We start from the raw sequence: 57,671 nt of genomic DNA on the forward strand, positions 1-57,671 counted from the left end.
AGGTAGATAGGTGGGAAGTGGAAGCATCGTAAGGTGTGGAGCGGACCCATACTAATCGGTCGAGGACTTAACCACTACGCGTAAGGGAAAGCGCGGTGTTGACGAAGTCGTGTTGAAGCAACGCTCTAGTTTTGAAAGAACAACGTTCTTTTTAAAGAAAAGTGTGGTGGTGATGGCCAGAAGGCACCACCTGTATCCATCCCGAACACAGCCGTTAAGCTTCTGAGCGCCGAGGATAGTGAGGGGTTTCCCCTTGTGAAAGCCGGACGCTGCCACGCTTTGATTTTTTATAAGATTCCGCAATAGCTCAGTCGGTAGAGCACGTGACTGTTAATCACGCTGTCGCAGGTTCGAGTCCTGCTTGCGGAGTATTAGGATTTAGTAGACGTTAACTTTTTAGTTAACGTTTATTTTTTATTTAAAGCATTGAGAATATTTAAAATAGTTAATAATGGAAAAGTTTGGTAAACTAAGGGGTATAATATAATAAAAAGATAGAGGGTTAATATGTCGAAAAAACTACGTGGATTTGAACGTGTCAGTCGCTATGGACAAGAAGTGGCAATTCCCAAACGTGCAACACATGCTTCGGCAGGTTATGATTTGGCTGCTGCAAAAACAGTAACGGTGCCATCTATTTGGCACCAAGTGTTACAATCTGGTTATTTGACAGAAATGTCAGATTCAAAGGCTGCTGGTAGCGATAATTCTCCTGCTGCATCGACACTTGTACCAACAGGTGTGAAAGCATATATGCCAGAGGATGAAGTACTGCTTTTAGTGAATCGTTCAAGCAATGCAATGAAAAATCAACTAGCTTTACCAAATGGGATAGGTGTGATTGATGCGGATTATTATAATAATCCGAAAAATGAAGGCGAGATTTTTGTACAGCTCATTAATTATGGATTTTCTGATTATACGATTCAAAAAGGCGATCGCATCGCTCAGGGAATTTTTGTACCTTATTATACATCGGAAGCCGAAGAGGCGCCACTTGAAAAACGAACGGGTGGTTTTGGTTCATCTGGCATTTAATGAAGAAGCAGCAAAACTCTTATATAGTGCATGAGATAGAAGATGAGTTGCTATAATTTGTTAGTAAAATGGGTAATATAATGTATGCTAAGGCCCTGCACCGAATGCGGTAAAGATATGATATAATCAAGGTACGTGGCGAAAGGAGCATACAGAAAATGGCTAAAAAAGGGAAGACGATTTTTGTTTGTAAAGAATGCGGCTATGAGTCGCCTAAATATTTAGGCAAATGCCCCAATTGCCATTCATGGGCAAGTTTTGATGAGGTGCAAGATGCAGTCCATGAGGATCTTCGCAATCGAAATCGCTTAATAGATCGCCAGCAAGCAGAAGCATTGCCTTTGAAAGATGTCTCTTCAAAAACGAGTCAACGCATTAAGACACAGATGGATGAATTTAATCGAGTGCTTGGAGGGGGCGTTGTGCCAGGTTCCCTTGTTTTAATTGGGGGCGATCCAGGAATTGGAAAATCAACACTTCTTTTGCAAGTGTCAGCAGAGTTGAATAAGACGGGTGGCGTTGTTTTATATGTGACAGGTGAAGAAAGTCCACAACAAATTAAAATGCGAGCTGAGCGTTTAGACATATCAGATACTGATTTCTACTTATATGCAGAAACTGATCTAGGAAATGTTGAAACAACAATTCAAAAGTTGCAACCTGATTATGTCATTATCGATTCAATTCAGACAATGTATCGCCCAGAAGTAGATAGTGCTGCAGGGAGCATCAGCCAAGTGCGTGAGTCAACCAGTCTGTTGATGCAATTAGCTAAGACCCTGAAGATTACGATATTTATTGTCGGGCACGTGACTAAAGAAGGAAATATTGCAGGACCGCGTATGTTGGAGCATATGGTCGATACAGTACTTTATTTTGAAGGCGAACGGCATCAGTCATTTAGAATTTTGCGTGCGGTGAAAAATCGTTATGGTTCAACTAATGAGATTGGTGTTTTTGAGATGCGAGAAGATGGTTTGGCTGAAGTGTTGAATCCATCGCAGCTGTTTTTAGAAGAACGCTTAGCAGGCGCAAGTGGTAGTGCTGTGGTGGCTTCCATTGAAGGTACACGTCCGATTCTTGCGGAAATTCAAGCACTCGTTTCCCCCACTGCTTTTGGCAATGCACGTCGCACAGCGAGTGGAATGGATTATAATCGGCTAACTTTAATTGTTGCCGTCCTTGAAAAACGGGCAGGACTTTTATTGCAAAATTATGATGCCTATTTAAAAGCGGCAGGTGGTGTGAAATTAGATGAGCCAGCGATTGATTTAGCGATTGCTGTTGCTCTTGCTTCAAGCTATTCTGATCGACCAACACATGCTACAGATTGTTTCATTGGAGAGATTGGACTAACAGGCGAAATTCGTCGCGTGTCCCGTATTGAACAACGTGTAAAAGAAGCTGCAAAATTGGGCTTTACACGTATTTTTATTCCAAAAAATAATTATCCAGGATGGACGCATCCGCAAGATGTCGAGATTATTCCATGCGTCACATTGTCACAAGTTTTGGATCGAACGTTCAATGTTTAACATATATTAATAACTAATATTTATAATAGTAGAAAGAGGTGAGATTATGGAAAAAGTCATTCTTTTAGTGTGGATGCTGATTGGTGGGAGTCTGGGACATTCATATTTCCCCGAGATGTTTAAGCAATCATTCCCGTCTTGGACGTTGTTACATTCCCCAATTACGAGCATGATTCTGGGAGGAGTCCTCGGGTTACTCCTAGGAATGCTGACAGCTCCTATCATCAAGAAAAATATGGAAAAAATGAAGCAAATGTTAAGTGAGATTAATGCATCATATTTGCTTTTTGGTACAGCTGGCGCCATTGCTGGACTTGTCCTCGCATTGCTAATTAATTTTTCATTAATTGCTTTTAAGTTGCCTTTTATTAGTGATATTTTGCCGATTATCTTGACTATCATTCTTGCATATATCGGTTTTGAGTTAGGTTCGTCAAGGCGCGAGGAAGTTCGCCGTCTATTTTTGCAGCGCAATGAATCGCACGAAGATGGTGTACTTGAACGCAAGATTGGCGAGAATTTTCGTAAATATAAAGTGTTAGACACGAGTGTGATTATTGATGGTCGCATTTTGGATATTATTCAGACAGGCTTCTTGGAAGGGACACTCGTTGTGAGCACTTATGTATTACAAGAGTTGCAACATATTGCAGATAGTTCGGACAGCTTAAAACGTGTACGCGGCCGCCGCGGGTTGGATATTTTAAATGCACTTCAAAAAATGCATGGTGTTGATTTGCAAATGAATGAAGAAGAGATTCCAGAAGCGGAAGAAGTGGATATGAAGCTTGTCTATCTTGCGAAGAAATTAGATGGTGTCGTTGTTACAAATGATTTCAATTTGAACAAAGTGGCCGAGTTCCAACATGTTCCTGTTCTTAACATTAATGAATTAGCCAATTCAGTCAAGCCAATCGTTATCCCAGGTGAAACGATGCGCGTATTAATTGTGAAAAAAGGAACAGAACGTGCACAAGGTGTGGCCTACTTGGATGATGGTACAATGGTCGTTGTTGAAGACGGAAAAGACCTAATTAATGAAGTTGTCGATGTCATCGTCACAAGTGCACTGCAAACAAATGCTGGGCGTATGATATTCGCAAAATTAAGCGAAGAACAGCCCGCATTACCACAATAAAAATAAAGGAGAAATGCGAAATGTCAGATAGAATTCGCGTACGTTATGCCCCAAGTCCAACAGGTTTTTTACATATAGGGAATGCAAGAACAGCACTATTCAACTATTTATTTGCTCGTCATTATGGCGGAGATTTTATTATCCGAATTGAAGATACGGATAAAGCTCGCCACGTTGAAACAGGTGAAGAGAGCCAGCTTGAAAACTTAAAATGGCTAGGACTAAGCTGGGATGAAGGACCAGATGTTGGTGGGGAATTTGGCCCTTATCGTCAAAGCGAACGCCAAGAAATTTATGAACCTTTAATTCAAAAACTTCTCGATGAAGACAAAGCATATTATTGCTACTGCACACCTGAAGAATTGGAAGCTGAGCGTGAAGCGCAACTGTCCCGCGGCGAAATGCCTCATTATGGGGGACGTTGTGCACATTTGACTGATGAACAACGCCAGGCTTTTGAAGCAGAAGGGCGTCAGCCAACTGTCCGCATCCGCACGCCAAAACACCATACATATTGCTTTAATGATATGGTAAAAGGTGAGATTTCATTTGAAAGTGAATCTGTCGGAGGGGATTGGGTCATTGTAAAACGTGATGGTACACCAACTTATAACTTTGCGGTTGCAGTGGATGATCACTATATGGAAGTAACACATGTGTTGCGTGGGGATGACCATATTTCTAATACGCCAAAACAGATGCTTGTATATGATTCATTTGGTTGGGAATATCCGCGATTTGGTCATATGACATTGATTACGAACCCTGAAACAGGTAAAAAACTTTCAAAACGTGATGTTACTATTTTGCAATTTATCGAAGATTATCGTGATATGGGGTATATGCCTGAAGCATTATTTAACTTTATTGCATTGCTTGGTTGGTCGCCAAAAGGTGAAGAAGAACTCTTCACTCCAGCAGAATTTATTGAGATATTTGACTATCATCGTTTAAGCACGAGTCCTGCTGCTTTTGATAATAAGAAATTGAATTGGATTGCCAACCAATATATGCAACATGCCGATCAACATGAGCTAACTGAGAAAGTAATTGCTGATTTGCAAGCGTCTAAGTTACTTCCTAATGTATTAGAAGATGATCAAAAAGAAAAAATAAACAAATTGGTTGCACTCTATCAGGAACAAATGAGCTATGTTAAAGAATTCAAAACATTGGCAGAGCTATTTTTTGATGCAAAAATTCAGTGGACAGATGCTAGCCGCGAAGTGTTAGCGGGCGAGACAGTTCTACAAGTCTTGGAGAACTTCAAGGCCCAACTAGAGGCAATGGATGAACTGACAGCAGAGGCTGTTCAAAAAGCAATCAAAACTGTTCAAAAAGAAACAGGCGTGAAAGGGCGTAATTTATATATGCCAATTCGAGTGGCTACAACAGGGCAGCAGCATGGCCCAGAATTACCACTAGCGATTGAACTTTTAGGAAAAGAAAAAGTGCTAGCCCATTTAGATGAGGCGATGGAGATAGCACATGCTTAATATTTAAATATCATTAATGAAAACCATTTGAAAATGAACTGCCAAAATAAGAAAGAGCGGTACATTCTTCAAATGGTTTTTTTATTGGCTTTGTGCCAATGTGAAAAAATATAATCGTGCGAAGTGACGTGCTGACTGGAAGAAAATGAAAAAATCACAATATTAAATGAGATGATCAAAATGTTACAAAATGATAAAATGCTTCGACTGTTAGTAGGGGTTAAAATCAGGTATAATATGCATATGTATGCAAAGGGAGTGACAAAATTGATTCAATTATATAATACTTTGACTCGAAAAAAAGAACCGTTCGTGCCACTTCAAGAAAACAAAGTGTCCATGTATGTTTGCGGTCCGACGGTTTATAATTATATTCATATTGGGAATGCGCGCAGTGTGGTCGCTTTTGATACAATTCGCCGCTATTTAGAGTTTCGAGGTTATGAAGTGCGCTATATTACGAATTTCACAGATGTTGACGATAAGATTATCAAAGCTGCACATGAACAAAATAAAACGCCGAAAGAGGTGGCTGATTTTTATATTGCGGCTTTTTTTGAAGATGTCGATGCACTAGGTGTCAAACGTTCAACCGCTTATCCGCGTGTGATGGATACGATTGATGAGATCATTGCATTTATTCAGGAATTAATTGAAAAAGGGCATGCTTATGAATCTTTTGGTGATGTCTATTTTCGCACTGATTCATTTAAGGACTATGGGAAATTGAGCCACTTAGATCTTGATCAATTACGTCAAGGTGCTAGTCAGCGTGTGGATGAAGAGGAATGGGAGAAGAAAGAATCACCGGTTGATTTTGCACTCTGGAAAAAAGCAAAACCAAATGAAATTTATTGGGAGTCACCTTGGGGTAAGGGACGCCCGGGGTGGCATATTGAATGTTCGGTTATGGCGAACTTATATCTAGGAGATACCATTGATATTCATGCAGGAGGGCAAGATTTGACATTCCCCCATCATGAAAATGAAATTGCCCAGTCCGAAGCAAAAACAGGTCACACTTTTGCGAATTATTGGTTACATAATGGCTTTGTGACGATGGATAATGAGAAGATGAGTAAGTCATTGGGTAACTTTAAATTGATGCGCGATTTACGTCAAACAATGGATCCTCAGGCAATTCGCCTCTTTTTAGCGTCAGCACATTATCGTCATCCGCTTTCATTTTCAGCGTCAGCGATTCATGAGGCAAAAGTACAGCTGGACCGCATTAAGACAGCACTGCGCAATGCGCATCATTTATTAGATCAGTCAGCTACTTTGCAAGAAGGCATTGATGAAGCGAAAGTGCAAGAGTGGGAAATATATCGTACACGCTTTATTGATGCGATGGATGATGATTTTCAAGTTCAAAATGCAGTGGCCATTATTTATGAAATGATTAATGCACTGAATCGCTATCTTGAACAACCTCGCCCAACAAAAGAAACAATTGAAATGATGATCAGCCAAATACAAACATTAGTAGGCATTTTAGGGCTGACAGACCTGTATGAAGCACCAGAGTTGCTAGATGAAGAGATTGAGCAACTAATTGCCGAACGTCAGGCAGCACGCGATGCCAAAGATTTTGCGCGTGCAGATGAAATCCGCAATCAACTTGCAGCAGAAGGGATTCGTTTGGAAGATACAGCTAATGGTGTTCGCTATCATCGAGAAGGCGGCGTAAATAATGAATGAATTTGATGGGAAATTATTAAATGGTGCAGCACTGGCGTATATGGGTGATGCTATATATGAGGTGGCTGTGCGCCGTCATTTACTAGAGCAGGGACAGACGATTCCAAATAAATTGCACCAATTGGCGACACATTATGTTAGTGCTTTTGCACAAGCAGCGCTATGTCAACAGATGCAAGCAGAACATTTTTTGACAGAAGAAGAGATGACTTATTTCAAAAGGGGACGCAATAGCCATACATATTCCAAAGCTAAAAATGCTGACTATGCTACTTATAGTCAGTCGACAGGTTTTGAAGCGGTGATTGGTTATTTGGAATTGACAGGTCAACAGGAACGCTTAACAGAAGTGCTAGCGTGGTGTCTAACAAAAGTGGACCAAAAACTAATGGATCCTTCTGGCTTACAAGGAGAAAAATCATGTCACGAAAAAAAATAACACATCCTAAAAAAACCACAAATGCTCCGAAGCAGATGCCCAAGATGACAAATGATGCACTACATGAAAGGTTTGTCATCGGACGCCATCCCGTTGAATCGGCGCTTGAAATGCATCGCGATGCGAATAAATTATTTATTCAAGAAGATAGCCGTGGTGCAGTGATTGAACGCATTATAGCTTATGCAAAAGAAGCAAATGTTCCTTATACATTTGTTCCTAAAATGAAATTAGATCAAATGGCAGCGGGACAAAATCATCAAGGAGTTCTTCTGATGTCAAGTGCCGTTAAATATGCATCGCTCAATGATTTATTTCAAGTGGCACAAAGTCGTCAAGAAGATCCTTTCTTTATCTTGCTTGATGGCATAGAAGATCCGCATAATTTAGGCAGTATTTTGCGGACAGCAGATGCAGCGGGTGCACATGGCGTAATTATTCTGAAGCATCGTGCCGTAGGATTGACAGCAACGGTGGCGAAGACGGCTGCTGGCTCATTGGAGCGTGTGAAAGTTGCGCGCGTGACGAATATGGTAGATACAATTGAAGAACTCAAGCAGCGTGGGCTTTGGATTTTTGGCTCCGATATGGACGGGGTCGATTATCGCCAGTGGCAAGCAACAGGACCAATTGGCGTCGTTATTGGCAATGAAGGTAAAGGGTTGTCCAAACGTGTTAGTGAACATGTGGATGAAAAAGTATGTTTGCCGATGATTGGCGGCACTGAAAGTTTAAATGCAAGCGTTGCTGCCAGTTTGCTTATTTATGAAGTCTTTCGTACACGTCATCCCCTCACTTAAAAAGAAAAAACAACAAAAAATAAATATAAAAGTCCTTGACATGATGGTCAAGGACTTTTTTTAGGAGTGCCATTAATGGCACACATTTATTCAGAGAAAAATACTCAAATATCAATAAAATAATACATAAATATTACGACTAACAGTGAAATTGTAATTAAAAGTAACGCTTATGATATATAAAAGGTTTTATTCTTCACTGAAAGTCTATAAGATTATAAAAGTCGAATACAACACGACAAATATTGAGTAATAATAAAAAGTGAGGTTATATAATGAAACAGTCAATGAAACGACTCGTGATTTTCGCAGTGGCACTTTTTTCCATTGCTTTCACTCAGACAGTTTCTGCGGATTCATTAGATAGTATCCAAAATAATAAAGAAGAAGTCGCTGCCCGCATTCGTTCACTTGAAAGTGATATGAACGAATTGCTAGATGAAATTGATACTGCCAACGCAGAAGTTAGCGCATTAGAAGAAAAAATCGAACAAAATACTAAAGATATCGAAAAAACTAAAAAACAAATTACAGCGCAGGAAGAGGTTGTTGAAAAAAGACTCGATCAAGCACGTACGCAGTTAAAAGCGTTGCAAACGAGTGAAGTGAATTACAATATTATTGTGAGCTTATTCCAAGCCAAAAGCTTGTCGGAATTTTTCCAACGGATATATGCTGTAACACTTCTCACGGATGCAAGTCAGGATCATTTAAGACGTGCAAAAGAAGATCATGAGAAATTAGAACAGTTGCAAGAACATTTAGACCAAACAGCAAAAGAGCTTGCGAGCCAAAAAGAAGAAGAAAAAGAAAAAGAAGCAGAACGTATCGAAAAAGTGGCGACCTTAAAAGAAAATTTAGCTGAAAATAAAGCATTGCTTGCCACTATACATGAAAAAGAAGCAGCAGAAATGTCTGCCACATCTGTTACAACAGCTAGTTCAGCAACATCAGCAGCTTCTGCATCTGGGGACTGGTTTGGTGTTCAAGCGACAGGGTATTCTACGCAAGAAGCAGGTATGGGAACATATACTGCAACAGGTATTAATTTGCGCAGCAATCCACGTGTTATTGCAGTTGATCCGAGTGTGATTCCTCTAGGTTCAGTAGTGGAAGTTGAAGGAATGGGAACTTATATTGCAGGTGATACAGGTGGAGCCATTCATGGCAATATTATCGATATTCACTTTGCAAGTGTTGGCGATGCACTGGCATGGGGACGCCGTTCGGTTCGCGTTCGTATTGTCGGCTAAAGAGTCATGTGCTTTTATAGCAGATGAAGCATATTTTTAAATCAATTGATATATAGGAAAAGTAGTATAATAATTGACAGTCCTGTAGATTTTATCCAATTATGAAGAATAAAAGGGGGTCGCTTTCGAAAATAAATCGAAAGCGATCTCTTTTTTATTTGCCACGCTAAATCTTAAGGATTTGAACTTTAACCTAGCCCAAAATTAAGGTAAACTATAACTACAATGATTTTAAGATAGGAGTATATAAAAATGAATGAAGAACAAGCTTCTCGAATTGATTATGGTATCGTTCTTTCAGTCATGTTACTGGCAATTATCGGACTCGGCTCGTTGCACTCAACGGTCGTGATGCAAGACTTACCTTTTCGCATGACCATTATGCAAGGCATCTGGTATGTGTTAGGAATTTCAGCGGCCAGTCTTATTATGCTATTTGACTCGGAACAGTTATGGAAAATTACGGAATATTTATATATTGCAGGCATTGTTATTATGTTTTTGACGCTCTTTTTATATGATCGTCAATTGGAAGCACAATGGGGGGGGCGCAGCTGGGTGCGTATTCCATTCATTAATTTTACGTTGCAACCCTCAGAATTTGTAAAAATTTCATATATCCTAATGCTAGCAAAGATTACAACATTACATAATAGTACTTACATACATCGTACGACAGAATCAGATTGGCGTCTGCTCTTGCGGTTGATTGGCTATGCAGTGCCCATTGTTGCCTTGAACTTATTGCAAGGTGATTTAGGGACGACACTTGTATATTTCGCCATTTTAGGTGGTGTGATCTTAATCTCTGGTATTCAATGGAAGATTTTGTTGCCAATTATTTTGCTAGTATTTGGGTTGGCGGCATTAGCCGTTGTTTTAGTTGTTTATAATCGCGATATTTTAAAAGTTTATTTTGGCATGAAAGATTATCAATTTTCGCGCATTGATACGTGGCTTGACCCATACCATGATGCAAGTGCTGCAAGTTATCAGTTGATTCAGTCACTGAAAGCGATTGGAAGTGGTGGCGTCTTTGGTAAGGGGTTTGCGATTTCAGAAGTTTTTGTCCCAGTGCGTGAATCGGATATGATTTTTGCGACTATTGGCGAGAATTTCGGCTTTGCAGGCGGTTCTTTTTTAATCTTTGTTTATTTTGTTTTGATTTATAACATGATCAAAGTCGTCTATGACACGAAGAATGAATTCTATGCTTATATTGCGGTCGGTGTGATTATGATGATTGTCTTTCACGTGGTCGAAAATATCGGAATGAATATTGGCTTGCTGCCAGTTACAGGAATTCCGCTGCCTTTTATCTCTCAAGGAGGTTCTGCTCTTTTAGGAAATATGATGGGAATAGGGTTGATTATGTCCATGCGCTTCCATTATCGTTCCTATATGTTCTCAGGTGATGGGGACAAATTCCACTAATAATCCAGCTGTCAATGGCGTAAAAAAGGAGGAAATAAAGTGCGTGATCTGATAATCGAACGCTTTAAATGGATGGATAGAGGCATACTTTTTTCTTATGTTTTTTTATTAATTTTTAGTGTGCTAGCCGTTTATAGTGCAAGTAGTTATGTAGCATTAAATGATTATGGTAATCCTGGTTATTTTTTGTTGCGTCAAAGCGTTTTTGTGCTGATTGGGGCAGTTGCCTTTTTATTTGCTTTTATTTTTCCACTGAAGAAATTGCAATATCCTAGATGGATTATGTGGGGTGCAGGGATTACGATTTTCTTGCTTGTGGCAGTTTATTTTACTCCACCTGTTTTAGGGGCACGTCGCTGGTTTAATTTAAAGATTATTACAATTCAGCCCGCTGAATTTGCTAAGCTTTTTGTTGTGTGGTATTTAGCATATAGTTTTTCATTACGACAAGTTCGTTTACAAAAAGATTTTATTCAAGCTATTTTACAGCCAGGTATTTTGGTGGCACTTATTGCTCTTTTAATGTTATTTGAACCAGATACTGGGACAGTATTCGTGATTGGTGTGACAGCAGTCTTTATGGCTGCTGCGAGTGGTGCTTCATTGAAATATGCTATCCGCATTGTTGCAGTGGGTGTTATTAGCTTTCTTTCAATTTTCTTGATTGTAAGCCTCTTCGGGGATAAACTTTCCCCACTGTTAGGATATCGTTATGAGCGTTTTGTTGGTTTCTTTAATCCCTTTAAATATGCAGATGATGCGGGGCATCAGTTGGTCAACTCTTACTATGCGTTGCGCCGCGGTGGACTGTTTGGGGTAGGTATTGGCAAGAGCGTTCAAAAAACAGGGTATTTACCTTTTCCTTATACGGATTTTATATTGCCTATTATTGGAGAAGAGATTGGCTTTATCGGTTTGAGTCTTGTGCTAGGCATCATATTTAGTCTTGTAAGCCGGATATTTTTAATTGCAGCACGAACGGGACGCAATTTTGATAGCCTGCTCTGTATCGGAATTGGCTCTATGTTAATGGTTCAGATAATGGTTAATGCCTTTGGAGTAACAGGCTTTTTGCCAATTACAGGTATTACATTTCCATTTTTAAGTTATGGTGGATCAAGTCTGATTGTGGTCTCACTTGCGACGGGACTAGCGGCCAATGCGAGTGCCAATCTTGCCAAAGATCGTCAGATGCGAAAAAATAATAAAAAAGGAGCAAGTAATGACGGATCATTATTACACTAAAATACCTACAACGGTGTCTGATCGCCATACATGGCAAGCACGTATTGGCACTGAAAAATTGACTTTTACGACAGATGCGGGCGTTTTTTCCAAAATGCAAATCGACTATGGATCAGCACTCTTAGCAGAAACTGCTGCTGCAACTTGTGCAGACTTGCCACATGGTAATGTGTTGGATGTAGGATGTGGTTATGGACCTATTGGCATCTATTTGGCGAAGAAGATGCCTATGCGTGACGTGCATTTGGTTGATATTAATGAGCGTGCAGTAGAATTAGCACGCATAAATGCTGAAGCAAATCATGTTGCCTCTCAAGTATCCATCTACTCTTCTTATTTATATGAAGCGATTTCTGACCAATCTTTTGCTTTAATTGTCAGCAATCCGCCGATTCGTGCAGGAAAGAAAGTCGTCCACGAAATTCTTGAAAAAAGTAAAGACTATCTAGTGCCAGGGGGACAATTACAAATTGTCATCCAAAAAAAAACAAGGGGCACCCAGTGCAAAAGCTAAAATGTTAGAAGTGTTTGGGAATGTTCAACGGATCGCCCTTTCAAAAGGTTATTGGGTGCTTCAATCTATAAAAGAATAAATGAAGGACATCATGCCACTTATTGCATTTAGTGGCTTATCCTATTGATGAGACCATGCATCATATATGATGCATGGTTTTTATTTTATATAGGGAAAGCGTCTGACGTAGGGAATGATTTTTGGTATGATGTAAACTAAAGGTGAGAAATATTTTTGTGAAGGGGTTTGATTATAATGTATGGAGCTATTGAAGCGGGAGGTACTAAGTTTGTATGCGCAGTATCGGCGGAGGATTTCAGCTCAATCGAAAAAGTGGTAATTGATACAGGGCAGCCACAGCAAACATTGCAGGCGGTGTTTGACTTTTTTGACCGTTATCCACTGAAAGCGATGGGCATTGGATCATTTGGACCAATTGATCTGGATCAAACATCAAAAACATATGGTTATATAATGGAAACGCCAAAATTAGAGTGGAAAAACTTTGATATGTTAGGAGCTTTTGTCAATCGATACAATATTCCCATTGGTTGGAATACAGATGTCAATATTGCAGCACTGGCAGAAGCAACGCTAGGGGTAGCTAAGCAATATCAGTCATGCCTTTATCTTACAGTTGGGACGGGTGTAGGTGGCGGTATCGTTGTTGATCACAAAATTTTTAATAAAAAAAGACATGGAGAGCTTGGACATATTCGAATGAAAAAATTACCAGGAGATCAATTCTGTGGAGTCTGTCCTTACCATGAGGACTGTCTAGAAGGCTTGGTTTCTGGTCCGGCCATTGAAAAAAGAAGTGGCAAAAAAGGAATATACCTTGCGGAAGATGATGAAATTTGGGGATTGGTCAGTTATTATATTGCGCAAGCCTTAGTTGATTATACTTATACACTATCGCCAGATTGTATTATTTTAGGTGGCGGCGTTATGCACCAGAAACATTTGTTGCCGCGAATAAAAGCGTGGTATCAGAAGTTGAATAATCATTATATGCCTGTCGATAACCTTGATGATTATATTGTTGAACCTGCATTGGGGGATGAAGCGGGGCTATATGGTGGATTAGTGTTAGCCAAGGAGCAGTATAATATAGGGACTTCCCACTAAATTAAAAGTCTGAGCCGTTACGCTATCCAGTAGACTTAGCTGCTGGAGGGAGGGTCGTATCGGTCAGACTTTTTTAGCTATTTAAAAGGCAAATTATCAATGTGATGCAGTTTAGCACCGACTTGTTCAATCACGAATTGACGATCTTCTTCATGATCTAAGTTAATTTCATCAATATTAATGATGAGTGTTTCGCTTTTGTCATAAGATTTGAACCAATCATCATAACGACTGTGCAGTTTTGTATAATAAGCAAGCAATCCTTCATTTTGGTCAATTTGTTCAAAGGCGCGTCCACGGCGAGTAATGCGGTCCAGATGTGTTTGCAATGAGCCACGCAAATAAATTAATAAATCGGGTCCTTTTTTTGGCAATCCGTCCAACTCTTCCATCATATTATCCAAAAGCTCTAAGTATAAATCGAGCTCTTCACTGGAAAGGTTACCTTCTTCATAATTAATGCGCGTAAATAATGCATCTTCATAAATGCTGCGATCTAGCACATTATTTTTGTGGTAGAGTGCTTCTTTAATACTTTTAAATCGTTTATTCAAAAAGAAAATTTGCAAGGCAAAGGCATAACGTTTTGGATCTTCATAATATTTCTCCAAGATGGGGTTATTGTCAACTGATTCATAAAAAGGTGTCGTTCCTAATGCATCTGCCAGCATGGTTGTATATGTTGTTTTTCCTGCACCAATCATTCCTGCTAATACTATCACTGCCATAGAGTCTCCTTTGAAAAATATTTTATGACTTTATACTACCACAAGATATAGTGTTTTTGGAAGTTGTCTGTCACAAAAAATATTTATTTTTTCACGAGATATTCACATGCATAAGATCCCATGCTGAAAAATAATCATTATCCAGATAAGTTGTGTGCCGTCTTGTGTATAATAGAAAAGTAGAAAGGGATGAATACTATGAATATTTATGCACATCGCGGATATTCCGGACGCTATCTAGAAAATACGATGGAAGCTTTTATTGCGGCAGATTTGATGCAAGCGGACGGTATCGAATTAGATGTGAGATTGTCGCTTGATGGTGAAGTCATAGTTTTTCACGATGCTACCTTATCGCGAACGTTCCAGTGGCGTGGCTTTATCAGCAAAAAGCCGGCACATATCTTACAACAGATTTATACACGTAAAAATGGGCGCACATATCATATCCCGACATTAGATGATTTTTTATATTGGTTTGCACAGACGAATTTAATGGTGAATATTGAATTTAAAGCCGATTCCGCAAAGGACAATGGACTTGAAGCCAAAACGATTCAACTTTTGAAAGATTATGATGTATGTGACCGCGTCTTTTTCTCCAGCTTCGACGAAAAAGCGCTTAAACGTGCAAAACAACTTGCACCAGAAATTGCAGCGGGTCTACTTGTAAAATCAGCCAGTGAAACAACGATTTTAAAGGCAGCAGATTTGGCCCTTGATTTCTATCATCCATCACATCGAAAATTGACAAAAGAGTTGGTTGCCTTTGCACATCATCATTTGCTCAAAGTGAATGCATGGACCGTCAACAAACCGAAAAATATCTTACGCATGGCCGCTTTGGGAGTGGATGGGATTATTACAGATGATCCCGTACGTGCAAAGATGGTATTGCAGATGAATTGAAAGGAATGAAATTGATGAAAATATTAGTAACAGCCTTTGACCCTTTTGGAAATGATCAAGTTAATCCAGCGCTGGAGGCGGTGAAGCAGTTGCCGCAAGAAATTGCTGGTGCACAAATTATTACGCTTGAAGTGCCAACGATTTTCAATACATCAGCAGCGGTCGTCAAGGAAGCAGTGGACAATTATCGCCCCGATGTCTTAGTGAATATTGGTCAGGCGGGTGGTCGAGCAGGTATTACACCAGAAAGAGTCGCCATTAATATAGATGATGCTGCTATCTGTGATAATGCAGGACAACAACCCATTGATCAAATTATTCAACCTGATGGTGCTGCCGCCTATTTTAGTACATTGCCTATCAAAGCAATTGTTGCTGCACTGAAAGCGGCGGATATTCCTGCAACAGTTTCTAATACGGCTGGAACATTTGTCTGCAATCATCTGATGTATCAAAATTTATACTTAGCACAACATGAGTATCCTCAGATGAAGGCAGGATTCATTCATATTCCTTATATGGATGAACAACTTGGCACACATCAACAACAAAAACCATCGCTACCACTTGCGACATTAGTCAAAGGACTATGTATTGCACTTGAAGCGATTGTTACATTTGATGGACGGCCTGATTTACAAACAATTGAAGGAAAAATTTCGTAATTCAAAATAAAACACGAACTTTTTATGTTTTATTTGAAAAATATACGGGTTTATGATAGTCTACAAACAATTTAAAATAAGGAGGAAATAAAAGTGTCAGGATGGAAGACGAAATTTGAAAAAGAAGGCTTTACTTTTGATGATGTGTTACTTATTCCAGCAGAAAGTCATGTATTGCCCAATGAGGTGGACTTGTCCACGCAGCTTGCCCCGAATATTAAATTGAATTTACCGCTTATGAGTGCCAGCATGGATACGGTAACAGAGGCGGAGATGGCAATTGCGATGGCACGCCAAGGCGGGTTGGGTGTCATCCATAAGAATATGACGATTCAGGCTCAAGCTCAAGAAGTAAAAAAAGTAAAACGCAGTGAAAATGGCGTGATTCATGATCCATTTTTCTTAACGAAAGATCGCCCAGTGCGCGAAGTAGAAGCTTTGATGAATCGCTATCATATCAGCGGTGTTCCCATTGTAGAAACGCGTGATAATCGCAAGCTTGTTGGAATTATTACCAATCGTGATATGCGTTTTATTCAGGATTGGGACAGCCCAATTGAATCTTATATGACGAGTGAGCATTTAGTAACGGCACCTATTGGTACTTCTTTGAAAGAAGCCGAACGCATCTTACATGAACATCGTTTAGAAAAATTACCGATTGTTGATGATGAATTTCGTCTATCTGGTCTTATCACAAGCAAAGATATCGAAAAAGTTGTTCAATTTCCTCATGCTGCTAAAGACAAAGATGGACGACTGCTCGTGGCGGCTGCAGTGGGCATTACGTCCGATACATTTGAGCGTGCACGTGCTTTGATTGCTGAAGCTTTGGATGCTTTAGTGATTGATACAGCACATGGCCATAGCGCAGGTGTTATTCGCAAAATAAAAGAAATTCGTGAAGCTTTTCCAGAGGTAACCATCATTGCTGGAAATGTCGCTACAGCTGATGCTACGCGTGCATTATTTGATGTCGGCGTTGACATTGTTAAAGTGGGTATAGGACCAGGATCCATCTGTACAACACGTGTTGTTGCGGGGGTGGGTGTCCCACAACTTTCAGCTATTTATGAGTGTGCCGATGCCGCACGTGAGTATGGCAAAGCGATCATTGCTGATGGTGGAATTAAATTGTCAGGTGATATAGTCAAAGCTCTTGCTGCTGGTGGAAATGCGGTAATGCTCGGAAGTATGCTAGCTGGAACGGATGAGTCGCCAGGAGAATTTGAAATTTTCCAAGGACGCCGTTATAAAACATATCGCGGTATGGGCAGCCTTGCAGCAATGGAACGAGGCTCAAGTGATCGTTATTTCCAAGGCGAAAATGAAGCGAAAAAATTAGTCCCTGAAGGAATTGAAGGACGCGTTGCCTACAAGGGTAGCGTTGCTGATATCGTCTTTCAAATGGTTGGCGGAATTCGTGCAGGTATGGGGTACTGCGGTGCACCAAACTTGCAGACTCTTCGGGAAGAAGCACAATTTGTTCGAATTACAAGTGCTGGACTGATTGAATCGCATCCGCATGACGTTCAAATTACAAAAGAAGCACCAAACTATTCACTTGGCTGATGATTGATTAAAAAAACTGTCACTTCCTAATATGCATAAAGGCATATCAAAAGAAGTGACAGCTTTTTTATTTTATTATGCTAAATAGCGATGAATATCAAGTGGATGAACGGGCTCACCGCGGTGCGTTACGCGCATATTTCCGCCTGAGATCTCATCAATGAGTAGGATATCACCTGTTTTTTTGCTGCGGCCGAACTCTAATTTAATATCAATGAGGTGCAGCTGATGATCCGCAAGCAATTGCTGAATGATATGGCTGATGTTTCTTGTTTTTTCAATGAGTGTATCATGCTCTTGAGCAGTCAGTAGACGGAGTGCAACAAGTGTTTCCTTTTCAATGAAAGGATCGCCACGTTGATCGTCTTTTAATGAGATTTCAATCAATTGTGGTAATGGATCGCCTTCTTTTACATAATTGCCGTAGCGTCGAACGAAGCTTCCTGCCGCTTCAAAACGGCAAATGACTTCCAACCCTTTTCCAAAAGGTTCGATGGGCAGCACTTCCATGGTCTGTTTGTCAAGATCTGCATTAACAAAGTGAGTTGCAATTCCTGCCGCTTCAATTGCAGTAAAGAAATATTGTGAAAGCATCAAACCTGCACGCCCTGATCCTGGTACAGTTAAACCGACTTCATTGCTTCCGGGATCAAAGACTCCTGCTTTTCCTGTCATATCATCTTTGAATACGAGTTGGATATTTCCTGATGATAATTCATACACATCTTTTGTTTTACCTGTATAAATTTTCTTCATACTGCCCCTTCTTTCTTTTTAATACATTTATTTTACCGTAAAAGCGAAATAAAAACGAACGAAAAATACAAAAAATAAATAAAATAGTTGAAAAAAACGAATAAAATGATATATTTAAGTAGAATATCCGTATAATATTCAAAACAAATCATAAAACGTTCGGTTTTTTAAAAATAAAAGGGAGTGTCCAAATGTATAAAGTGGAAGTTTTCATTTCAAAAAAAGAGTCCGTCATCGATCCAGTAGCGCAAGTCATTCAAGAAACGGCAGATAAATTGCAACCGGCAACATATTCTAATTTTCAAACAAAAAAATTGATTGTGTTTGAAGTCGCTGCACCAAGTCGTGCGGAAGCGGAATCTCTTGCTCATACAGTGGCGCAAAAGTTACTCGTCAATAGCGCGATGGAAGACTATCAGCTTACTGTGAAGGAGGCTTAAATTCTATGAAAGCAGCCATTATTAATTTTTCTGGCGCAAACGGTGCGCTTGAGCTAGCAGAAGCGCTCAACACACATACGGATTTCACTGTTGAACATCTTTCCGATCAGACAATAGACTTAAGTGATTATGGTGTCATTTTTTTACCAGGTGGAGCTTCTTATGGTGATTATCTACGTCCTGGTGCAGTGGCAGCGACCACGCCAGTGATGAGTGCCTTAAAGCAAGTACGCCAATATGCAACGATTATCGGTATTGGTAACGGTTTTCAAATTCTATGTGAAGCAGGCCTACTGCCAGGCGGATTCGTCCAAAATGAATCCCTTAATTTTCATGAAGAATTAGTAACCATTCATTTCAATGACTTGAAACTTCAATTACTCGCCAGTGCGAAATTCGGCCAATATGTTCTGAACGATTCTATAAAAGATGACCAAGTTCTCATGACATATGAAAAAGGGTCGCCATTTGGTTCTCGCGCCAAAAATATCGCTGCCCTTTGCGATGATACTGGCCATGTGATGGGAGTTTTCCCTCATCCGGAACGCGTATGCCAAAGCTGGCAAGCAGCTACAGATGGAAAAGAAGTTTTCGAATGGATCGAAGAAGTAGCGTCTAGAAATGAGGGAAGAAAATGAAGTGGGAATTAATGAATGCGGAAGAAGTTGCACAGACAAAAGTCTATCGTGAATGGGGAATGACCGACGAAGAATATGAGAAAGTGGTCGCCTTATTATCGCGCAAACCAGGTTATACGGAAATAGGGATTTATTCAGCAATGTGGAGTGAACATTGCTCCTACAAGAACTCCAAACCAATCTTAAGAAAATTTTATACTGAAGGACCGCAAGTTTTGCAAGGACCAGGAGAAGGGGCTGGAATTGTCGACATTGGCGATGGACAAGCAGTTGTTTTTAAAATCGAAAGTCATAACTCACCAAGTGCTGTCGAACCTTATGAAGGGGCAGCTACAGGGCTAGGGGGTATCTTGCGCGATGTATTCAGTATGGGAGCGACGCCAATTGCTGGCGTGAATTCTCTTCGCTTTGGCGAACTTACAGATGATCGTACGCGCTATCTCTTTAAAGAAGCAGTTCGTGGCATTAGTGATTATGGTAGCAAGATGGGTGTTCCAACGATTGCTGGCGAAGTGAAATTTGATGAAGCATATCATGGTTCGCCACTAGTGAACGCGATGGTCGTAGGTTTATTGAATCATGAGGACATAAAAAAAGGCGTTGCTTCAGGTATTGGCAATAAAATTATTTATCTTGGAGCAAAAACGGGTCGCGATGGAATTAATGGTGCAACTTTTTCCAGTGATGCAGTACTCGGCGATAACTCCGATCAAGGTTCTGCCGTACAAGCAGGGAATCCTTATCTTGAAAAAAGAGTGATGGATGCATGCTTAGAATTAATTCATGAACATTCCGATATCATTATTGGAGTTCAAGATATGGGGGCAGCGGGACTTGTTTCTTCAAGTTCTGAGATGGCGTCCAGTGCAGATGCAGGGGTTGTGCTATATACAGATCGCGTACCACAACGTGAAGAAGAAATGACACCTTATGAAATCTTACTCTCTGAATCACAAGAACGTATGCTTTTATGTGTCAAAGCAGGTGGCGAGGAAGTGGTCGCTCAAATTGCTGAAAAATATCAACTTCCTGTTGCTGTGATTGGTGAAGTAACATCTGGCAATTTATATCAAGTCTATCATGAAGGAGAACTTGTCGTTGATGTTCCCGTCAGAACGCTAGCAGATGATGCACCTGTCTATGAGAAACCATGGGCAGAGCCAGAACGTATGAAACATGCAGTCGCCTATGTACCAGAAGATTTCGATTTGACCGAGATGACAAAAGCACTTTTAAATACTGCCGATTTAGCAAGTCGTCAGCCAGTCATTGAACAATTCGATACGACCAGCTTAGGACAAACCGTTGTTCGCCCAGGAAGTGATGCGGGCATTGTGCATATTCCAAATAGTGACAAAGGCATCGCCATTACAGTGGACTGCAATGGACGTTATGTTTATCTAGATCCAGAGATTGGCGGTCAGATGACTGTTGCAGAAGCTGCACGTAATATCGTTGCTTCTGGTGGTCAGCCACTAGCGATAACGGACGGACTTAACTTTGGTAATATTAAAGATTTGGAAGTATTTTATGAATTGAAATTTGCAGCACAAGGAATTTCAACGGCAGCTGAGCGTTTACAAACACCTGTTATTTCTGGAAATGTCTCTTTAAATAATGAAAATGAAGCGGGTAGCATTTATCCAACACCAATGGTTGGTATGGTGGGCCTTATTCCTAATATCCACCAAGTGACGCCAATGCATGTTCAACAAGCAGGAGATGCTCTTTATGTTGTAGGTAAGACGGGAGCAGACTATTCTGGAAGTGTGTTGCAAAAATATCAAACAGGAAAAATTTCAGGGCCTCTTCATTTTGACTTAGATGAAGAAGTTCGCCAACAACAACTCATTCAACAAATGAATGAAAAACAATTGCTTCAATCGGCTCATGACCTGTCCGAGGGGGGTCTGCTTATGGGTCTTTTACAAAAAGTTTTCCAAACACCATATGGTTTACAAGTTACGATTAACAAGTCAAAAGCCGAGCTATTTAGCGAAAGTGCATCGCGATTTGTCATATCTATCGCCGCAGATCATCGCACTGACTTTGAAGCATATGCTAAGGAAATGGGCATAAATTGTGAATATCTAGGTGTTGTAACAGAAGAAGAGATGATTGCAGTCCAGTGCAATAATGATCAATTGCATTGTCCAAAAGAAGAATTAGAAGCGATATGGAAGGATGGACTTTCATGTTAGAAAATGTCACCACAGAAAAAGAGTTGCATGAAGCATGCGGGCTTTTTGGCCTATGGAAAGGTGGCAAAGAAGCTGCTCACGTGGCTTATTTTGCACTTCATGCGCTGCAACATCGCGGCCAAGAAGGGGCAGGCATTGTAACATTAGATTCAAAGATGCAAGAAGTTAAACAATTTCGCGGCTACGGTCTTTTGAGTGAAGTATTTCATGAACCACAACGTTTACAAAATTTAACGGGTGACTGTGCAATCGGCCACGTGAGTTATACATTGAATAAACAAGCGAGCGGGTTTGCCGATGTGCAGCCACTCGTTTTCCATTTTTACGATCAGACCATTGCGATTGCGCATAATGGCAACCTAACAAATGCTAAAGTCTTAAGACGAGAGCTTGAAGCAGAAGGTGCTGTCTTTCAGTCTGGCACAGATGCAGAAATTCTCGTCCATTTAATTCGCCACAGTAAAAAAAGTACCTTTCATGAGCGCTTAAAAGAATCGCTATGCAAACTCCAAGGTGGCTTTACTTTTATTGTGATGACCAATGATGAATTGATTGGAATTGTGGATGCGAATAGCTTTAGACCGCTTGCGATCGGTCAGATGCCAAGTGGTGCTTATGTGCTAGCTAGTGAAACATGTGCGCTTCATTCAATCGGTGCGAAATTTGTGCGCAATATTCATGCAGGCAACTTTGCAAGTATTACCGATAAAGGACTAGAGATCTTTGAATATACAACAAAAACACAAATAGCACTTGACGCGATGGAATATATTTACTTTTCGCGTCCTGATAGTGAGATTGCCGGAATTAATGTGCACTCTGCGCGTAAGAAAATGGGTGAAATTCTTGCAAAAGAAGCACCAGCACCTCATGCTGACATGGTCATTGGTGTCCCAAATTCTTCACTTTCGGCAGCGACAGGTTATGCGGAAGCGAGCGGCCTACCTTATGAAATGGGATTAATACGCAACCAATATACGGCGCGAACATTTATTGAACCTACACAAGAATTACGCGAGCAAGGCGTACGCAAGAAATTATCTCCAGTCGTGGGTGTCGTTCAAGGGCGCTCTGTCGTGCTGGTAGATGATTCAATTGTACGTGGAACAACAGCTCGCCATATTGTGGAAATGTTAAAAAATGCTGGTGCAGCAGAAGTCCATTTGCGTATTGCAAGCCCACCATTACGTTTTCCTAATTTTTATGGGATTGATGTATCTACGAGTGGCGAATTGTTAGCGGCGACCCATACAGTTTCAGAGATGTGTTCAGAAATTGGTGCTGATTCATTGGAATTTATGAGTGTTGAAGGCTTATTAGATGCGATTGGTACTCATTTTGATGCACCAAATCGTGGCCTTTGTTTAGATGTCTTTACAGGGGAATATCCAGCACCTATTGTCGATTATGAGGCAACATTAAAAAAAGAATTGAGCCCATTACAAAAAAGAGTCTTAAAAGGGGAGGATGTCGATGGCAAATAAAAGCAATGCGCCTAAAAATGAACAAGGAAGTAGTGCCTATCAAAAAGCTGGTGTCGATTTAGTGAGTGGATATGAAGCTGTTTCACGAATGAAAAAACATATTGCACGTACGCATCGCCCAGAAGTACTATCCGAATTAGGTGGCTTTGGCGGATTATTCTCGTTGGCGAATTTGCAGATGGACGATCCCATTCTCGTGTCGGGAACTGACGGCGTTGGAACGAAAATTCTGCTTGCCCAACAATCTAAAAGATATCACACGATCGGCATTGATTGTGTTGCGATGTGTGTGAATGATGTATTAGCACAAGGAGCATTTCCTCTATTCTTCTTAGATTATCTTGCTGTCGGGAAAAATTCACCGCAAATGATTGAGGAAATTGTTGCTGGTGTTGCAGAAGGTTGTGTTCAAGCGCATTGTGCACTGATTGGCGGAGAGACGGCTGAGATGCCTGATTTATATCATGCTGAAGAATTTGATATTGCAGGCTTTACAGTTGGGGCAGTTGATCGCCAGCAGATGCTTTTGCCAGACAATGTACAAGAAGGCGATGTCCTAATGGGTCTTAAAAGTTCAGGCATTCATTCCAATGGTTTTTCATTGGTGCGCAAACTATTTTTCAAAGATCATCAATGGACATTGCAAGATCAGCTCCCAAGCGGAAAGTTGCTAATTGATGAGCTACTGGCACCTACCAAAATTTATGTTGAAGATATGATGCCACTGCTATCTAAGCAGCTTGTTCAAAGTGTTGCCCATATTACAGGAGGCGGTTTTTATGAGAATTTACCGCGGATGCTACCGGCAGGATTATGTGCACAAGTAGAGCTTTCATCGTGGGAGATTCCTGAAATTTTCCGCATCATGCAATCGTTAGGGGCAATTTCAACACGTGAAATGTTTCATATATTCAATATGGGAATGGGACTTATATTTGCCATCCGTCCAGAAGATGAAGCGAAAGTCCTTGAAGAACTTCCTGCAGCAACACGCATCGGACAAGTTATTAAAGCATCAGATGAACACGTACAATTACTTAATAAAGGGGAATCCATATGAAATTAGCTTTATTAGCTTCTGGAAATGGTTCAAATGTTGCAGCAATTATGCAAGCGATTAATGATGGTACATTAGAAGCAGAAATTGTGGCCATCGTGTGTGATCAGCCAGATGCTTATGTGATTACGCGTGCAAAATTAGCGCAGTTACCTATTTTTGTTGCGCCATTAAAAGCATATAAGACCCGTAAAGCATGGGAGTCTGCCATTGCGGACTACTTAAAAGAAAAAGGGGCAGAGTGGGTCGTGCTAGCAGGCTTTATGCGGATTGTCGGTGCACCTTTATTGGAGGCTTTTCCCCACAGAATTGTTAATATTCATCCTGCACTTTTGCCTAACTTTCCTGGCCGAGATGGTATTGGAGATGCTTATGCAGCAGGAGTTACTGAGACAGGTGTAACAGTCCATTGGGTGGATGAAGGTATTGATAGTGGACCGATTATTGCTCAAGAGAAGTTAACGGTGGATCCTACTTGGACGAGAGAAGAATTAGAAGAGAAGATTCATCATATTGAACATCAACTCTATCCCAAAACGTTACAACGATTAGGAAAGGAAGAGGAGCATTTTTCATGAAAAAACGTTATGCACTTTTAAGCGTGTCGGATAAAAAAGGAATTGTCGAAGTAGCACAGGCCCTTCATGAAGCCGGCATTTATTTATTATCGACAGGTGGCACTTATCAAGCACTCAAAGAAGCACATATTCCCGTTGAGACTGTAGAATCGGTCACGCACTTTCCTGAAATGATGGACGGTCGTGTCAAAACGTTACATCCGCTGATTCATGGCGGACTATTAGCTAATCGAAATATTGAGCAACATCTTCAAGCTATGGCAGACCATAAGATTCCTTCGATTGAATTTGTGGTTGTTAATTTGTATCCTTTTGAGCAAACCATTCAAAATAAAGAAACAACACGCGCAGAAGCGATTGAGCAGATTGATATCGGAGGCCCAACAATGTTGCGTAGTGCAGCTAAAAACTACGAACATATCACTGTTGTAACAGATCCACGTGATTATGGCACATTGGTGGAACAGTTACAAGAAAAAGGAGAAACATCCACTGCATTTCGTGCTTATCTTGCACAAAAAGTATTCGCGCAGACGGCATACTATGATAGCTTGATTGCAGACTATCTTACGGTTCAAGCAGAAGATTTCAAAATGTATGACTGGCCATTTTTAACGCTTGGCTATACAGGAATGGAAGTGTTGCGTTACGGTGAAAATAGTCATCAACAAGCGAAAGTATATCGCCAATCCAGACCATCGAAGTATTCATTACTTGCTGCACAACAACTTCATGGCAAAGCAATGAGCTACAACAATTATAATGATGCGGATGCTGCCATCAAAATAGCGTGCGAATTTGAAGAGCCTGTCGCCGTTGCTACGAAACATACCAATCCTTGTGGCGTTGCCATTGGCGAAACGATTGAACAAGCATTTGATCGCTGTTATAGTGCGGATTCAATTTCGATTTTTGGCGGGATTGTCGTTGTTAATCGTCCAGTATCACTTGCCCTTGCCGAGAAATTACATAAAATCTTCTTAGAAATTATTATTGCTCCTGCTTATGATGTTGAAGCATTTCAACTTTTGGCACGCAAGAAAAATATTCGCTTATTGCAAATGGATTTCTCCGATCAAGCAGCAATTGACCAAAAAGAATATCGCAGCATTATCGGCGGACTCTTGGAACAGACACCTGATAATTCGACAGAATTGAACAGTCTTGGAGAAGCAGTAGCATTGCCAAAAGAATGGGAATTGATGACTGATTGTGCACCAACACCTGAACAATTAAAAGCATTTCAATTCGGCATGAAAGTATGCAAACATGTAAAAAGTAACGCCATCGTAATCAATAATGCCTATATGACATTAGGGATTGGCGCTGGTCAGATGAATCGTGTCGGTGCTGCCGAGATTGCACTTAAACAAGCTGCAGCACGCGATGATTTCAAACCGCATGAAGCCGTGATGGCAAGCGATGCTTTCTTCCCGATGCCTGATACAGTAGCGCTTGCACATACATATGAGGTGCCCGCTATTATTCAGCCAGGTGGTTCGATTCGTGATCAAGATTCGACAGACTTTTGTAATGCACATCAGATGACTATGGTCAAGACGAATATTCGTCATTTCCGCCATTAAAGAAGGGAGATTTGTATGAAAAAAGTACTTGTTATCGGGGGCGGCGGTCGCGAACATGCTCTTGCCCGCGGACTGAGCAAAAGCCAACACGTTGAAAAAGTATTCGTCTGCCCAGGCAATCCAGGGATGTGCTTAGGACAAGATGAGCAAGATGCGCCTATTGAATGTGTGCCGATTTCTGGCACCGATATTCCCTCACTTGTGTCCTTTGCTCAATCTATGGCAATTGATTTGACGGTTGTAGGTCCTGAGCAATCTATTTGTGCAGGTGTTGTTGATGCTTTTTTGGAAAATGATTTGCCAATCTTAGGCCCTACAAAAAAAGCAGCGCAAATCGAATCATCAAAAAAATATGCAAAAGAACAAATGAAACAAGCAGGCGTACGTTGTGCGGACTATCAGTCTTTCTCTGGTAGAGCAGAGGATATGGAACAAGCGCTTGACTATATGAGAAAACAGTCGCTACCTATTGTAATCAAGCAAGATGGTCTAGCAGCAGGAAAAGGTGTAATTATTGCCCAAAGTTATGAAGAAGCTGCACAGACCATTGAAGATTTTGTCGATCATGGAGAACCTTTTATTATTGAGGAATTCTTAACAGGTGAAGAATTTTCTTTCTTTACTTTAGTCAATGGTAGTCAATGTATTCCACTAATGGCAGCTCGCGATTATAAGCGTGCATTTGATCAAGATCAAGGCAAGAACACAGGCGGTATGGGAGCATTCTCACCTGTTCCTTTTGTCGATGAATTATTAGCTCAGCGTGTACAAGACGAGATCGTCCAGCCATTGATGGATCATTTGGTTGCGATTGGCAATCCTTACACTGGCGTATTATATACGGGTGCGATGCTTAATGATAAAGGCATTTATGTCATTGAATTTAATGCGCGTTTTGGCGACCCTGAAACGCAAATCATGCTGCAACGAATTAAAAATGATTTGTATGAATTATTTGCAGCAAGTGTTCATGGACAAAAGGCCATAGCAGAAATGAATGATAATTACTGCTTAGGCGTTGTGGTGGCAGCAGAAGGATATCCGCAAAAAGCAGTAGTAGGTCAGCCGCTCCTATTTACTGAAGATTTTGCCTTTAATTCTGCCGACTTTGCGGGAGTTGCGCGCGATGAACAAGGGCAATTGATTGCTAATGGAGGCCGCTTATTTATGGTCTTACATCAAGCGCCTACATTAGCGGAATGCCGCCGATATGTATATGAACAATTGAGTGCACAAAATCTGCCTTATACATTTTATCGCAAAGATATTGGCGAGAAATTCGCAAAGGAGACTGACATATGAGTGAAGCAAAAGTAGGTGTCATCATGGGAAGCAGTTCAGACTGGGAACAAATGAAAGAGGCGTGCCTAATTTTAGACCGCTTTGGGATTAAATATGAGAAAAAAGTTGTTTCTGCGCACCGCATGCCTTTTGACATGTTAGACTATGCCAAAAAAGCTGCTTCACGTCATTTGCAAGTTATTATTGCGGGGGCAGGTGGTGCAGCACATTTGCCGGGGATGGTTGCCGCAGCAACATCACTTCCTGTCATTGGGGTTCCAATGAAATCAAGTGCACTTTCTGGTTATGACTCATTTCTGTCGATTGTTCAGATGCCTAAAGGAGTGCCTGTTGCTACCATGGCTATTGGTGCAAGTGGTGCTCAAAATGCTGGCCTTTATGCAGCTCGTGTTCTTGCGCTGTATGATGAAAAAGTCGCAGCCCATTATGAACAATTTGTAAAAGATCAATATGAGGCAGCCATTTCGATGACGGAGGCGTTGCACCATGAAGAAAATTAAACGTGGTCAGACCATTGGAATCATTGGTGCAGGACAACTAGGCAAAATGCTAGCACTCTCTGCTCAAGCAAAAGGTTATCGTATCGCGATGTATGATCCCAATCCACAAGCATGTGGTTTCAGTGTTGCAGATACTTATCAGGTGGGATCCTTTGACGACCGTACGAAATTGTTACAATTCATTCAGCAAACAGATGTCGTAACTTATGAATTTGAGAATATTGATGGACCACTTCTGGAAGAAATTGCTGAAAAAAGTTATTTACCACAAGGGGCAACTTTCTTACAAACGACACAAGACCGTCTGATGGAAAAATCATGGCTGGCATCCTTAGATATTCCAGTGGTTGCCCATCATGCAGTACGGACTCTTCAAGATTTACAACAAGCAGCATGTGCCTTGCAATATCCTTTTGTACTTAAGACAACGCGTTTTGGTTATGATGGTAAAGGACAAGAAGTGCTGAAGACACCACAAGATCTAGATAAGCCAGAAGTGCATGCTATTGTCGCTCAAGGAGCGGTAGCAGAAGCCTTTTGCCCATTCCAATATGAAGCATCGATAATCGTGGCCCGTGATCTCTATGGAAATATTGAGTGTTTCCCAGCGGCACGCAATGAGCATCGTTCAGGTATATTATTTGCATCCATTGTTCCACTTGCAAATGAAAAAGTCATTCAAAAAATGCATGCTATCGCCTTTAAGATTGCTCAAAAGAGTGAGCTTGTTGGGGTGTGCGGTGTGGAATTCTTTGTGACAGAGCAAGGCGAGATCTATGTCAATGAACTTGCTCCGCGTCCACACAATAGTGGGCATTATACCATTGAAGCATGCTCTGTGTCGCAATTTGATCAGCATATTGATGCCATTTGCGGTCAAGCACTCGCTCCTATCATATTGCACTCTGATGCATTGATGGTGAACATTCTCGGGCAACATGTTATCGATATCGAGACAGTAAGAGAACATTTTAAAGCGGCACATGTTCATTTTTATCGAAAAGGAGAGAGTCGCACTGGACGTAAAATGGGACATTGGACATGTCTTGCCCCAAATGCGGCTGCTATTACACAAATGCTAGCGACACCATTTTTAAGTAATTGGCGCGATAAATTTTAAGAAAATGATACAATAAATACATTTCTTACATGGTATAAATCATTTAAAAGATCCTGTATTGTTATTATCAGGGTCTTTTTTATCGCTCTAAAAAGATAAAACTTCCTATATATAGTGACTATAGATTTTGCGATTAAAAAAGTAATTTGTATAGATTAAAATAATTCATCATATTAATTTTAATGGTGCTATTGATTATTAATGAATGTGTCCGCATAATCTAGCGCATATCTTGACTTTCTTGAATAAAGAGTGTAAATTTATTAAAAATGCCCATTTTTAGTATGCGATGTAAGAAAAAAAGAAAAGGGTGGCAGTGTGAATAAGAAGATACAAAATATATTGATACATTTACTCTTAGGGGTACTTTTCCTCGTGCATGTTGCACCAATTCATGCACTTGGCGAGACCTTGACACAAGACAATGGCACATTTCAATATCAATTGAATGGTGACGGTGTGCGTGTGACAGGTTTTCCAAGGATCAAACGATTTCTAAATTAGAAATTCCTGATGACATTGAGGGTGTCCCCGTAACCGAGATTGCGGATCAGGCATTTAGCCAGAAAAATATTGAAACACTTATCTTAGGTAGCCATGTCAAACGTATCGGGAATTATGCATTTGCCGCCAATAAGATCGAGCATGTGGAGATTAATCAAGAATTGAAAGAAATTGGCGATTATGCTTTTCGCGACAATGCATTGAACCAGTTGGACTTAAAAAATGTGACAACTATTGGGACTGAAGCATTTGCAAATAATAACTTGGACTCCATCGCCTGGCCAAATGTTCAAAAAGTGGGCGATCGTGCTTTTATTAACAATATTTTCTATGAAGTGACAGCCCCTTCAACGATTGAAAGCTACGGTTCTGGTGTTTTTTCTAAAAATGAACGTTATGTTTTAATCAAAACTAGCAATCCACATATTCAAACAGAAGTTGTTAAAGATGCTTTTGGACAAGTTGTCAATCCTGTGACTGTAACGGTTGAATTTGTAGATCAAGCGACTGGCGAAAAGATTTTAGACGATCAGATAATTGGAAATGATTTCCAAAAAATTGATGGTTTAATCTTTTTGAATCAAAAAAACGCCTACACGCCAGACAAAATTACAGGATATCGTCCGATACAAGAGACGGTTGAATTTACCCCTGATACAACAGATTATAAATTAACTATAAAATATGAAAATCGTAGCATTAAACCTAAATTTAAAGTGGTCAAATCACCATTCATTGAAGCGGACGGTGACGGTTCAGAAGATGTCTTGAAATCTTTTGTAACGGCGACAGACTTGGATGGTAATGATCTTTCTGCTCAAATAAAAGTCAACCCGACGACTGTTGACAGTTCTGTTCGAGGTCCAGTCGAGGTTACTTATCAAGTAACAGATGCAAATGGAAATACAGCGACTTTTGAACTAAAAGTGATGGTTGGAACGAATTGGTTTGACTTTGAGCTTGGTAAGGGCTGGGTTCTGGGTGATTTTACTTATGATGGCGATAAAGTAACAGGACTTTCAGCGAGTGGTCAAGAAAAGATTAAGACCCAAAAAGAATTAATTTTACCACATTTGAATCCGCATGATGGTTCAACTACTATTCATACTGTAGCTATTAACATGGATGATGCAACTTCTTTCCGTAAGAAAGGACTAACAAGCGTAGCCGATTTTGCGGGCAATATTACAACCATTGAAGGGAAATATGATCGTTATAGCGGGTCCTACAATGCTGAAACTGGCAGAGGAACGAGTCGGGGCGAATTTTCAAATAATAAATTAACGTCCATAGACTTAAAAGGTTTGGAATATGTCGGTAAAAGTGCATTCCAAAATAACCAACTGGAAAAAATTACTTTTCCAAGCTTGAAAGTAATTGGTGCAAGTGCCTTTGCGGGGAACAATTTGAAAACTATTGAAGAAAATGACTTACCAAATGTCGAAAAACTCATCGAAATTTGGAACTTCGGTAGCGGCAACAAGTTGACAAAAGTACATATGCCACGCTTGGTATCCATTGAATCGACAGGCTTTATCGACAACCCAATTGCCGATGCCTATATGCCTAAGCTTGAAATGGTAGGACCTAATACCTTTGCTGGGAACAAGTTGACGGAAGTGACACCTAATAATTTTCCGTCCTTAAAAGTAATTGATGAAGGTGCTTTTCGCAATGGGGCTATCACGAAATTGGAATTGCCGCTGGTGGAAGATTTAGGCGATGGTTTTCGAAATAACCCTATTACAGAAGTTGTGCCGAATTTTCCGAAGTTGAAAGTTATTCGTTCAAGTGCGCTTGCAAACAAAAATATCTCAGAAATTACTGCTCCCGTCCTAGAGAAAATCGAAAGCAATGCATTTTATAATAATCCAGGAAGTACATCTTATGCAGGAGATGTTGCAGTCTGGACAGACAATACGAATTTGACGAGTAAAGAGAATTATCTGATTAATCCAACTGAACGCGATGAAGAATTAGTATGGAAAGAGTCCGACTTCGTTTGGGATAGCAATAATCGCAATCGCGTGCTTGGGTTTTCCTCCGTTGGGAAACGAAAATTCCCTGAAATGGAACGCAAGCTGACTTTGCCTGCACGTGCACGTATTGTTGGCAAACTAGCCTTTAATAACCTCGGCTTAGTCTCTGTGATAGCACCTCATGTCGAAGAAGTAGAAGAAGGTGCATTTTTCGGGAATAACTTAACGAATATTGATGATGCCTTTTCATCTTTGAAAGTTGCTGGAGACTTATCCTTTGCGGTAAATGGCTTGACCGAGCTGTCGTTGCCAGCGCTTGAAACGACAAGTTATCGTACTTTTTTTGGTAACAAATTAACAAAATTAAACTTGCCAAATGCTTTATCTATTGGTGAAGAAGCTTTTGAGCGTAACCCGATAAAAGAGTTATATTTGCCAAAAGTAAAAGTGATTGAACAAGATGCATTCACCTCTCACCAATTAAAAGAACTTTCTTTACCTTCTGTTGAAAGAATTGGTGTCGCAGCATTCTCTAAAGTTAACTCCCGCACGGCTGGAGCTAATCGTATGGATCCTCCTTATCCAGACCGAGTCGTTTCGGGATATGGGGCAAGTACGTTGGAAAAAGTTGACTTACCAAATGTAAAAGAAATTGGAGATCTTGCATTTGCAGGAAACAAAATTGCAGAAATTAATATTACGCATGTTCAAACCATTCGCCGCAAAGCGTTTCATGAGAATAAAATTAGTGGTGATCTTGTACTTCCAGATGTTCAAATGATTGGTCCGAGCGCTTTTGCACGCAATGCATTAGATAATGTCCATGTAAAAGATACGCTTGCAACGTTAGATGCAACAGCATTTGATAAAAATGTAAGTAATAACAAAGATCGCCGTCCAGTATTTGTCTTTATCGAAGGACGTGAAAATCCCCATCATTTAGAAGATGGCTACACGCAAAATGTTCGTCAACATATTATTAATCCGACCCAAGTGACGGTCAAACATGTGGACACAGAAGAAAATGAGTTGGCGGAAAGTGTTACAGAATATATCTTGAGCGAAAAAACATATTCTGCTTATCAGATTTTTAATTATGCAGCAGATAAAGAGTCAAAAGTTGCTCCAGATAATCGTCAAGAAAATGTCGTTAAATTTGTGTATACGAAGTTAGATTTAGATGAGAAACAGACACAAGGCATTGAGATCTGGCAAGATTACGAAACTGATTTAGATAGTGGTAACAAAAAAACACACTACAAAATTGGAGAATTGATGACGATTCGACTATATATGGATTTGACTGGTTTCGATTCACAAATGAACAAAGGGAAACTCAAAGTCTATTTTGATCCGAAATATATCGATCCTGAAAGTATTAGTATGCCATCTTCTTTAAGTGTGGAACGCTATGACGTGAAAAACACTGGAATCGTTGAGATTTCATTGAAATCAATCAGTGGCGGTTTCCAATTGGAGCTACCAATTAACTGGCGCTTTAGAAAATATGTAACACCAATGAATTATCCATTTAAAGTGAATTCATTATTTGAAAATGATGGTGAAGTCTTATCTGTTTCAAAACTGCTCACGCTTTCTGGTTATTATGATCTGCCCCGGATGGAAAAAGGCAGTCCAATCAATACCCCAAGTACAGAAAAAACAACACGCCGTCCAACAGATAATGGACCACGTATAATGGGTACGATTGAACAATTTGTAACCGATGAGAATACTTATGAATACAAAGTGGGAACGCCAAAACCAGTCCGTTATGATTTCACTATCAATGGCTTAGAACGTAATGTCGATCGTGCGATCATTACAGATACATTACCTACTTATATTGCTGTAAATAAATCTGGCGCTTTGGAAGAAAGAGTTGCTACATTTGATCTAAAATTGAACCCAGCATGGGCATTGTCAAACGACGGAAAAACAGTATCGCAGACGGTAGATTTCCCAGCAACTGTCTATCCTAACCGATATTTTGCGCCGCTTTATTTATCATATCCTGATCTAAAAGCAGGTTACAACGTTGAAAACCACGCTCAAATTGATTTAAGAGTTAATGATAAAGGAGCTGCTGAAAAAGATTTTACAGTTTCTGATAGCCTATCTATTTATACAGCATTTTATACAGATGTGGTGGATGCAGGCAGATTGAAATTTGAAAAGAATGCTTATGGTCGTCCACATGGCACACCATTTGATAGTTATTTCTATGATGTTCAATCAGATCGTGAAAAAACGATACCATTTTTATTGAGAATAACATCATCTAGTTCACGCTCTGACTTAAAAGAAGTGACATTAACGGACTATAAGTTAGATGATCGACTTTATTATAGTGGTGTATCCTTCCCAAGAGATTCGCATACGGCAAATAATATTCCTGTGTCAATTGTCGCTTATCAACAGTTGGGCGATAAAATGAATCCAGCAAATGATAAGATCTTACATGAGACCTCTGTTGAAATGTCCGAAAAGAATGAAGTGGTATTTGATGAGAGCTATGCAAAAGAGATTGATTATGTCCAAATTATTCTCCCTGAAAAACACAAAGTTTTTTCGGCACTTGAATTCTTGGTCAATACAAAATTAAAAGATCCAAATAAAAAACATTATATTCCAGGTGGATTAAAAAGCGATAATGTCTTCAAAAACCATGCGGTAATGTCAGGAAATCTCTATGAAGGTGGAACGGACACCGCAATCTCTAAACGTGGGGACGTGGTTGAAGAGCAATCAGGCGTATTGATTAGTAAATATGATGAAGCATGGGATAATCTGGCAGGTAACCTTATATGGGGTGTTCGCGATCAGGTTAGCATTCGTGAATATCAGCAGCAAGCAAGTGTTCGCAAAACACAAACTTACTCTAGCTCGAAAATGTTATTCCCTGGAGATAAAGGCAGCTACAATTTATCGGTCGTTCCTCATGCAAAAAGTGTGAATGGTCATGGTGAAGTTATTGACCAATCAGGCGAAAATTATCATGATTTTGAAATGGTCGATTTATTGCCAAAAGGTATCATACCAACCAAAGTCACTTTAAATAATGACTTTATACGTGCTGGCGGAAGTTGGACCTTAGAAGCTAATTATAATGGAACAGGACGTGAGGCTCTCGTCTTTAAAGGAGCAGAAATTCCAGGAAACATTCGCAGTATCGCCACTATTGATACAGAAATTGATTATGATGTTGAAGAAGGCTACATTAAAAATGAAGTCTATTGGAATTACACGAATGATGCCATTGAAAAAGTTGGCTATAAAAAAGCGTTGCCAGGAACTGACAACGAATGGCTCTATGATGATGCAACAATTCGCGTTCAAAAAGCGAGTGAAATGTCTGCAAGAAAATCAATTCGTAAAGCTGGCGAGTTAATGTGGATGTCAACGGGCATCCAAACGCAGTCCGAAGAGGCATTTGATTATCGCTTATCACTTTATAACAATCGCAATACGCCTAGAAAAGAGATTGATGTCGTTGACGTATTGCCTTATGTAGGAGATCAAAGTATCCAAGAGCTTAATATTGGCACTGGTAAACGCGCACCACGTGAAAGCGAATTTGAAAATAGCTTGGATTTAGACCGTACAATAGAAGTCCCTGATGGTTATGAAGTGCTTTATTGGAATAGTGATACGCCAATGAATTATCAAGGAAAAGCAGCTGATGAAACATTTGCTAATTTAAATTGGCCAACAACACCAGCGAAGAATACGCGTGCTATCCGCATTCGTGCAAAAGAAAATATCGAACTTGCACCAAATAGCTCCTTACACGTGATTATTCCGATGAAAGCACCAAAAAATACGGTGGCTAATGATTTTGATCGCTCAGGACAGCGTGCTTATAACACCTTTGTTCGCAAGGATGCCCACACGGTGCGCTTTGTTGAACCAAACCGTGTTTACAATGAATTGGGCTATCCACGAGGCAGCATCAGCTTCAATAAATATGGACATGAAGGCAAACATATTGCTACACAAGACTTAGAAAAACTTGAGGGTGCAATATTTGAACTATATACGGAAGATGGCGAGCTTGTGGGTAGCGCTACATCAGATGCTAAGGGACATGTACGTTTTGACGATTTAGATATCAAAAAAACTTATACCTTGAAAGAAGCAAAAGCACCTGAAGGGTATCAACTTTCTAAAAAAACATTTGAAATTACTTATGAAGATTTCAAGAAAACCTTTAAGCAAACGCAAACCTTCGATTATCACTTAACGGATGCACAAGAACAAGATGTGGTGAACATCAAGCCAATTTATGGCACCTTAAAACTTGAAAAAGTAAATGGGGAAAATAAACCGCTAGAAAATGTTCGCTTCCATCTTGTGGGTCGTGATGATGCGGATCGTGTAATTTATGATAAAGAGCATTTTACAGATCGCAAAGGTCAAGTTAGCGTTAATCAGTTACCAGAAGGAAAATATACCCTGACAGAAGTAAAAGATGAGAATCGAACGGGATATGTACCAGCTGAGCCGAGAGAATTCGTTATTGATAAGACGCATCGTGCTATTGAATATCTTGGTGATCAAGCGATTGTCAACCGCAATGTTCAATTGATCATCAACAAAGTGGAAGTGGCAGCTGATTTCGATCTGACAACTTCATTAAAAGATTTTACGAATTTTGGATTGAAGAAATTGGATGGCTATCGCTTCGTGATTACTGAAGTCGCAAATCCGACCCGTCAGATCACAACTGGACCGACTGTAAAAGGGGTCATAAAAGTTGAAGGCTTGAAAGTTAATACCTTATATGAGATTGAAGAACAAAAACAAACCGCCGATCCAATGCATGCACATAACCCAAATAAATATCGCTTTATGATTAATGATCGTGGTGTGCTCTTAGCTGAGGATGGTAGCGAGTTTAGACAAAACATTGTCAATTTCCCGAATGCGAAGAAAGAGTTGAAAGGTCGTATTCAAGTCATAAAAGTAGATAACGCGGATCGTCCACTTGAAGGTGCCGTCTTTGGACTCTACGATATGAATGATGAACTTCTTCGTGAGGCAACGACAACATTGAATGCTGATGGAAAAGCACAAGTCATCTTTGATGAATTGACAGCGGGTACCTATAAAGTGAAAGAAATACGTGCTCCGAAAGGATATGTCAAATCAGAGACCGTTCAAACCGTTGTTATTCCAAAATCAATTTATGATGAGATGATGTATGATCCAACGGTAGATACTTCGGGAGATACATTTATCAAAACGGTGGGATTCACCTATCATAACCAACCATTTGAACTAGAGATCGTAAAAGGCGATACATTCAAAGAAAATGTTACGATAAGTTATGCAGAAGATTTTATTAAAGAAAATCCAGAATATCGTTATCGCCGCAAAGGTAATGAATTTGTCGATATTTATCTTCCACTTGAAGGTGTTGAATTTGAACTTTATCAAGATGCAGGAAATCAAACGCTACAATTCGTACAAACATTGACGACCGATGCAGAAGGACATCTTCCTGTAGCTGATGTTGAGTGGAATCAGAACACTAATTATATTCTTATCGAAACTAAAGCTAAATCAGGTTATAAATTAGATAAGACACCAATTGAGTTGAATTTAAGAAATCTCTCTAAGTTAGAAACTTTTGATGGAACAATTTATCGCTATAAAGAGAATACACCTGAACGTGGACGTATTATTATTTCTAAATATGATCAAGACAATCGTCAGATCTTATCAGGTGCCAAATTTGGTCTTTATGAAAAAGGCAACTTAGAGCGTCCGCTTCAAGTTGCGACTACGAATCAATCGGGTTATATTGAATTCAAAGATTTGAAATTGAAATCCGATAATTATTCTGGTGAATATGTTGTCAAAGAAATCCAGTCACCTAAAGGATATCAACTGCTTAACCAATCATTTCAGTGTTGTACTGAATGAAAATAAAGCAAGTCATACCTTTATTGTCAATAATCCACACTTACGCAAAATAACAATTCAAAAAGAATGGATTGGAAAAACAGGACAATCAGCAAGCTTTAAATTACTAGCTGATGGACGACCAGCAATAGATGCTGATGGAAAAGAAGTAGGTACCATTACTATAACGGCAGCCAATCGTTGGAAAGCAACAATTGATAACTTGCCGAAAGTAAATGACAGTGGAGAAGAAATTGTCTATACTCTGGAAGAGCTACCAATTGCAGGCTTCCAAGCACAAGTGTCTGGAGATGCTGATACAGGCTTTATTGTACGAAATTATAGCACTGAAAAAGTAGCCATTAATGGAACTAAGACGTGGAACGATGCCGACAACCAAGACGGTATCCGTCCACAAGAGATTAGGGTCAAGCTACTTGCGGATGGAAAAGTTGTTAAAGAGCAGAAAGTAACGGCAGCTGATCATTGGGCCTATCAATTTGATAATTTACCAAAATTCAAAGATGGCAAAGTGATTACCTATTCGATCGAAGAAGTCGATGTTAAAGGTTATAAAGCGGAAGTTGATGGATTTAACATTACGAATACGCATCTTCCAGAAACAACGAAAGTTACTGGAACTAAGACATGGAACGATGCCGACAACCAAGACGGTATCCGTCCACAAGAGATTATGGTCAAATTGCTTGCAGATGGAAAAGTTGTCAAAGAACAGAAAGTAACAGCTGAAATGAAATGGGAATTTACATTCGATCACTTACCAAAATTCAATAATGGTAAACGGATTGAATATACAATTCAAGAAGAAGCTGTCGCTGGTTATACGACAACTGTTCATGGAAATATGACCGAAGGATTTGTTATTACAAACCACCACAAACCGCATACACCACCTACAACAGGTAAGCCACCAAAAGAACCTAAAGGTCACTTACCAAAAACAGGTGCAATAAGATCACATCTCTTAATGGCGATCTTAGCAGTTGGAATAGGTGTAGGATTAGTTGCTTCAGCATTTAAAAAAGAAGAGACACTTATTGTAGAATAATTTAAAAAGAGCTGTTGAATAAACAGCTCTTTTTTATTTTTGGATGATGAGAGACTTATATCTTCTCATAAGTTTGAGAAGTGTTAATCTATAAAAAAGCATTTGCCTAAAAAATAACATTTGAATCGGTGCTTAGGTCTTGACAGTGCATATAGAATTCACTATAATTAATAGACGCTATGAAAGTACGTAGGTAAGGATTGACGCAAAGGCTATTGTTGCACTATTATCCAACAAGGCTCGTAGAGAAACAAAAGAAATGTGAACATGAATCACACGTCTTTTGTATTTTTTTTGCTTAAAATAGGGCGAAAATGTTCTTTGTTAGAAATTTGTAATGATGGTAATAAATTTGTAACAAAGAGAGACCGTTAATTTTTCTTATGATACTGCCAATTTTGTAGCTAAATTTCAACGAGAGGTGAATAGATTGCCAACGAAAGAAGTAAACTATGGAAAACATCGAGTGCGCCGCAGTTTTTCAAGAATTAATGAAGTCTTGGAATTGCCGAACTTGGTAGAAATTCAACTAGATTCTTATCAGTGGTTCTTAGATGAAGGTCTACAAGAGTTATTAGATGATATTTCGCCAATTGATGATTTTTCAGGTAATTTATCGTTAGAATTCTTAGGATATGAATTTGAAGATCCTAAATATACAGTCGATGAAGCGCGTGAGCATGATGCTAATTATTCAACACCTGTATATGTTAAGTTGCGCCTAGTCAATAAAGAATCAGGGGAAGTGAAAGAACAATCCGTCTTTTTTGGAGACTTGCCTTTGATGACAGATCAGGGAACATTTATCATTAATGGTGCTGAACGTGTCGTTGTTTCGCAGCTTGTTCGTTCACCAGGTGTATATTTTAGTCCGAAACCAGAAAAAAATGGGCGTGAAGGGTTTGGCGCAGTAGTCATTCCTAACCGTGGCGCGTGGCTTGAATATGAAACTGATACGCGCGGTTTGGCGAATGTGCGCATTGACCGTACGCGCAAGTTACCACTGTCTACATTAGTTCGCGCACTGGGCTTCGGTTCAGATGACGAAATTGAAGAAATCTTTGGCCGCAGTGAATCGCTACTTGAAACGCTTGAAAAAGATATCCATAAAAATCTTGATGATTCACGTGTTGAAGAAGCGCTCAAAGATATCTATGACCGCCTACGACCAGGAGAACCAAAAACTGCAGAATCCTCTCGTAACCTATTAATGACGCGCTTTTTTGATCCGCGCCGCTACGATTTGGCACGCGTTGGTCGTTATAAATTGAACAAAAAATTAGACTTAAAAACCCGCTTGCTCGGATTGACGCTAGCGGAGACGTTAGCTGACCCAGAAACGGGAGAGGTTATCGTTGAAAAAGGAACGAAAGTCAATCGTGAAGTAATGGACCGCTTAGCCCCTGCACTTGATAATAATCTTGGCATGGTCACATTGCATCCATCTCCAGAAGCTGTCGTAGCAGAGCCGATTGATGTACAAATGATCAAAGTCTATTCAGAAATGGATCCTGACCGAGTTGTCCACATGATTGGCAATGGTCAACCAGACCTCGATGTGAAATATATTTTGCCTGCAGATATGATTGCAGCCATGTCTTATTTCTTCGGATTGATGGAAGGGTTTGGTGAAGTGGATGATATTGACCACTTAGGCAACCGTCGCATCCGCAGTGTTGGGGAACTACTCCAAAATCAATATCGCATCGGTGTTAGCCGTATGGAACGTGTGGTACGTGAGCGGATGTCGATTCAAGATGCGGACACAACCACTCCGCAACAATTAGTCAATATTCGTCCAGTTGTCGCGAGCGTAAAAGAATTCTTCGGCTCAAGCCAGTTGTCGCAATTTATGGATCAGGTGAACCCTTTAGGAGAATTGACACATAAACGTCGTCTCTCAGCACTAGGGCCTGGCGGATTGACACGTGAGCGCGCAGGCTATGAAGTCCGAGACGTTCACTACTCCCACTACGGTAGAATGTGCCCAATTGAAACGCCTGAAGGACCGAACATTGGTCTAATTAACTCTTTGGCAACCTTTGCTCGTGTTAATGAATTTGGATTTATTGAGACTCCTTATCGAAAAGTAGACCGTAAAAATGGTCACGTAACACAAGAGATTCACTATTTAACAGCTGATGAAGAAGATCAATATGTAATTGCTCAGGCAAATGCATTACTTGATGAAAATGATAACTTCGTTGAAGATCGCGTTCTAGCACGTGAGCGAGCAGATAATGAAGAAGTAGCCATTGAAGATGTGGACTACATGGATGTTTCACCGAAACAAGTTGTCTCAGTGGCGACAGCAAGTATTCCATTTTTGGAAAATGATGACTCTAACCGCGCCTTAATGGGAGCAAATATGCAGCGCCAAGCAGTGCCACTTATGCAACCTGAAGCACCACTTGTTGGAACGGGAATTGAGTATCATGCAGCATTAGACTCCGGCTCGGCGATTATTGCCAAAGAATCAGGGGTCGTTGAATATGTTGACGGCGATACGATTAAAGTGACTGAAATTGATGGTAGCACACGTACTTATCACTTAGCAAAATTCCAACGTTCAAACTCAGGTACAAGCTATAACCAACGTCCAATTGTAAAAGTTGGTGACTCTATCGACAAAGGTGAATTAATTGCTGACGGCCCATCCATGGATAATGGTGAAATTGCCTTAGGTAAAAACCCGCTCATCGCTTTCACAACTTTTGACGGTTATAACTTTGAGGATGCGGTCATTATGAGTGAACGTCTTGTAAAAGATGATGTTTATACTTCGATTCATATCGAAGAATATGAAGCAGAAGCACGCGATACAAAATTAGGACCGGAAGAAATCACACGTGAAATTCCAAACGTTGGGGAATCGGCATTACGTAACCTTGATGAAGATGGAATCATTCGAATCGGCGCAGAAGTTCGCGATGGCGATATTCTCGTAGGAAAAGTAACACCAAAAGGAATTTCCGAATTGTCAGCTGAAGAAAAATTACTTCATGCAATCTTCGGTGAAAAAGCGCGCGAAGTTCGCGATACTTCCTTACGTGTGCCACATGGCGGTGGCGGAATTGTTAGCGATGTAAAAATATTTACACGCGAAAAAGGTGATGAGCTTTCTGCTGGTGTCAATGATTTGGTTCGCGTCTATATTGCACAAAAACGTAAAATTAGAGTCGGCGATAAAATGGCAGGTCGCCATGGAAATAAAGGGGTTATTTCCCTTATTCTTCCAGAAGAAGATATGCCATTTATGCCAGATGGAACACCTGTCGATATTATGCTGAACCCACTGGGAGTTCCTTCACGTATGAACATTGGTCAAGTGTTCGAACTTCACTTAGGAATGGCCGCACGTGAATTAGGCGTTCGTTATGCAACACCAGTATTTGATGGAGCAACTGAACAAGATGTATGGGATGAGATTGCAAAAGTCGATTTGGTGGATAATGATGGAAAAGTTACATTATTTGATGGACGAACAGGAGAACCTTTTGACAAAAAAGTTGCAGTCGGCGTTATGTATTTCTTGAAACTCTCCCACATGGTCGATGATAAGATGCATGCACGTTCGACAGGTCCATATTCATTAGTAACGCAACAGCCGCTTGGAGGAAAAGCACAATTTGGAGGGCAACGATTTGGCGAGATGGAAGTGTGGGCGCTTGAAGCTTATGGTGCTGCTTATACACTTCAAGAAATCTTGACATATAAATCGGATGACGTTCAAGGTCGTGTTCGTGCATATGAAGCAATCGTAAAAGGCGATCCAATTCCAAAACCAGGAGTTCCTGAATCCTTCCGCGTGCTTGTAAAAGAACTTCAATCATTAGGTTTAGATTTGAAAGTCTTGAATGAAGCAGGCGACGAGATCGAATTGAAACTTGAAGATGAACTTGACGACATTATTAATGTTGATTCACTTGAACAAATGAAAAAAGAACAAGAAAGACTGCGTGCGCAGCAAGAAGATGAAATCAACAACTAATTCAATCATTAAACAACGTTAAAAAAGAGCTAGGGCAGCTCAAAAATATATAAAGGGAGGTTTGCCCCCTTGGCTGATGTAAATAAATTTGAAAGTATCCGTATTGGACTTGCTTCACCTGAAAAAATTCGCAGCTGGTCTTATGGAGAAGTAACCAAGCCGGAAACGATTAATTATCGCACATTGAAACCAGAAAAAGACGGACTTTTTGATGAACGCATTTTTGGGCCAACAAAAGATTATGAATGTGCCTGCGGAAAATATCGCCGTATTCACTACAAGGGTGTCGTTTGTGATCGTTGTGGTGTAGAAGTCACAAGCTCTAAAGTACGCCGCGAACGTATGGGACATTTGGAGCTAGCTACGCCTGTTACCCACATTTGGTACTTTAAAGGGATTCCAAGTCGCTTAGGGTTGATTTTAGATATGTCACCACGAAGTCTAGAAGAAATTATCTACTATGCTTCCTATGTTGTGATTGATCCAGGCGACACTGACCTAGAGAAAAAACAATTATTAAATGAGTTCGAATATCATGACTATCGCATGCAATATGGCAATGCATTCTATGCTGAAATCGGTGCCGAAGCAATTCGCCTTCTCTTAAAAGAAGTCGATTTAGAAAAAGAAGTTGAAGAATTAAAAGAATTCTTACAAACTGCAACGGGTCAACGCCGTACACGCGCGATTCGCCGCCTTGATATTTTAGATGCATTTATTGCGAGTGGTAATGAGCTTGACTGGATGGTCATGGATGTTATCCCAGTCATCCCACCAGATCTACGTCCAATGGTTCAACTGGACGGTGGTCGTTTTGCAACGAGCGATTTGAATGATTTATATCGTCGTGTAATTAACCGCAACAATCGTCTAAAACGATTGATTGATTTGAATGCACCGCATATTATCGTTCAAAATGAAAAACGTATGTTACAAGAAGCAGTCGATGCTCTAATTGATAATGGGCGCCGTGGCCGTCCAGTAACAGGACCAGGAAATCGTCCGTTGAAATCACTTTCTCATATGCTGAAAGGAAAACAAGGACGCTTCCGTCAGAATTTGCTAGGAAAACGTGTAGATTATTCGGGACGATCTGTTATCGTTGTCGGTCCGAACTTAAAAATGTATGAATGCGGTCTGCCAAAAGAGATGGCGATCGAGCTTTTCAAACCATTTGTTATGAAAGAATTAGTAGCACGCAATCTAGCGACTAACGTCAAAAATGCCAAACGCAAAATTGAACGCTTGGACAATGATATTTGGGAAGTGCTTGAAGATGTAATTCGTGAACATCCTGTCCTTTTAAACCGCGCCCCAACCCTACACCGATTAGGAATCCAAGCATTTCAGCCAGTGCTCGTGGATGGCCGCGCTATTCGCTTGCACCCATTAGCATGTGAGGCATATAATGCGGACTTTGATGGGGACCAGATGGCAGTTCACGTTCCACTGAGCGAAGAAGCTAAAGCTGAAGCGCGCATCTTAATGCTCGGTGCTCAAAATATTTTGAACCCGAAAGATGGTCGCCCAGTTGTAACACCTTCACAGGACATGGTCTTAGGAAATTATTATTTAACAATTGAACAACCAGGAGCTAAAGGTGAAGGAATGGTCTTTTCAAGCAGTAATGAAGCTTACCAAGCATATAAGACAGGCTATGTTCATCTGCACTCACGTGTTGCAATTCGCCCAACGGACCTTCCAGAGAAAACATTCTCAAAAGCTCAACGTGATCAATATATGATCACAACGGTCGGAAAAATTATCTTTAATGGTATTATGCCGAAAGAGTTCCCATATTTAAATGAACCATCCATTTATAATTTGGAAGAACAGACACCTGATAAATATTTCGTCCCTTATGGCGTAGATATCAAAGCAGCCATTCGAGAAATGCCGATTGTTTCACCATTTAAGAAAAAAGATTTGGGAAATGTTATCGCCGAAGTATTCAAGCGTTTCAAAGTGACGGAAACAAGTCGCATGCTTGATGAGATGAAAGACCTTGGTTATTCTTATGCAACGAAATCAGGTATTACTGTCAGTGTTGCTGATGTTATTACATTAGAAGAAAAACCTGAAATTTTAGCACAATCGACAGAAAAAGTCGAACGTATCAATGCTACTTATCGTCGCGGTTTGATTACAGAAGAAGAACGCTACCAAAATATTATCGATGTTTGGACACAAGCACGTGATACTATTGAAGATCATCTTGTACATTCATTGGAACAAAATAATAATATCTTTATGATGAGTGATTCGGGTGCACGTGGTAACGTTTCGAACTTGACACAGCTTGCGGGAATGCGCGGATTGATTGCTGGCCCTAATGGACAAATTATGGAATTGCCAATCACTTCAAACTTCCGCGAAGGTTTAAGCGTTTTGGAAATGTTCATTTCAACGCACGGTGCACGTAAAGGAATGACCGATACAGCGCTCAAGACAGCAGACTCTGGTTACTTAACCCGCCGCTTGGTCGATGTGGCGCAAGATGTGATTATTCGCGAAGAAGATTGTGGCACATCACGTGGACTTGTAGCTAGAGCACTTAAAAATGGCAAAGAAGAGATCGAGTCGCTTGAAGAACGTATTACGGGTCGTTATAGTTTGCGCACGCTGCTTCATCCTGAAACAAGCGAAATACTTGTGAAGGCAAATGAAATGATTACAGAAGATATTGCTCGCAAAATTATTAAAGCGGGTTATGAAGAAGTGCCAATTCGTTCAGTATTCAACTGTAACACACGCCATGGCGTCTGCCGTAAATGTTATGGCCGCAACTTAGCGACAGGACATGAAGTAGAAGTCGGCGAAGCAGTTGGAACAATTGCGGCACAATCTATCGGTGAACCAGGAACACAGCTAACAATGCGTACATTCCACACAGGTGGTGTTGCGGGCGATGATATTACGCAAGGGCTTCCACGTGTTCAAGAAATATTTGAAGCACGTCATCCAAAAGGACAAGCAACAATTAGTGAAGTCGAAGGTGAAGTTATCTCGATTGAAGAGAATGTTGCGGAACGTCTGAAAGAAGTTACGATTAAAGGCGCTACCGATACACGTGCTTATACTTTACCAATCAATGCGCGTATGAAAGTTGAAATTGGTAATGTGATTGAACGTGGAGCACCAATAAATGAAGGGTCAATCGATCCAAAAGAACTGCTTGCAGTAAGCGATATTATGACACTTCAAAGCTATATGCTCAAAGAAGTTCAATATGCATATCGTAGCCAAGGGGTTGAAATTGGCGATAAACACGTTGAAGTTATCGTGCGTCAGATGCTTAGAAAAGTGCGCGTCCTTGATCCAGGCGATACAGATCTGTTGCCAGGAGCTTTAATGGACATCCATGACTTTAAAAATCAAATTACACAAACATTGAAATCTGGTGGACAACCAGCGACTGCACGTCCAGTCCTTTTAGGAATTACCAAAGCTGCCTTGGAAACTAATAGTTTCTTATCGGCTGCTTCATTCCAAGAAACGACACGCGTTTTAACAGATGCTGCCATTCGTGGAAAAGAAGATGAACTTATTGGACTGAAAGAAAATGTCATCATTGGAAAATCTATTCCAGCTGGAACGGGAATGAAAATTTATAACGCAATTGAGCCTTATTACACTGGCCCGAATGTTATCCCACAAGAAGATGGCGAAGATGTTATTGAAGAAGTAGAATAAAAAGAAAAAAGCTAACTCTTTAAAGGGTTAGCTTTTTTATATTACCCGACATTTATCTATGATATGCAACGAGAAATTTATGAAAGGCAGAAGCCTTCATTTTTTAAAAATGAAGGCGAAAAAAAGAGGGACATTTTTGGCGATAGAAATAATATATAATGGTAGTTTTTGTTTTCATAAGAGGTAGAGTATAAATTGCCGAAAAAAGTAGATGATTTTTTTATTTTTTTAGTTGACACGTTAAAAGGGGCATGTTATTCTAATGAAGGTGCTTAAAGCGGGACCCTTATGCCTTAATGGCAAGGATCCCATTGAGTACAGACGATACATTCATCCAATCGCTTTATATTATAAGGCGATTTATAATTTTGATGAGTTGCAAACGCCTGGATGTGTGGTCTAAAAATTTTAAGTGAAACACTGTTGGAAGGAGGATAAATATGCCAACAATTAACCAGTTAGTTCGCAGTCCTAGAAAAAGCAAAGTAGAAAAATCTGAATCACCTGCTTTGAATAGAGGATTTAACACATTAAAACGTCGTCCAACGCGTGTCCTTTCCCCACAAAAACGTGGAGTATGTACGCGTGTCGGAACCATGACCCCTAAAAAACCGAACTCTGCATTGCGTAAATATGCGCGTGTTCGTTTATCGAACCAAGTAGAAGTTACTGCATATATCCCGGGTGAAGGTCACAACTTACAAGAACACAGCGTGGTCCTTATTCGCGGTGGTCGTGTAAAAGACTTACCAGGGGTACGTTACCATATCGTTCGTGGTGCACTTGACACTGCAGGCGTAACGGATCGTAAACAAGGCCGTTCTAAATATGGAACAAAAAAACCTAAAGAATAAAAAAGATTAACCATTTGGAATAGATTTTAAGAAAGGGGGAGGGGCTATGTCTCGTAAAGGTCCAGCACCAAAAAGAGATGTTGCGCCAGATCCGATTTATCAATCAAAACTTGTAACTCGTTTGATTAATCAAGTCATGGTTGACGGAAAACGCGGAAAATCAATTACTATCTTATATGAAGCATTTGACATTATTAAAGATAAAACAGGAAATGATCCTTTAGAAGTTTTTGAGGCAGCAATGCAAAACATCATGCCTGTTTTAGAAACGAAATCTCGTCGTGTAGGAGGTTCTAACTATCAAGTGCCAATGGAAGTTCGTCCGGAACGTCGTACAACTTTAGCATTGCGCTGGTTAGTGAACTATGCACGCCTTCGTGGAGAAAGAACCATGCAAGAACGTCTTGCTTACGAAATCATGGACGCTGCTAATAACACAGGCGCAGCTGTTCGCAAACGTGAAGATGTTCATAAGATGGCAGAAGCAAACAAAGCTTTCGCACATTATCGCTGGTAAGCATCATCCACGCTTAACATTAAAGAAACTTATCATAATTGATAATTTCTTACAGAAATAAAAATAAAGAAAAAGAGGTGTAACGAAAAAGTGGCAAAAAGACAATTTACTCTTGAAAAAACACGTAATATTGGTATTATGGCGCACATTGATGCCGGAAAAACTACCACCACTGAACGTATTCTTTTCTATGCAGGTCGTACGCACAAAATTGGGGAAACTCATGACGGTGCAGCCGTAATGGACTGGATGGAAGAAGAAAAAGAACGTGGTATTACGATTACCTCTGCAGCGACTACTGCTCAGTGGAGAGAACATCGAGTAAACATTATTGATACACCTGGACACGTGGACTTTACCGTAGAGGTTGAACGTTCACTTCGCGTTCTTGACGGAGCTGTTACCGTATTGGATGCACAGTCTGGGGTAGAACCACAAACTGAAACTGTGTGGCGCCAAGCGACCACTTATAATGTCCCACGTATTGTGTTCGTTAACAAAATGGACAAAATCGGAGCGGACTTCTTAAATGCTACAAAAACAATTACCGATCGTTTACAAGCAGATGCATGCCCAATTCAATTACCAATTGGTGCAGAAAATGATTTTGAAGGAATTATTGACTTAGTAGATATGGATGCTGTGATCTATAACGATGATCTCGGAAAAGATATCTCTCATATCGAAATTCCAGAAGAATATCGTGCATTGGCTGAAGAATGGCGTGAAAACCTTCTTGAAAAACTTTCAGAATATGATGAAGACTTCATGATGAAATATCTTGAAGGAGAAGAAATTACAACCGATGAAATTAAAGCCGCTATCCGTAAAGCAACATTAACGGTTGAATTCTTCCCAGTACTTTGCGGATCCGCCTTCAAAAACCGCGGAGTCCAACCAGTACTAGATGCTGTTATTGATTATCTTCCATCTCCACTGGATGTTCCTGCAATTGAAGGACATATTCCAGGAGAAGAAGACAAAATCGAAACACGCCCATCATCAGATGATGAACCATTTGCAGCATTAGCCTTTAAAGTGATGACAGATCCGTTCGTTGGTCGTCTAACATTCTTCCGCGTCTATTCTGGAACATTGGAAGCAGGAAGTTATGTATTGAATGCCTCATCAGACACTCGCGAACGTGTTGGACGTATCTTGCAAATGCATGCTAACAACCGTAGCGAAATTGAAGAAGTATTCTCTGGTGATATCGCTGCTGCTGTTGGACTTAAGAATACATCGACAGGGGATACACTATGTGCAGAAGATGCACCAATTATTCTCGAATCAATGGAATTCCCTGAGCCGGTAATTCAAGTTGCGATCGAACCTAAAACGAAAGCGGACCAAGATAAAATGGGTCTTGCCCTTCAAAAATTGGCAGAAGAAGATCCAACTTTCCGTGCTGAAACAGACCAAGAAACTGGCGAAACATTAATCTCTGGAATGGGTGAGCTTCACTTAGACGTTATCGTTGAGCGTTTACGCCGCGAATTCAAAGTGGAAGCGAACGTTGGAGCTCCTCAAGTTTCTTATCGTGAAACATTTACGAAAACAGTTGAAGCTGAAGGTAAATTCGTTCGTCAGTCTGGTGGTAAAGGTCAATATGGACATGTATGGATCGAATTCTCACCGAACGAAGAAGGCGCAGGATTTGAATTTGAAGATGCAATCGTCGGTGGGGTCGTACCACGTGAATACATTCCATCAGTTGAAGATGGACTTAAAGCAGCAATGGAAAATGGTGTCTTAGCTGGTTTTCCACTTGTTGACGTTAAAGCCAAACTTTATGATGGTAGTTACCACGATGTTGACTCGAGTGAGACAGCCTTTAAAGTGGCAGCAAGTCTTGCGCTTCGTGAGGCAGCTAAACGTGCAGGTGCCGTTATTCTTGAACCAATCATGGAAGTAGAGATTACAGCGCCTGAAGAATATCTTGGCGATTTGATGGGTCATATCTCAGCACGTCGCGGAAGCATCGAAGGTAGCGAACAACGTAAAAATGTTACAGTCGTTCGTGGACAAGTGCCACTATCTGAAATGTTCGGCTATGCGACAACATTACGTTCAGCTACACAAGGTCGTGGAACATTCGTAATGCAATTCTCACATTATGCACAAGTTCCACAATCTATTGCAGATGAAATTATTGAAAGTCATGGTAGACAACAATAATGCAGCATTCTGATTGAAGTTGAGTAAAAGGCGTTATCCGTTGCTTTTACTCCCTTCAATCAGTATAATGATTGAAGATAAGGGGATGCCCCTTTAAACCAAATAATCTAAAATCCTAAGGAGGAACTATTTAAAATGGGTAAAGAAAAATTTGATCGTACAAAACCACATATGAACATTGGTACCATTGGTCACGTTGACCACGGTAAAACCACTTTAACTGCAGCTATTACAACAGTGTTAGCAGAAAAAGGTCTTTCAGAGAAAAAAGACTATGCATCTATTGATGGTGCACCAGAAGAAAAAGAACGTGGAATTACTATTAACACTTCTCACGTAGAATATGAAACAGAAAAACGTCACTATGCACACATTGATGCACCTGGACACGCTGACTACGTTAAAAACATGATTACGGGTGCAGCACAAATGGACGGTGCAATCCTTGTTGTTTCTGCAGCTGATGGTCCTATGCCACAAACTCGTGAACATATCCTACTATCTCGTCAAGTTGGTGTTCCATACATCGTAGTATTCTTGAACAAACTTGATATGGTAGATGATGAAGAGCTTGTAGAATTAGTTGAAATGGAAGTTCGTGATCTTCTAAATGAATATGACTTCCCTGGAGATGACACACCAGTTATCGCAGGTTCCGCATTGAAAGCTATCGAAGATCCTCATAGTAAATGGGGCGACAAAGTGATGGAACTTATGGATGCTGTTGATGAATATATCCCAGAACCAGAACGTGACGCTAACAAACCATTCTTAATGCCTGTTGAAGACGTGTTCTCAATTTCTGGACGTGGTACTGTAGCAACCGGTCGTGTAGAACAAGGTCGTGTTGAAGTAGGTAATGAAGTAGAAATCGTTGGTTTACGCGATACCGCTAAAACAACTGTTACCGGAATCGAAATGTTCCGTAAACTTCTTGACTACGCAGAAGCTGGAGATAACATTGGAGCACTTCTACGTGGTGTAGGTCGTGATGAAGTAGAACGTGGACAAGTTTTAGCAACACCAGGTTCTATCACACCTCATACAACCTTTGAAGGTGAAGTATATGTCTTATCAAAAGAAGAAGGCGGACGTCATACCCCATTCTTCTCAAATTATCGCCCACAATTCTACTTCCGTACAACGGACGTTACAGGTGTTATCACATTACCAGAAGGAACCGAAATGGTTATGCCTGGTGACAACACAAACATGCATGTAGAATTGATTGCACCAATCGCTGTTGAAGAAGGAACACGTTTCACAATTCGTGAAGGTGGCCGTACAGTTGGTGCTGGTGTTGTAACAAAAATTGATAAATAATTCATTAAAAAAAGCTGACGCCTAAGCGTCAGCTTTTTTATTTTCCAAAATAATAATAACTCTCTACAAAAAGATGAGCGTCAAATTATTGAAAATAGGATAACCAAATAGGGAAGTTGGAAAATTGTATATAAATAATAGATGATATGATAGGATAATTTTAATAAATATTAGGATTGTAAAATAAGAAAGCAGCCAAAAAGAAAGCCGCTTCTAATGATGTGTGGCAATTGATGATTTTTTGAAGAATATAAAGTGTGCTTGAGGAGAAATAAAATGGGAAAAATTATAATTAAGGAAGATATATTGCCAGTTTTAGATAGTGTGCTTAGACTATATGACGATGTCTCTTGGAGTGCTTATACATCTAATCCAGAGCAACTGGAAAAGGCCTTGAAGAATTCTTTAAAAGTTTGGACTGTATGGGACGATGAGCAATTAATTGGCTTAGCCAGAGTTGTAGGCGATGGTTATACCATTATTTATATTCAAGATATTTTAATCTTACAAGCTTATCAAGGTAGAGGATTAGGGAGTCAACTTTTAAAAATAATCCTTGAAGAGTATCAATATGTGCGACAAATTGTTTTATTAACTGAAAATAGTGAAAAAACAAAAAGATTTTATAAGAAAAATGCTCTTATGCCAGTGGATAATTATCAATGCATCGCTTTTATGAAATAATGAAGTGGTGCTGATTATTTCATGCCACTAGATGCATATCATTTTCATATTTTGGTGCAGATTTTATTGTAAAAGTTAAGTATTAAAAAAAATTGGAAATGCCCTTCAAGGGTATTTTCTTTTTTTATTGAGCAAAAGATGCCATCTTTTTAAAAGATAGCGAAAAATATAAAAGAAGCCTTGCACTCCATAGCCATTCATAGTATACTATTTGATGTGCCTTGAGAAAGGGATAGGGATTAGTGCGCCCTTTTTTAAGGTAAAACAGCGATGAAGTGAGAGGTTGCGACACACTAGGGTGCGTTGGCACCGGCTAGCCATGAGAGTGTGCCGGAAATTTTCGCGGAGCTAGTTTATTATTTAAATAAGCGAGGAGGGTTATCATGGCAAAACAAAAAATTCGTATTCGTTTGAAAGCTTACGAACACGGTGTACTTGATCAATCAGCAGAGAAAATCGTTCAAACTGCAACACGTACAGGCGCAGAAGTAGCAGGACCTGTTCCACTACCAACAGAACGTCAATTGTTCACAATCATTCGTTCACCACACGTCTATAAAGACTCACGTGAACAGTTTGAAATGAGAACTCATAAACGTTTGATCGACATCATCAATCCTACACCTAAAACGGTTGATGCTCTAACTAAATTAGACTTGCCAAGCGGTGTAGATATTGAAATCAAGCTATAAAAATAAAGAATAAATGGAGGTGTACTCATGACCAAAGGAATCTTAGGGAAAAAAGTCGGAATGACTCAAGTTTTCACAGATAATGGTGAACTCGTTCCTGTAACAGTGATCGAAGTTCAACCAAACGTTGTTTTACAAGTGAAAACCAATGAAACAGACGGCTATGAATCCGTTCAGCTCGGCGCTTTCGATAAACGTGAAGTGCTTGCAACACAAGCTGAACAAGGTCATGCAAAAAAAACAGATACTGCTCCTAAGCGCTTCGTTAGAGAAATTCGCAACGCAGAGCTTGGAGAGGTATCCGTTGGCGATACAGTAGGCGTAGAATTATTTGAAGAAGGCGAATTAGTAGACGTTACGGGTACAACCAAAGGGAAAGGTTTCCAAGGAGTCATCAAACGTCATGGTCAAAGTACTGGACCAATGGCTCATGGTTCTCGATTCCACCGTCGTCCGGGGGCTATGGAAGCTGCAACAGCACCAGCTCGCGTTCGTAAAGGCAAAAAATTGCCAGGACGCATGGGCGGCAAAACAGTAACGATTCAAAATCTTGAAATTGTTCGCGTAGATGCTGAACGAAACGTACTACTCATCAGAGGGAACGTTCCAGGATCTAAAAAATCTTACGTTGAAATTAAATCTGCCGTAAAAATCGGCGATACACAATTAGACTAGGAAGGGAGGATTTGAATTATGCCGACAGTTAAATTATTTGCACAAGACGGAACCAACCAAGGCGAAGTAAAACTAAATGAAGCAGTCTTCGGTGTGGAACCAAATAATCAATTAATTTATGACGCAGTTGTTAGCCAACGCGCACGTCTACGTCAAGGAACTCACGCAACTAAAACGCGTGGTGAAGTACGTGGCGGAGGTAAAAAACCATGGCGTCAAAAAGGAACCGGTCGTGCACGACATGGCTCAATGCGCTCACCTATTTGGGTTGGCGGTGGAGTAGTATTCGGACCGACCCCACGTTCATATGGTAGTCGTCTACCTAAAAAATCACGTCGTTTAGCACTCAAATCTATTCTTTCTCAGAAAGTATTAGACAATGAGCTAATCGTTGTTGATTCAATTCAATTAGAACAACCAAAAACAAAACAATTTAAAGCTGTTTTAGACCAATTACAAGTTACTGGTAAAGTGCTTGTTGTAGTCGATGAGTTAACTGAAAATATTGTCCGCGCATCCAATAATTTACAAAATGTTAAAGTAAGTCTTGCAGGTCGCATCTCAGTATTGGACATTATCTCAGCAGACCAAGTCGTCTTCACAAAAGCAGCATTAAATGAAGTAGAGGAGGCTCTTCAATAATGGATGCACGTAACGTAATTTTGCGCCCAGTCATTACAGAATCTTCTGTACATGCTATGGATGACAAGAAATATACATTCCTCGTTCACCCAAAAGCGAACAAAGTACAAGTTCGTCACGCAATAGAAGAAATCTTTGATGTAGAAGTTGAAAAAGTAAACATTATGAACATCAAACCAAAAGCAAAACGTTTCGGTCGTTATGAAGGGTTTACCGCAGGCCGTAAAAAAGCTATCGTAACTCTAACTAATGCATCGAAAGATATTGAAATTTTTGGTAAAGAACTCGACGAAGAATAAAAGAAATACTTACAAGAAATCGATAGGAGGGAAAGAACGTGGCAATTAAGCATTATAAACCGACTTCAAATGGTCGTCGTAATATGAGCGCATTAACAAATAGCGAAATTACGACAAAAAAACCTGAAAAAACATTGCTTGTACCAAATCCAAAACGTGCAGGACGTAACCATCAAGGTCGCATCACAACCCGTCATCATGGCGGAGGCCACAAACACCAATATCGTATTATTGATTTCAAACGTCGTCAAGACGACATTCGCGGAATTGTTAAAACGATTGAATACGATCCAAACCGCTCCGCTAATATTTGTTTAATCCAATACGAAAATGGTGTAAAAACTTACATCATCGCACCAAAAGGAATTAAAGTTGGCGATGAAGTAATGTCAGGAGAAAGCGTAGATATTAAAGTAGGTAATGCATTACCTCTTAAAAACATTCCGGTAGGTACACTGGTTCATAACATCGAATTAAAACCAGGACGCGGCGGACAATTAGTTCGTTCTGCAGGTACAGGCGCTCAAGTTTTAGGTAAAGAAGGCAAATATGTCCTTGTACGTCTAAGCTCAACCGAAAACCGTCTTATCTTAGCAGAATGCCGTGCAACTATCGGTGTTGTTGGAAATGAACAACATGAACTTGTTCGCATTGGTAAAGCAGGGCGCAATCGCTGGTTAGGCAAACGTCCAGCTGTTCGCGGATCTGCTATGAACCCTAACGATCACCCACATGGTGGTGGGGAAGGAAAAACCGGTATCGGTATGCCTAGCCCAATGACTCCATGGGGTAAACCAACACTTGGTAAGAAAACACGTCGTCAAAAACAATCAGATGCGTTAATCGTACGCCGTCGTCGTGCTAAAAAACGCAACAAATAATTAACAGTGAATTTAAAAGGTGGTTTGATGCTCATTGTGAGCGTCAACCTCACCTATATCAAGAACTCATTCCAGTAAAGGAGGGCACTAGATGGCTCGTAGTTTGAAAAAAGGACCTTTCGTGGATGACCATTTAATGAAAAAAGTAAAAGAAATGGACGAAAATAACAAACGCGTAATCCGTACATGGTCACGTCGTTCAACTATTTTCCCTAACTTTGTGGGTCATACGATTGCAGTTTATGATGGAAGAAAACACGTTCCAGTCTATATCCAAGAAGATATGGTTGGACATAAACTCGGTGAATTCGCACCAACAAGAACATTCCGCGGACACTCAAAAAGTGATCGCACGACTAAAGTCTTTTAATTGCGAAAGGAGGAAACAATAATGGCAGAAACCATTACAGAAGCAAGAGCTGTTGCTAAAACGGTACGCATTGCACCACGCAAAGTTCGTTTAGTTGTTGATGCTATTCGAGGTAAAAATGTAGCAGATGCTATTTCTACCCTTCATTTCGCAAATAGAGGTGCAGCTGAAGCCGTAGAAAAAGTATTGATGTCAGCGATCGCAAATGCTGAACACAACTTTGATTTATATGCAGAAGATTTATATGTAAAAGAAGCGTACGTTGATGAAGGACCAACATTAAAACGGTTCCGCCCTCGCGCTCAAGGCGCAGCATCACGCATCAACAAACGCACAAGCCACATTACAATTGTGGTATCTGAACACGAGGAGGGGTAAGATACAATGGGTCAAAAAGTTAATCCACATGGTTTACGAGTAGGCGTTATCCAAGATTGGGATGCAAAATGGTTCGCAAATGACAAAGATTTTGGCGACATCTTGCACGAAGACTTAGCCATCCGTAACCTTATTGATGAAAAACTGAGCGATGCTTCTGTATCACGTGTAGAAATTGAACGTGCCGCTAACCGTGTCAACGTATCAATTCATACCGCTAAACCAGGAATGGTTATTGGAAAAGGCGGATCAGAAGTAGACGCATTGAGAAATGAACTCAATCATTTAACAGGTAAACGCGTTCATGTGAATGTTATTGAAATCAAAAAACCTGAACTTGACGCACAACTTGTTGCAGAAAACATTGCAGAACAATTAGAAAATCGTATCGCATTCCGTCGCGCACAAAAACAAGCGATCCAACGCACCATGCGTGCAGGAGCTGAAGGTATTCGCACCCAAGTTTCTGGACGTTTGAATGGCGCGGATATGGCGCGTACAGAAGGATTTGCTGAAGGAACAGTTCCACTACATACCATTCGTGCGGATATTGACTATGCACACGTTGAAGCCGATACTACTTATGGTAAACTCGGCGTAAAAGTATGGATTTCAAAAGGAGAAGTTCTTCCAGAAGTCGCAGATGATTCGGAAGGAGGAAAATAATCGATGTTAGTACCTAAACGTGTTAAATACCGTCGCGAATTCCGCGGTCGCATGCGCGGGGAAGCTAAAGGCGGTAAAGAAATTGCATATGGCCAATATGGTCTACAAGCTGTCGATTCCAAATGGATTACGAGTCGTCAAATTGAAGCTGCGCGTGTCGCAATGACTCGTTATATGAAACGTGGCGGGAAAGTATGGATTAAAATTTTCCCACACAAACCAGTGACTGCTAAAGCGATTGGGGTACGTATGGGGTCTGGTAAAGGTGCACCAGAAGGATGGGTCGCACCAGTAAAACGTGGAAAAATCATGTTTGAAGTTGCCGGAGTTCCAGAAGAAGTAGCTCGCGAAGCTTTACGCTTAGCATCACACAAATTACCAGTTAGAACGAGATTTGTTGCTCGTGAAGAAAGTGGTGACTCGGATGAAAGCTAAAGAATTAAAAGAATTATCCACTGAAGAATTAGTGAAATTAGAAGCTGACTACCGTGATGAATTGTTCAACTTGCGTTTTCAGTTAGCAACTGGGCAGCTAGAGAACACTGCACGCATTAAACAAGTTCGCAAAAATATCGCACGTGTAAAAACCGTCTTACGCGCTGCAGAACTTGCTTAGGTAGACAGTCTGTCGGTTTGATCGAATGAATCGAGAGAAGAAGGAGGCAGAAAATGGCCGAACGTAACAATCGTAAGGAATATGTTGGACGTGTGGTATCCGATAAAATGGAAAAAACCATCGTTGTTGAAATTTCAACACGTAAACCACACCCTAAATATCGTAAAAGAATCAAATTTTCAACTAGACTAAAAGCTCATGATGAAAATAATCAAGCAAAAGAGGGCGACTTAGTTCGTATTATGGAAACTCGTCCCCTATCAAAAGATAAACGTTTCCGCTTAGTAGAGATTGTAGAGGAAGCAATCGTTTTATAATCTCAGACGGAACAGCTTGAAAGGAGGATACGAACATGCTTCAAGAAGAAAGTATTATGAAAGTGGCAGATAACTCCGGCGCTCGTCTTGTAAAAGTCATCCGCGTACTCGGAGGTAGTGATGTAAAATATGGAAACATTGGTGATGAAGTTATTGTTTCTGTTAGACAAGCTACACCA

47 protein-coding genes, 1 tRNA gene, 1 rRNA gene and 2 pseudogenes (1 of these 51 running past the window's edge) are annotated in these 57,671 nt (G+C 40.3%); 49 read left to right on the forward strand and 2 right to left on the reverse strand.

What is annotated here, in order from left to right; translation table 11 throughout:
* Positions 1-162: 162 nt before the first annotated feature.
* The 14 genes and pseudogenes from rrf to C231_RS0105555 all read left to right on the forward strand — a co-directional run bounded on the left by rrf (position 163) and on the right by C231_RS0105555 (position 13,721).
* Positions 163-278 (forward strand): 5S ribosomal RNA (gene rrf / locus C231_RS0105490).
* A gap of 18 nt (positions 279-296) precedes the next feature.
* A tRNA-Asn gene (locus C231_RS0105495) sits at positions 297-369 on the forward strand.
* A 138-nt stretch (positions 370-507) separates the two neighbouring features.
* Entirely contained in the window at positions 508-1,038 is a 531-nt protein-coding gene (locus tag C231_RS0105500) for a dCTP deaminase/dUTPase family protein (protein WP_018659628.1), read from the forward strand.
* Positions 1,039-1,196: 158 nt separating this feature from the next.
* The gene (gene radA / locus C231_RS0105505) at positions 1,197-2,573 is read left to right on the forward strand and encodes a DNA repair protein RadA (protein WP_018659629.1); all 1,377 of its coding nucleotides are present in this window, start codon (positions 1,197-1,199) and stop codon (positions 2,571-2,573) included.
* Between the two features lie 46 nt (positions 2,574-2,619).
* Entirely contained in the window at positions 2,620-3,711 is a 1,092-nt protein-coding gene (locus C231_RS0105510; RefSeq protein ID WP_018659630.1) for a PIN domain-containing protein, read from the forward strand.
* 20 nt (positions 3,712-3,731) lie between these two features.
* Complete coding sequence (gltX, locus tag C231_RS0105515) at positions 3,732-5,207, forward strand: glutamate--tRNA ligase (RefSeq protein ID WP_018659631.1); 1,476 nt, start codon at positions 3,732-3,734, stop codon at positions 5,205-5,207.
* A gap of 267 nt (positions 5,208-5,474) precedes the next feature.
* Positions 5,475-6,908: a cysteine--tRNA ligase gene (gene cysS / locus C231_RS0105520; RefSeq protein WP_026314372.1), complete on the forward strand. Its 1,434-nt coding sequence runs from the start codon at positions 5,475-5,477 to the stop codon at positions 6,906-6,908.
* Complete coding sequence (locus tag C231_RS0105525; protein ID WP_018659633.1) at positions 6,901-7,347, forward strand: Mini-ribonuclease 3; 447 nt, start codon at positions 6,901-6,903, stop codon at positions 7,345-7,347. The genes cysS and C231_RS0105525 overlap by 8 nt, the downstream gene beginning before the upstream one ends.
* A gap of 35 nt (positions 7,348-7,382) precedes the next feature.
* Positions 7,383-8,147 carry a 23S rRNA (guanosine(2251)-2'-O)-methyltransferase RlmB gene (gene rlmB, locus C231_RS0105530; RefSeq protein WP_425386750.1) on the forward strand — a complete coding sequence of 255 codons (765 nt, stop codon included), beginning with the start codon at positions 7,383-7,385 and terminating at the stop codon, positions 8,145-8,147.
* A 275-nt stretch (positions 8,148-8,422) separates the two neighbouring features.
* Positions 8,423-9,400: a 3D domain-containing protein gene (locus tag C231_RS08780; protein WP_018659635.1), complete on the forward strand. Its 978-nt coding sequence runs from the start codon at positions 8,423-8,425 to the stop codon at positions 9,398-9,400.
* Positions 9,401-9,652: 252 nt separating this feature from the next.
* The gene (locus tag C231_RS0105540; protein WP_018659636.1) at positions 9,653-10,834 is read left to right on the forward strand and encodes an FtsW/RodA/SpoVE family cell cycle protein; all 1,182 of its coding nucleotides are present in this window, start codon (positions 9,653-9,655) and stop codon (positions 10,832-10,834) included.
* 39 nt (positions 10,835-10,873) lie between these two features.
* The gene (locus C231_RS0105545) at positions 10,874-12,079 is read left to right on the forward strand and encodes an FtsW/RodA/SpoVE family cell cycle protein (protein WP_018659637.1); all 1,206 of its coding nucleotides are present in this window, start codon (positions 10,874-10,876) and stop codon (positions 12,077-12,079) included.
* Positions 12,057-12,672, forward strand: a pseudogene (locus tag C231_RS07925) (class I SAM-dependent methyltransferase). Before C231_RS0105545 ends, C231_RS07925 begins: the two are co-directional and overlap by 23 nt.
* Positions 12,673-12,848: 176 nt before the next feature.
* Positions 12,849-13,721 (forward strand): ROK family protein, encoded by an 873-nt coding sequence (locus C231_RS0105555; protein WP_018659638.1) that lies wholly within the window; start codon positions 12,849-12,851, stop codon positions 13,719-13,721.
* A gap of 77 nt (positions 13,722-13,798) precedes the next feature.
* Here C231_RS0105555 and C231_RS0105560 read toward each other — a convergent pair whose 3' ends face one another.
* Positions 13,799-14,449: a deoxynucleoside kinase gene (locus tag C231_RS0105560; RefSeq protein ID WP_018659639.1), complete on the reverse strand. Its 651-nt coding sequence runs from the start codon at positions 14,447-14,449 to the stop codon at positions 13,799-13,801.
* A 198-nt stretch (positions 14,450-14,647) separates the two neighbouring features.
* Here C231_RS0105560 and C231_RS0105565 point away from each other — a divergent pair, with 198 nt between their 5' ends.
* From C231_RS0105565 to guaB, 3 genes are all read left to right on the forward strand, one after another.
* The gene (locus C231_RS0105565; RefSeq protein WP_018659640.1) at positions 14,648-15,358 is read left to right on the forward strand and encodes a glycerophosphodiester phosphodiesterase; all 711 of its coding nucleotides are present in this window, start codon (positions 14,648-14,650) and stop codon (positions 15,356-15,358) included.
* A 14-nt stretch (positions 15,359-15,372) separates the two neighbouring features.
* The gene (gene pcp / locus C231_RS0105570; RefSeq protein ID WP_018659641.1) at positions 15,373-16,023 is read left to right on the forward strand and encodes a pyroglutamyl-peptidase I; all 651 of its coding nucleotides are present in this window, start codon (positions 15,373-15,375) and stop codon (positions 16,021-16,023) included.
* Between the two features lie 93 nt (positions 16,024-16,116).
* Complete coding sequence (guaB, locus tag C231_RS0105575) at positions 16,117-17,595, forward strand: IMP dehydrogenase (RefSeq protein ID WP_018659642.1); 1,479 nt, start codon at positions 16,117-16,119, stop codon at positions 17,593-17,595.
* Positions 17,596-17,670: 75 nt separating this feature from the next.
* On the opposite strand, the gene C231_RS0105580 is transcribed toward guaB, so the two are convergent.
* Complete coding sequence (locus C231_RS0105580; protein WP_018659643.1) at positions 17,671-18,351, reverse strand: phosphoribosylaminoimidazolesuccinocarboxamide synthase; 681 nt, start codon at positions 18,349-18,351, stop codon at positions 17,671-17,673.
* Between the two features lie 191 nt (positions 18,352-18,542).
* On the opposite strand from C231_RS0105580, the gene purS reads away from it, so the two are divergent.
* The 32 genes and pseudogenes from purS to rplN all read left to right on the forward strand — a co-directional run.
* Complete coding sequence (gene purS / locus C231_RS0105585) at positions 18,543-18,791, forward strand: phosphoribosylformylglycinamidine synthase subunit PurS (RefSeq protein ID WP_018659644.1); 249 nt, start codon at positions 18,543-18,545, stop codon at positions 18,789-18,791.
* Between the two features lie 5 nt (positions 18,792-18,796).
* Complete coding sequence (locus C231_RS0105590) at positions 18,797-19,429, forward strand: phosphoribosylformylglycinamidine synthase subunit PurQ (protein ID WP_018659645.1); 633 nt, start codon at positions 18,797-18,799, stop codon at positions 19,427-19,429.
* A complete protein-coding gene (purL, locus tag C231_RS0105595; RefSeq protein WP_018659646.1) occupies positions 19,426-21,630 on the forward strand; it encodes a phosphoribosylformylglycinamidine synthase subunit PurL in 2,205 nt (734 codons plus the stop codon). Before C231_RS0105590 ends, purL begins: the two co-directional genes overlap by 4 nt.
* Positions 21,624-23,114: an amidophosphoribosyltransferase gene (gene purF, locus C231_RS0105600; protein ID WP_018659647.1), complete on the forward strand. Its 1,491-nt coding sequence runs from the start codon at positions 21,624-21,626 to the stop codon at positions 23,112-23,114. Before purL ends, purF begins: the two co-directional genes overlap by 7 nt.
* Positions 23,104-24,174, forward strand: a complete 1,071-nt coding sequence (purM, locus tag C231_RS0105605; protein ID WP_018659648.1) for a phosphoribosylformylglycinamidine cyclo-ligase — start codon at positions 23,104-23,106, stop codon at positions 24,172-24,174. The genes purF and purM overlap by 11 nt, the downstream gene beginning before the upstream one ends.
* Positions 24,171-24,749 (forward strand): phosphoribosylglycinamide formyltransferase, encoded by a 579-nt coding sequence (gene purN / locus C231_RS0105610; protein ID WP_018659649.1) that lies wholly within the window; start codon positions 24,171-24,173, stop codon positions 24,747-24,749. Before purM ends, purN begins: the two co-directional genes overlap by 4 nt.
* The gene (gene purH / locus C231_RS0105615) at positions 24,746-26,335 is read left to right on the forward strand and encodes a bifunctional phosphoribosylaminoimidazolecarboxamide formyltransferase/IMP cyclohydrolase (RefSeq protein ID WP_018659650.1); all 1,590 of its coding nucleotides are present in this window, start codon (positions 24,746-24,748) and stop codon (positions 26,333-26,335) included. Before purN ends, purH begins: the two co-directional genes overlap by 4 nt.
* Positions 26,336-26,350: 15 nt before the next feature.
* Entirely contained in the window at positions 26,351-27,637 is a 1,287-nt protein-coding gene (gene purD / locus C231_RS0105620) for a phosphoribosylamine--glycine ligase (RefSeq protein ID WP_018659651.1), read from the forward strand.
* On the forward strand, positions 27,634-28,137 hold the full coding sequence (purE, locus tag C231_RS0105625; protein ID WP_018659652.1) for a 5-(carboxyamino)imidazole ribonucleotide mutase: 504 nt from the start codon (positions 27,634-27,636) through the stop codon (positions 28,135-28,137). Before purD ends, purE begins: the two co-directional genes overlap by 4 nt.
* Positions 28,124-29,257 carry a 5-(carboxyamino)imidazole ribonucleotide synthase gene (purK, locus tag C231_RS0105630; protein WP_018659653.1) on the forward strand — a complete coding sequence of 378 codons (1,134 nt, stop codon included), beginning with the start codon at positions 28,124-28,126 and terminating at the stop codon, positions 29,255-29,257. The genes purE and purK overlap by 14 nt, the downstream gene beginning before the upstream one ends.
* A 318-nt stretch (positions 29,258-29,575) precedes the next feature.
* Positions 29,576-29,761, forward strand: coding sequence for a hypothetical protein (locus C231_RS08585; protein ID WP_156808117.1), 186 nt, complete (start codon positions 29,576-29,578; stop codon positions 29,759-29,761).
* A gap of 38 nt (positions 29,762-29,799) precedes the next feature.
* On the forward strand, positions 29,800-37,668 hold the full coding sequence (locus C231_RS0105640; protein ID WP_281164019.1) for a SpaA isopeptide-forming pilin-related protein: 7,869 nt from the start codon (positions 29,800-29,802) through the stop codon (positions 37,666-37,668).
* Positions 37,595-38,716, forward strand: a complete 1,122-nt coding sequence (locus C231_RS07930) for a Cna B-type domain-containing protein (RefSeq protein WP_083912528.1) — start codon at positions 37,595-37,597, stop codon at positions 38,714-38,716. Before C231_RS0105640 ends, C231_RS07930 begins: the two co-directional genes overlap by 74 nt.
* 421 nt (positions 38,717-39,137) lie before the next feature.
* Positions 39,138-42,707 carry a DNA-directed RNA polymerase subunit beta gene (rpoB, locus tag C231_RS0105650; RefSeq protein WP_425386749.1) on the forward strand — a complete coding sequence of 1,190 codons (3,570 nt, stop codon included), beginning with the start codon at positions 39,138-39,140 and terminating at the stop codon, positions 42,705-42,707.
* Between the two features lie 69 nt (positions 42,708-42,776).
* Positions 42,777-46,307, forward strand: a pseudogene (gene rpoC, locus C231_RS0105655) (DNA-directed RNA polymerase subunit beta'); the annotation flags it as partial.
* 533 nt (positions 46,308-46,840) lie between these two features.
* Entirely contained in the window at positions 46,841-47,254 is a 414-nt protein-coding gene (gene rpsL / locus C231_RS0105660; protein ID WP_018659659.1) for a 30S ribosomal protein S12, read from the forward strand.
* Between the two features lie 46 nt (positions 47,255-47,300).
* The gene (rpsG, locus tag C231_RS0105665; protein ID WP_018659660.1) at positions 47,301-47,771 is read left to right on the forward strand and encodes a 30S ribosomal protein S7; all 471 of its coding nucleotides are present in this window, start codon (positions 47,301-47,303) and stop codon (positions 47,769-47,771) included.
* Between the two features lie 90 nt (positions 47,772-47,861).
* Entirely contained in the window at positions 47,862-49,949 is a 2,088-nt protein-coding gene (gene fusA, locus C231_RS0105670) for an elongation factor G (protein ID WP_018659661.1), read from the forward strand.
* Between the two features lie 135 nt (positions 49,950-50,084).
* Positions 50,085-51,272 carry an elongation factor Tu gene (gene tuf, locus C231_RS0105675; protein WP_018659662.1) on the forward strand — a complete coding sequence of 396 codons (1,188 nt, stop codon included), beginning with the start codon at positions 50,085-50,087 and terminating at the stop codon, positions 51,270-51,272.
* Positions 51,273-51,548: 276 nt separating this feature from the next.
* On the forward strand, positions 51,549-51,956 hold the full coding sequence (locus C231_RS0105680; protein ID WP_018659663.1) for a GNAT family N-acetyltransferase: 408 nt from the start codon (positions 51,549-51,551) through the stop codon (positions 51,954-51,956).
* Positions 51,957-52,339: 383 nt separating this feature from the next.
* On the forward strand, positions 52,340-52,648 hold the full coding sequence (gene rpsJ / locus C231_RS0105685) for a 30S ribosomal protein S10 (RefSeq protein ID WP_018659664.1): 309 nt from the start codon (positions 52,340-52,342) through the stop codon (positions 52,646-52,648).
* A 27-nt stretch (positions 52,649-52,675) separates the two neighbouring features.
* A complete protein-coding gene (rplC, locus tag C231_RS0105690) occupies positions 52,676-53,323 on the forward strand; it encodes a 50S ribosomal protein L3 (RefSeq protein WP_018659665.1) in 648 nt (215 codons plus the stop codon).
* Positions 53,324-53,341: 18 nt separating this feature from the next.
* Positions 53,342-53,965 (forward strand): 50S ribosomal protein L4, encoded by a 624-nt coding sequence (gene rplD, locus C231_RS0105695; RefSeq protein WP_018659667.1) that lies wholly within the window; start codon positions 53,342-53,344, stop codon positions 53,963-53,965.
* Positions 53,965-54,264 carry a 50S ribosomal protein L23 gene (gene rplW, locus C231_RS0105700; RefSeq protein ID WP_018659668.1) on the forward strand — a complete coding sequence of 100 codons (300 nt, stop codon included), beginning with the start codon at positions 53,965-53,967 and terminating at the stop codon, positions 54,262-54,264. The genes rplD and rplW overlap by 1 nt, the downstream gene beginning before the upstream one ends.
* A gap of 38 nt (positions 54,265-54,302) precedes the next feature.
* On the forward strand, positions 54,303-55,145 hold the full coding sequence (gene rplB / locus C231_RS0105705; RefSeq protein ID WP_018659669.1) for a 50S ribosomal protein L2: 843 nt from the start codon (positions 54,303-54,305) through the stop codon (positions 55,143-55,145).
* A gap of 91 nt (positions 55,146-55,236) precedes the next feature.
* Positions 55,237-55,515, forward strand: a complete 279-nt coding sequence (rpsS, locus tag C231_RS0105710; RefSeq protein ID WP_018659670.1) for a 30S ribosomal protein S19 — start codon at positions 55,237-55,239, stop codon at positions 55,513-55,515.
* A gap of 21 nt (positions 55,516-55,536) precedes the next feature.
* Positions 55,537-55,893 (forward strand): 50S ribosomal protein L22, encoded by a 357-nt coding sequence (rplV, locus tag C231_RS0105715; protein WP_018659671.1) that lies wholly within the window; start codon positions 55,537-55,539, stop codon positions 55,891-55,893.
* Between the two features lie 6 nt (positions 55,894-55,899).
* Positions 55,900-56,559 carry a 30S ribosomal protein S3 gene (gene rpsC / locus C231_RS0105720; RefSeq protein WP_018659672.1) on the forward strand — a complete coding sequence of 220 codons (660 nt, stop codon included), beginning with the start codon at positions 55,900-55,902 and terminating at the stop codon, positions 56,557-56,559.
* A gap of 3 nt (positions 56,560-56,562) precedes the next feature.
* The gene (gene rplP, locus C231_RS0105725; RefSeq protein ID WP_018659673.1) at positions 56,563-56,994 is read left to right on the forward strand and encodes a 50S ribosomal protein L16; all 432 of its coding nucleotides are present in this window, start codon (positions 56,563-56,565) and stop codon (positions 56,992-56,994) included.
* Positions 56,984-57,175 (forward strand): 50S ribosomal protein L29, encoded by a 192-nt coding sequence (gene rpmC, locus C231_RS0105730; RefSeq protein WP_018659674.1) that lies wholly within the window; start codon positions 56,984-56,986, stop codon positions 57,173-57,175. Before rplP ends, rpmC begins: the two co-directional genes overlap by 11 nt.
* 53 nt (positions 57,176-57,228) lie before the next feature.
* Entirely contained in the window at positions 57,229-57,492 is a 264-nt protein-coding gene (rpsQ, locus tag C231_RS0105735) for a 30S ribosomal protein S17 (RefSeq protein WP_018659675.1), read from the forward strand.
* A 35-nt stretch (positions 57,493-57,527) separates the two neighbouring features.
* Positions 57,528-57,671, forward strand: the 5' end (the start) of a protein-coding gene (gene rplN, locus C231_RS0105740) for a 50S ribosomal protein L14 (protein WP_018659676.1). The gene runs 225 nt beyond the window's last position; the window shows 144 of its 369 coding nt (coding positions 1-144); it begins with the start codon at positions 57,528-57,530; its stop codon lies off the right edge, out of view.

Origin of the sequence: Allofustis seminis DSM 15817, assembly GCF_000374325.1 — a bacterium.
Taxonomy (GTDB): Bacteria; Bacillota; Bacilli; order Lactobacillales; family Carnobacteriaceae_A; genus Allofustis; species Allofustis seminis.

Excerpts from the sequence above, each read along its gene's own strand:
- C231_RS0105560 (WP_018659639.1), bottom strand. The coding sequence starts at position 14,449 with ATGGCAGTGATAGTATTAGCAGGAATGATTGGTGCAGGAAAAACAACA.
- pcp (WP_018659641.1), top strand. The coding sequence starts at position 15,373 with ATGAAAATATTAGTAACAGCCTTTGACCCTTTTGGAAATGATCAAGTT.
- rpsC (WP_018659672.1), top strand. The coding sequence starts at position 55,900 with ATGGGTCAAAAAGTTAATCCACATGGTTTACGAGTAGGCGTTATCCAA.
- C231_RS0105540 (WP_018659636.1), top strand. The coding sequence starts at position 9,653 with ATGAATGAAGAACAAGCTTCTCGAATTGATTATGGTATCGTTCTTTCA.
- radA (WP_018659629.1), top strand. The coding sequence starts at position 1,197 with ATGGCTAAAAAAGGGAAGACGATTTTTGTTTGTAAAGAATGCGGCTAT.
- C231_RS0105680 (WP_018659663.1), top strand. The coding sequence starts at position 51,549 with ATGGGAAAAATTATAATTAAGGAAGATATATTGCCAGTTTTAGATAGT.
- purF (WP_018659647.1), top strand. The coding sequence starts at position 21,624 with ATGTTAGAAAATGTCACCACAGAAAAAGAGTTGCATGAAGCATGCGGG.
- tuf (WP_018659662.1), top strand. The coding sequence starts at position 50,085 with ATGGGTAAAGAAAAATTTGATCGTACAAAACCACATATGAACATTGGT.
- purM (WP_018659648.1), top strand. The coding sequence starts at position 23,104 with ATGGCAAATAAAAGCAATGCGCCTAAAAATGAACAAGGAAGTAGTGCC.
- purK (WP_018659653.1), top strand. The coding sequence starts at position 28,124 with ATGAAGAAAATTAAACGTGGTCAGACCATTGGAATCATTGGTGCAGGA.
- rpsS (WP_018659670.1), top strand. The coding sequence starts at position 55,237 with ATGGCTCGTAGTTTGAAAAAAGGACCTTTCGTGGATGACCATTTAATG.
- C231_RS0105555 (WP_018659638.1), top strand. The coding sequence starts at position 12,849 with ATGTATGGAGCTATTGAAGCGGGAGGTACTAAGTTTGTATGCGCAGTA.
- C231_RS0105590 (WP_018659645.1), top strand. The coding sequence starts at position 18,797 with ATGAAAGCAGCCATTATTAATTTTTCTGGCGCAAACGGTGCGCTTGAG.
- rplP (WP_018659673.1), top strand. The coding sequence starts at position 56,563 with ATGTTAGTACCTAAACGTGTTAAATACCGTCGCGAATTCCGCGGTCGC.
- C231_RS0105500 (WP_018659628.1), top strand. The coding sequence starts at position 508 with ATGTCGAAAAAACTACGTGGATTTGAACGTGTCAGTCGCTATGGACAA.
- rpsL (WP_018659659.1), top strand. The coding sequence starts at position 46,841 with ATGCCAACAATTAACCAGTTAGTTCGCAGTCCTAGAAAAAGCAAAGTA.
- rplD (WP_018659667.1), top strand. The coding sequence starts at position 53,342 with ATGCCGACAGTTAAATTATTTGCACAAGACGGAACCAACCAAGGCGAA.
- purS (WP_018659644.1), top strand. The coding sequence starts at position 18,543 with ATGTATAAAGTGGAAGTTTTCATTTCAAAAAAAGAGTCCGTCATCGAT.
- purD (WP_018659651.1), top strand. The coding sequence starts at position 26,351 with ATGAAAAAAGTACTTGTTATCGGGGGCGGCGGTCGCGAACATGCTCTT.
- rpsJ (WP_018659664.1), top strand. The coding sequence starts at position 52,340 with ATGGCAAAACAAAAAATTCGTATTCGTTTGAAAGCTTACGAACACGGT.
- C231_RS07930 (WP_083912528.1), top strand. The coding sequence starts at position 37,595 with ATGTTGTCAAAGAAATCCAGTCACCTAAAGGATATCAACTGCTTAACC.
- rpmC (WP_018659674.1), top strand. The coding sequence starts at position 56,984 with ATGAAAGCTAAAGAATTAAAAGAATTATCCACTGAAGAATTAGTGAAA.
- rlmB (WP_425386750.1), top strand. The coding sequence starts at position 7,383 with ATGCCCAAGATGACAAATGATGCACTACATGAAAGGTTTGTCATCGGA.
- purN (WP_018659649.1), top strand. The coding sequence starts at position 24,171 with ATGAAATTAGCTTTATTAGCTTCTGGAAATGGTTCAAATGTTGCAGCA.
- C231_RS0105525 (WP_018659633.1), top strand. The coding sequence starts at position 6,901 with ATGAATGAATTTGATGGGAAATTATTAAATGGTGCAGCACTGGCGTAT.
- purE (WP_018659652.1), top strand. The coding sequence starts at position 27,634 with ATGAGTGAAGCAAAAGTAGGTGTCATCATGGGAAGCAGTTCAGACTGG.
- C231_RS0105510 (WP_018659630.1), top strand. The coding sequence starts at position 2,620 with ATGGAAAAAGTCATTCTTTTAGTGTGGATGCTGATTGGTGGGAGTCTG.
- C231_RS0105565 (WP_018659640.1), top strand. The coding sequence starts at position 14,648 with ATGAATATTTATGCACATCGCGGATATTCCGGACGCTATCTAGAAAAT.
- rplV (WP_018659671.1), top strand. The coding sequence starts at position 55,537 with ATGGCAGAAACCATTACAGAAGCAAGAGCTGTTGCTAAAACGGTACGC.
- rpsQ (WP_018659675.1), top strand. The coding sequence starts at position 57,229 with ATGGCCGAACGTAACAATCGTAAGGAATATGTTGGACGTGTGGTATCC.
- C231_RS0105580 (WP_018659643.1), bottom strand. The coding sequence starts at position 18,351 with ATGAAGAAAATTTATACAGGTAAAACAAAAGATGTGTATGAATTATCA.
- purL (WP_018659646.1), top strand. The coding sequence starts at position 19,426 with ATGAAGTGGGAATTAATGAATGCGGAAGAAGTTGCACAGACAAAAGTC.
- rpsG (WP_018659660.1), top strand. The coding sequence starts at position 47,301 with ATGTCTCGTAAAGGTCCAGCACCAAAAAGAGATGTTGCGCCAGATCCG.
- gltX (WP_018659631.1), top strand. The coding sequence starts at position 3,732 with ATGTCAGATAGAATTCGCGTACGTTATGCCCCAAGTCCAACAGGTTTT.
- C231_RS08780 (WP_018659635.1), top strand. The coding sequence starts at position 8,423 with ATGAAACAGTCAATGAAACGACTCGTGATTTTCGCAGTGGCACTTTTT.
- purH (WP_018659650.1), top strand. The coding sequence starts at position 24,746 with ATGAAAAAACGTTATGCACTTTTAAGCGTGTCGGATAAAAAAGGAATT.
- rplC (WP_018659665.1), top strand. The coding sequence starts at position 52,676 with ATGACCAAAGGAATCTTAGGGAAAAAAGTCGGAATGACTCAAGTTTTC.
- rplW (WP_018659668.1), top strand. The coding sequence starts at position 53,965 with ATGGATGCACGTAACGTAATTTTGCGCCCAGTCATTACAGAATCTTCT.